Below are 48,884 nucleotides of genomic sequence, written 5' to 3'. Positions count from 1 at the left end.
AAAAAAGAAATTGTGGCATACGCCCGGCAGCAGAATAGTTTTATTATTGAAGATGATTATGATGCGCTACTTTTAAATAGATCAGAAAATGATGCAATACTGGGTCTGGATTCTTGTCAGCGCACTATTTATATCGGGTCTTTTAGCAAATATATATTACCAAGCCTGCGTATGTCTTACCTGATTTTGCCCAGTGCGCTGGTAGATGCCTTTACTCGTTATCGGAACTACATAGATGGCAGTGCGCCTTCCCAGTATTTTCAAACCATTCTTGGGAAATTTATGCAGCGGGGTTATTACGCTGAATACCTTACTCAAATGCAGCGGATCTATCACGAGCGTTACGAAGCCTTTATTTTTTATTTTCATCAGTATTTAAGTGAATTTTGTTTTATCCATGAGCATTCCCCTGCAATGCAGGTTGCCTGTTACTTTAAAGAAAATTTGCCTGATGAACTTGAGGCAAGTCTTGCCCAGGCGGCAGCACTCAAGAATATTAGTTTGACTCGTTTAAGTCAGTTTTATGCACAGCATCCGAGCTATGGGTTTGTACTGGGATTCAGCTCACTGAACCCGACAGAAATTAAGTCATGTATGCTGCAACTGCATGGCCTGATTACGACAGAACTGAAGCGAGTGAATAATATTATTGTTCCCTAGGAAAACAGATTAAAAATTTCATTCCTTAAAAACTGATGTCTTATATTTTTATCTAGATCTTTATGCCAATACATTGCCAGATTTAAGGCTGGCAGTTCAAAAGGTAACTCATATACCTGCACCTGTTTTGAGTAGTGAAGATTGTCTAATATATTTTTTGGAATAGTTAATATGAACTGATCACTCTGTTCCAAAACTTGTAGGGCAGTAGAATAATTCTGGCAGCGCAGAAAAATTTTACGGACCAGTTCCTGACGGTTTAAATAAATATCTTCCAGCAATACACCACTACGCCGTGATGACACACCAATATGCTGGGCCGAAAAGTATAACTCTTTAGACATTTCCGGTAGCTGTGTACACACTACAAAGCAGTCTTCAACCAGCCTTTTATTGCAAAGTTTTTGTCCAAAATCCTGTTCGAGATCAATGACAAAATCAGTTTGTTGTGTAGCAAGATCACTAATAATCATTTTTCGGTCAAGTTTACTGCTCAAAAATTCAATATCGCTGTTCAGCTTCTGAAAATGATGAATCAGTTTGGGGAAAATTAAAGGCTCGATTTCATCGTGAATAGCGATCTTTAAATTGTGAACCATGCCGGCATCAAAATTTTGATGCTGAAGGACTGAAATTCCCTGAAGCGCCAGTAAGGCATGTTTAATAGGTAAATAAATTTGCTCGGCAAAAGGAGTAGGCCGCATCCTCGTTCCGCTACGTATAAACAGTTCATTTTTTAAATGTAATCGTAACCGTTGCAACGCATGGCTTGCTGCAGACTGGCTGATGCATAGAACCTGGGCTGCCTTGGAGATACTTTTTTGCTCATAAACTGCAATGAAAAGAGGATATAAATTGATATCGATATGATGAAAAATGGCAATGTCGAGATAGGGCTCTTTATGAATTTCATGCATATTTAGGTATTGAATAAAATCATTTGGTTCATATTAAGTTTCGGGCTATGGTAATGTAAATAGAAAATAAGATGATTTCCAAGGATAAAAAATGTTTGAGCTCTCTTCACGTGCACAAAATTTTGTTCAACGTACCCGTAAATTTATAGAAACAGAAATCGAACCTGTAGAAAAAGTATTCTGGGAAGAAGTACATCAACTTAATCCCGATGGAAACTGGAAGAGCTGGCAATGGCCTGAACAGTTGACGGTATTAAAAGAAAAAGCTAAGGCTGCTGGCCTGTGGAATATGTTTTTACCAGATGCTGAGCTTGGTGCAGGGCTTTCTGTACAGGAGTATGCTCATATAGCTGAACTGACCGGCCGTAGTCTGCTGGCGCCTACTGTATTTAACTGTAATGCGCCAGATAGTGGCAACATGGAGCTACTCTGGCGTTATGGTAGTGAAGAGCAAAAGCAGCAGTGGCTCAGTCCATTGCTGGCAGGCGAAATCCGGTCAGTATTTTGTATGACTGAACCTGCTGTGGCTTCTAGTGATGCTACCAATATGCAGGCAACAGCAGTCATTGAAGGTGATGAGATTGTACTTAATGGCCGTAAATGGTGGTCATCAGGTTTAGGGGATCCAAATGCTAAAGTTATTATTTTTATGGCCCATACGCCAGATGAGAGTAAAGACCGGCATCACCAGCATTCTATGGTTTTAGTACCCATTGATACAGCAGGCGTGACTATTGAGCGTATGTTACCTGTTTTTGGTGATTATGATGCTCCGCATGGACATGGTGAAATCAGCTTTAACAATGTACGAGTACCACTCAGTCATTTTATTGGCGGGGCAGGTCAAGGGTTTGAAATTGCCCAGGGACGTTTGGGACCAGGGCGTATACATCATTGCATGCGATGTATTGGAGCTGCGGAAAAATCATTAGATTTAATGATTGAGCGTGGTATGTCAAGAACTGCATTTGGTAAGGAAATTCTAAAACTGGGAGGCAATCTCGAGCGGATTGCAGAAGCACGTGTAGCTATTGATCAGGCCCGACTTTTAACCTTGTATGCTGCCTACAAAATGGATACTTTAGGAAATATGGCAGCTTTAACAGAGATTTCTGCAATTAAAGTGGTGGCGCCTAGCGTACTTGAGAAAGTTGTAGATATGGCTATCCAGATTCACGGTGGTGCCGGTATGTCACGTGATACGGTATTAACAGGTTTCTTTGCACAGGCACGCAGTCTGCGTCTGGCAGATGGCCCTGATGAAGTACATAAGGGTATGATTGCCAAACTAGAACTGGCAAAACGTGGTTATAGTACCCGAAGAAAAGCTTAAAAATTCCAGGAATAGAATAAATGACGGTAATTGATGTTGGTGGACAGATCAAAAAAGGCGAAGAACTAGATATTGAAGCTGTAGAACAATGGCTAAAACAGCAGGGTATTGATCTGCAGGGTAAGGTTGAAGTAACTCAGTATTCGGGAGGGGCTTCAAATTGGACTTACCGTTTGAAGTATGAAAATCTGGATCTGATACTACGTCGTCCACCTAAAGGGACTAAAGCCAAATCTGCACATGATATGGTTCGTGAATATACAGTACAGAAAAATCTGGCACCTTATTATCCGGTAGTACCAGAAATGGTCGCCCTTTGTGAGGATGAATCTGTCATCGGTTGCGACTTTTACGTGATGAAGCGTATAGAGGGTATTATTCCACGTGCCAAACTGCCGCCAGAGCTTCAGTTGGGTGAAGCACAAGTACATGAGCTATGTATTAATGTCATTGATAAGCTCATTGAATTACATCAAGTACCTTATCAGGGAACTGAGCTGGAAAAACTTGGTAAAGGCGAAGGCTATTGCCGGCGTCAGGTAGAAGGTTGGGACAAACGCTATGAAAAGGCCAGAACCATCAATGTACCTTCTTTTAAGTATGTCCGAAAATGGCTGCTGGATAACATACCAGAGGATTCAGAGACCTGCTTAATTCATAACGACTGGCGTTTTGACAATGTAGTGTTGAGTCCGCAGCAGTCCACACAAGTTATTGGTGTTTTAGACTGGGAAATGGCCACCTTGGGTGATCCATTAATGGATTTGGGCAGCGCCTTGGCTTACTGGGTAGAACCAACTGATAATATGATCTTCCGTTCTACCCGACGTCAACCAACTCATTTACCGGGTATGTTTAGCCGCAAACAAGTGGTTGAATATTATCTGGATAAAACTGGCCTGAAACCTGATAACTGGACCTTTTATGAGGTATTCGGTATTTTTCGTTTAGCGGTCATTGCCCAACAGATTTATTATCGTTATTTTCATAGGCAAACTCGAAATCCAGCCTTTAAAAACTTCTGGATCATAATTCAGGCCTTGCATGTACGTGCATTGAAACTGATTGCTCAGCAGAAAATTCATGAAAACCCGCTGGCCCAGAAATATGTACATAAGTTGCAGGAGATCCTGAAAAAATGACTACAATATATCTGGTTAGACATGGTCAGGCTTCGTTTGGCGCCACTAGTTATGACCAGCTATCTCCTAATGGAGAACTGCAGGCTAAACTTCTAGGTCAGTACTTCAATAAGATTCTAAAAGATGAACCTTATGTAGTAGCAGGAAGCATGCGGCGTCATCAGCAGACCGCTCAACTGGCACTTGCAGAATACTTTCCTGAAGTTCCGGTCCAGACATTGAGCGAATGGAATGAGTTTAACCATCAGCAGGTTTTCTCTCGCTATGAACCCCGTTTTAATGAGCCTGCATTGCTCAAGCAGGATGTTGCCAAAGAAAGCAATCCGCGCGCTTACCTAGCTAAAATCTTTGAAGGTGCCATTCAGCGTTGGACAGGAGGTGATTATCATTATGAATATGATGAATCATGGCCTCACTTCAAGCAACGTGTAGAAACAGCACTCGTAAACCTGTGTAATGAGCTAGAAAAATCTAAACCACGTTATGCAATTGTTTTCACTTCAGGAGGGGTTATATCGGTAGCGGTCGGCAAACTTCTGGAGCTTAATCCTGACCGGACTTTTGCGCTTAACTGGGCAATCGCCAATACCAGTCTGACTACTATGCGTCTGGTAGGTAATGAGCCACAATTGCTCAGCCTAAATGAACATCATTTTATCAAGGCTACTCACCCTGAATTACTTACATGGATATAAAAGGAATAAACCATGGCTAAAACAATCTTAATTACTGGCGCCAGTTCTGGGTTGGGCGCGGGTATGGCACGCGAATTTGCACAAAAAGGCTATAGTCTCGCAATTTGTGCGCGACGGATGGAGCGCTTGGAGCAGCTGAAGCAGGAGCTGGAGGGTCAATACGGTATTAAAGTTATTGCAAAAACTCTGGATGTAACGCATTACAATGAAGTTTTTGAAGTGTTTAAGACGTTTAAGCAAGAGTTCGGAGAAATTGATCGCATTATTGTAAATGCAGGAGTGGGTGAAGGCCGCCGTATTGGTAAGGGAAATTTTGAAGTTAACCGTGCTACAGCAGAAACTAACTTTATTTCTGCTTTAGCCCAGTGTGAAGCAGCTGTGGAAATTTTCCGTGCACAAAATGCCGGTCATCTTGTCGTAATCTCATCCATGAGTGCCATGCGTGGCTTGCCAAAGCACCTATCTACCTATGCTGCCAGTAAAGCGGCTGTAGCGCATCTGGCAGAAGGAATCCGTGCTGAACTTTTAAATACTCCCATCAAGGTTTCAACAATTTTCCCTGGTTATATTCGAACCGAACTGAATGAAGGGGCTAAAAAACTTCCATTTGAAGTGGATGAAAAAACCGGTAGCAAAGCACTCGTCGAAGCCATTGAAAGAGAGCCCGTTAAAGCTTATGTTCCAAAATGGCCATGGTTACCCATGGGTATTGCAATGAAGATATTGCCTTTAAAACTGGTGAATAAACTTAGCTAGTACCAAGACTCTCCGGAGTCTTTTTTTGAACAGAATTAAAAAGAAATATAGGTACTGTTTACTGAAATTAACAGCCTGAACAAAGTATGCATGGAACTATATCTGAAACTAAAGTAATTTTTATAAAGATTAGATTTTGAAGACCAAAAAATCAAAGTGCACACATGATTCAGGAAATTAGTCAGTATGCTTGAAAACCAGATTGAAACTCATCCTTTTACACCTTTTTTACCAGAAAATGCAAAGCTGTTGATGTTAGGAAGTTTTCCACCGTCGCGTGAGCGCTGGAAAATGGAGTTTTACTATCCGAACTTTCAAAATGATATGTGGCGAATCTTCGGTCTTATTTTTTTTGAAAATAAAAACTATTTTCTTGATATTGATAAAAAAAGTTTTAATGAAACTTTAATTTGCGAGTTTCTGGTAAATAAAGGTATAGCCATTTATGATGTTGCGGAAAAAGTAATTCGTCTAAAGGGCAATGCTTCAGATAAATTCTTGCAAATCGTGACTACAGTCAAGCTTGAAGAGCTGCTTATGCCGATTCCTGAATGTCATACTCTAATGACCACAGGAGATAAAGCAACAGAAACACTAATTTCCCTTTTACCTGAAGGAACTGAAAAACCCACTATTGCCATGCCGAGTCATACCCATTTTATGGGCAGAGACCTGAATCTATACCGTATGCCATCTTCATCACGCGCATATCCATTAGCACTTGAAAAAAAAGCAGAATTATATGGGAACTTTTTTCAGGAAATTGGCCTGATTTAATGAATATGATCATTTCAAAAGGATCCATATTAAAAAAACGGCCTATATAGACCGCCTTTTTGTTAGACTTTTATAGCCAGCTTATACCAGCGTCATCAGGCTGGCATTACCACCTGCAGCAGCAGTGTTAATACTGATTGCACGTTCAATAACTAAACGCTCAACCGGAATCTGTAACTGTTGCGGCTCTAAGTGAGTAATTCCAACAATTGCACCTTCGCGCTGTGCGATCTGTTTCTGCAGATTCATGAGTTGGTTCTGACTACCATGATGTAACACAGCATCAAAATCACCAGTTTGAATATTTTCAATGATGTGGAATTGCTGACGTATAACTTCAGGTAACCTGGCTGCATGTTTTTGATAGAAGTCATTACCTTTAAGTAAAACTGGTTGACTACCTACCGAGAAAATTGCAATAAGTTGAGCAATCTGTTCCTGCTCACTCTCTGCCAGACTTAAAGTTCTTTTACGTGGTAACACAGCATACTGATTTGATTCTCCGGTTGGTCCCTGCAATTCAAATACTTTCCCTGCAAAGAAGCTTTGCTCTTGGCCCAAAGTATATTGTGGCAGATTTTGTTTTACCCAAGCCAGAAAATCGACATATAACGGATTAGCACTTGTATGGTTCACTGTCTGTACTGCAAACGGCTGTTCCAGTTTTTTAGGCTGACAATTTTGCATCAAGCGGTATAAATAGAGCGGACCACCCGCTTTTGGCCCTGTACCAGATAAACCTTCTCCGCCAAAAGGCTGTACACCTACCACGGCACCTACAATATTACGGTTAATGTAAAGGTTGCCTACTTCTGCATGTTGAATAACCGTTTGAACTGTTTCATCAATGCGTGTATGTAAACCCATAGTCAAGCCATAGCCTTTAGCATGAATGGCATCAAGTAACTGCGCAAGCTGGCCCTGTTTGTAGGTAATTACATGCAATACCGGTCCAAAGACTTCACGTTTGAGTTCATTAAGGTTTGGTAACTCAATAAGTGTTGGAAGAATAAAAGTCCCATCTTTAAACTGGTTTTGCTCCGGATTATGCGCAAACTGGTATACCGGGTAACCTTGTTTCTGCATTTTCTGGATGTGATTTTCTATATTGGTTTTTGCTTCCTGATCAATTACCGGCCCGATATCTGTATTCAGATAAACCGGATTGCCAACCCGTAACTGCTGCATGCCACCTTTTAGCATATGTAAAAGCGGTTTTGCATTATCTTCCTGCACACATAAAATACGTAGTGCGGAACAGCGTTGGCCGGCACTATCAAAGGCTGAGCTCAAGACATCGAGCACCACTTGTTCAGTTAGGGCAGAGGAGTCCACAATCATCGCATTCTGACCGCCTGTTTCAGCAATGAATACCACTGGCTGACCATGACGGGTTACACGACCTGATACAGTTTTTTGCAGAATCTTGGCAACTTCAGTTGAGCCGGTGAACATGATGCCCTGGATACGTGCATCCTGGCTAAGTAATGCCCCTACAGTTTCACCACGGCCTGGCATAAGCTGCAGCACGCTATGAGGAACACCAGCTTCCCATAGCAGTTCAACGGCAAGAGCAGCAATGAGAGGAGTTTGCTCTGCCGGTTTTGCAACTACACAATTACCGGCCACCAGTGCCGCAGCGATTTGTCCACTGAAAATTGCCAGCGGGAAGTTCCATGGACTGATACATAAAACGGTGCCCAGCGGTGTGACTACACTCTGAGCCGCAATTGATTCCATTTGAATAGCATAATAACGCAGGAAATCTACCGCTTCACGAACTTCAGCAAGGCCATTTGCATAGGTTTTACCGCTTTCACGAGAAAGAAGAACCAGTAACTCCTGAATACGTTCTTCCATCAGGTCAGCTGCTTTTTTCAGCATACCTGCTCGCTGGACCGGTGTGGTATTTGCCCAGTCTGATTCAGCTTTTTGTGCCAGAGTCAGCGCCAGTTCTACATCTTGAGCTTCCGCTTCATGTACATAACCCACAATATCCTGATGAGAAGATGGATTTAATACCGTGACCAGACTACGTTCCAGGCTGGAATCAATTTCCTGTCCCAGCATAGGCTGGCTAGACCAGGTTTGATCATGAAAACGGGTTGCTGCATCATTTAGAGCTTTCAATACTTGGTCATTTGCCAGATCCAGACCTTTAGAGTTGTGACGCAGGTTGCCATACAAATCTTGAGGGAAAGGAATAGAAGGATGTTTCTGTCCCAATTTTCCGGTAAAGGCTGCAGTCTCTCTAATTTCCTGAACAGGATTGCGAATCAGGCTTTCGATGCTCAGATTCTTGTCAGCAATACGGTTTACAAATGAAGTATTGGCGCCATTTTCGAGCAGGCGACGTACCAAATAGGCCAAAAGAGTTTCATGGCTGCCGACAGGCGCATAAATACGGCATGGAATGCCCAGTTTTTTATCCTGACGTGAACCTACTACCTGTTCATATAACGGCTCACCCATACCATGCAGACACTGGAATTCATACTGACCCGGATAATATTGTTCCGGTTTAGCCAGTTGGTAAATCGTTGCCAATGTTTGCGCATTGTGTGTGGCAAACTGCGGATAAATCTGTTCAGGTGCGGCGAGAAGTTTCTTCGCACATGCAATATAAGACAGGTCAGTATGGACTTTTTGAGTAAATACCGGATAGTCCGACATACCTTCAATCTGGGCTTTTTTAATCTCACTATCCCAGTAAGCACCTTTAACCAGACGGATCATCAAACGTTTTTCAGAACGTTTTGCCAGATCAACCAGATAATCGACCAGATTGAAGCAGCGTTTTTGGTAAGCCTGAATAACAAAGCCAATACCTTTCCACTGGGCCAGAGATGGCTCGAAACATAGACGCTCTAATAGTTCCAGAGACAGTTCCAGACGTTCAGTTTCTTCAGCATCAATATTAAGGCCAATATTATAGCCTTTGGCCAGCTCGGCTAATTTGAGAATCTTAGGATAAAGCTCTTCATGTACTCGGGTAACCTGAGCACGTTGATAACGCGGATGCAGGGCAGAAAGCTTGATTGAGATACCCGGGCCATCATATACATCTTTGTCTTTAGAAGCCTGACCGATTGCATGAATGGCCTGGCTGTAATCATCATAATAGCGTTCAGCATCTTCAGCTGTGAGGGCAGCCTCGCCCAGCATGTCATAAGAATAGCGGAAGCCTTTATCTTCAAGTGATTTCGCATTATTCAGTGCTTCACCAATGGTTTCACCCGTTACAAACTGCTCGCCCATCATACGCATGGCAACATCAACAGCTTTACGAATAATACCACGCCCGCTACGTGCCAGAATACCTGTCAGGATGCTTGACAGGCTGGTACGGGTTGGTGTTTCCATCAGTTTACCGGTCAGCATTAGCCCCCAAGCTGCCGCATTTACAAACATCAGGTTGCTTTGGCCCAAATGTTCTTTCCAGTTGCCCTGATTAATCTTGTCACGGATGAGCAGATCCCGGGTAGCTGTATCTGGAATACGAAGAAGAGCTTCAGCCAGACACATCAGTGCAATACCTTCCTGCGAAGATAAAGAAAACTCCTGTAAAAGTCCCTGTACAATTCCAGCCTTACCCGAACCTGATTTACGGTCACGTAAACTGTGCGCCAGATTAAAAGCCAGTTCATGAATTTTCTGGTCCAGCTCTGCAGAAAGCTCAGCTGCCTGTAATAGCTCTTCTACCGCTTCAGGCTCCGCACGGCGCCAGGCAGTATTAATCTGTTCTTCAAAATTGCTTTTTTCCTTGAAAGCAGTGATGTAGCCGAAGTGTGGCTGGGCATTTTCCCGAGCGCTGTATGTATCCATTACATTCATGTCAGTATCCGATGACAATATTAAAAACTGTGATGATCAGTCACTTTAGATAATTTTATAATTACAAAATAAATAGCGAATAACTCACTAAAAATAGTTCATAATTTAGTGAATTATTCATGGAAGACAGGGAATTATGCTGGATCGTACAGATTTCAAAATACTTGAACTACTACAGTGTGATGGACGTATTGCCAACAGTAAACTGGCTGAGTTAGTTAACCTCTCTCCCACAGCTGTAATTTCACGGGTACAGAAGCTTACCAAGGAAGGATATATCCTTGGTTATGAAGCTAAACTTAACCCAAACAAACTGGATGCCGGCTTTGTTGTTTTTGTCGAGGTGATGCTGGACAAGACAACCCCAAATGCTCTTGAAGAGTTTGAAGAGGCAATTCTGGACTATCCGGAAATTTCTGAATGCCATTTAATGAGTGGAGGATTCGACTTTCTGCTTAAGGTGCGCAGTGCCAATATGGAAGAATTTCGTAAAATGGCAGGACAGGTGCTCTGGCAACTGCCAGGCGTAAAGGAAACACGCAGTTATCCGGTGATGGAAGAGCTCAAAACCACAACCCGATTAAAGCTTAAAAGTAAAACAGCAGTTAAAAATAAAGGGGCTTAAAAGCCCCTTTGTTTTAGATATGGATAACCGGTTTATTTCTGCTCATGATACAGACGGTCAGCTTCTTCAAAACGATCAGTCACCTCGCGACCTGGCACTTTACCCATCAGGCTAACCAGCATGATCACTGCCCACGCCAAAATGAAACCAGGAATAATTTCATAGATACCAGTTTCAGCAAACAGGTTTTTCCATAAAATTACTACCACTGCACCTGTGATCATTCCGGCTAAAGCACCATTTAGAGTCATGCGCTTCCAGAACAAAGACAGAATAATGAGTGGACCGAATGCAGCACCAAAACCTGCCCATGCATAAGAAACTAAACCTAAAACCTTGCTCTCTGGATTACCTGCAAGAATAATCGCCAACACTGCAATTGCTAGAACCATAAGGCGGCCTACCCAAACCAGTTCCTTCTGGGAAGCATTTTTGCGTAGGAAAGTCTTATAAAAGTCTTCAGTTAAAGTACTTGAACATACCAGTAACTGGCAGCTTAATGTACTCATCACAGCTGCTAAAATCGCAGCAAGAATAATACCTGCTACCCAAGGATTAAAAAGGATCTTGGTTAATTCCATAAATACAGTTTCTGGATTCTGAGTCACTGCACCTGCAAGTTCAGGGTGCTGTGCAAAGTAGGGAATACCAAAAAAACCTGCTCCAACTGCACCGCCTAAACATAGAATCATCCAGGTCATGCCGATACGACGTGCAGCCGGAATTGACTTGACTGAATCTGCTGCCATAAAACGTACAAGGATATGCGGCTGGCCAAAATAACCCAGACCCCAAGCCATGAGAGATAAAATAGCCACTATGCTCAAATTGGAGAACATGTCGAATGCAGCAGGGCGAGCAGTTTCCAGCAGTGTCATAACTTGAGTAGTGTCGCCAATACTTAAAAATGTAATTACGGGTGTTAGTAGTAAAGCAAAAATCATCAGGCCAGCCTGGAATGTATCAGTCCAGCTAATAGCCAGAAATCCGCCAATACATACATAACTGATAGTTGCAATAGCACTGATCCATAGAGCAGTCTGGTAAGACATTCCGAAAATACTTTCAAATAGACGTGCGCCTGCAACCATACCTGAAGCACAGTAGATCGCGAAGAAAATCAGAATAATCATTGCTGATGTAATCCGCAGGATTTTCTTGTGGTCTGCAAAACGGCTAGTGAAATAATCTGGAAGAGTTAAAGCGTTATGCTGGACTTCGGTATGTACCCGCAGACGGCCTGCAACCAGTAGCCAGTTTAGCCAAGCACCAATAATTAGGCCGATGGCAATCCATGCCTCAGAAAGTCCAGACAGGTAGATTGCACCTGGAAGGCCCATGAGCAGCCAGCCACTCATATCTGAAGCACCGGCTGAAAGAGCGGTGACGAAGCTGCCGAGGCTTCGACCACCGAGAATATAATCTGAAAAATCGCTTGTGGCTTTATAGGCATACAAACCTATACCTACCATAGCGATGATATAAAATATAAATGTGATGAGGGTAGGGTTAAACTGTTCCATGCCTGCCTGTCCTTATGCTGTATATGTGCATTCCAGCAAATAGCGCATTATATCTGATTCACCTGGAAAGGCTGTGATTCAAGCACAAAAGTGATTTTTTGTACTGTTACATTTGTAATACAATTTTACATGCAAAATGTTACTTTGTGTAACTTTAGTTACAATAAATTTATTGTAATGATTTATAAAGATTAATTTCTAAACTCATAACTATAATTTTGCATTAATGTAAAATAGTGAAAAAATTTAACTTTTATATAGCGCTTCAAATAGAAAAGTTCAAATTTCTGCCAAAAGTTACATAAAGTTACGTTAGTTGCAGAACTTGATAAAAATTAGTAAAAACTTTCCAAATGTTTCATATTGTAAGTAGTGAAAATTATAACAAGTCCTATTATACTTCTATTGCACTATAATTGTGCACAATTTAAGAGTTAACGGAATGAATATTGGACAAAACAACAGGTTTCGCACCGAAAAGGACTTATTAGGCACCAAAGAGGTGCTTTCTTCAAGTTACTATGGCATTCATACTTTAAGAGCCTTAGAAAACTTTCAGATCTCTCAGCAGAAAATAGGTGAACAGCACCATTTCATCCGCGCTTTGGCTCAGGTAAAAAAAGCTTCAGCACAAGCTAACCAGTTTTTTGGGAAACTTACCCAACAGCAGAGTCAGGCTATTCAGGCAGCATGTCAAAAACTAATTGATACTCCAGAGAATTGGGAAAAACATTTCCCGCTAGATGTCTATCAGGGCGGCGCTGGTACTTCTATTAATATGAATACCAATGAGGTAATTGCCAACTTGGCGCTAGAAATGACCGGTCATGACAAGGGCTCATACTATATTATTCATCCCAATGACCATGTGAATAAATCACAGTCAACGAATGATGTCTATCCGACTGCTTTAAGAGTTGCGACTTACTATGCTTTAGACCAACTGTTTATGCAGGTCGAAAAATTAATTACTTCACTTGAATATAAGGCAACTGAATTTCGTTTTGTCTTAAAGATGGGGCGTACCCAACTGCAAGATGCAGTACCTATGACCTTAGGGCAGGAATTTCGTGCTTTTGCTACTCTGCTTAAAGAAGATGTACGTTTAATTCAAAAGATGCGCCAGCTATTATTGGAAATTAACCTGGGTGCAACAGCGATTGGTACCGGTGTAAATACGCCACAGGGTTATGCGGCTAAAGTGGTAGAATGCTTAAAGGAAATTACTGGTCTGCCGCTTTCGGGAGCAGAAGACTATGTAGAAGCAACCAGTGACTGTGGTGTATTTATTATTCTGTCGAGCAGCTTAAAACGTCTAGCGTGCAAACTATCAAAAATTTGTAATGACCTGCGTTTATTAAGTTCGGGACCACGTACCGGGCTAGCTGAAATCAGTTTACCTGAAATGCAGGCAGGTTCATCTATTATGCCGGCTAAAGTAAATCCTGTGATTCCTGAGGTGGTTAACCAGATTGCTTTTAAGGTTATAGGTAATGATTTAACCATTACCTTTGCTGCTGAGGCAGGCCAGTTACAGCTTAATGTTATGGAGCCTGTCATTGCGCAAGCCTTAAATGAATCAATCGGGCTACTCACCCAAGGCATAAAAACACTGGATGAAAAATGTATACAGGGCATTCATGCCAATGAAAAGACCTGCTATGAAGCAGTAATGCGCAGTGTTGGAATAATTACCTTGCTTGAACCGATTCTTGGTCATGGTGCGTGTGATGAAATCGGTAAGCAGTGTATTGCTGAGAATCGTACAATTCAGGACGTAGTTTTAGAGAAAAAACTGCTGACCGAAAAACAGCTGGAAGAAATTTTCTCATTTGAAAATCTGGTGAGTGAAGTATTGTCCGGAAGTGCTTCACAAACATTAGACCAGGTAAGCTAAATAATTTAGGCTAAAGTAATATTTTTAAAATCCAAAAGGATAGCCCATGCAGCTATCCTTTTATATTAATCAGGTTAATCCTGATATTCTATATAGTCCCATAGATTTAACCGGCTTTTAATTTCACGGCGAATATGAGGGAGCTTTATCAGTAAAGTCCCCTCAATCCATAATGCCAAAGCCTGACTGGTTAATGGTTCTCCAGAAAGTTCTACAAGCTGGGCGCCTTTAACTGTCACTATAACGTGTTCATTGCGATAGTCTTCAATACCTTTAAAAAGTATTTGCAGCTCATAACCTGTATCGACAATTACCCACTCTAGCTCAATCTGGATATTTTCACTGGATTTTAAAATAGCCTGACCTTCAAGAATATTACTGTCAGAAGCCAGGCAGTCATATTCCACACGGATTTTGCTCAGGAACCATTCCTGTCCACCTAAGTCATCCAGAGTTTTCTTGGGCGTTAAAATATCATTTAAATTAAATTGCCGGCTTAAATCAAAAAATTGCATTACGGGGAGATGTGAACTGTAAAAGTGGCCATCTTAAAAGATCAGGTCGTCAGGCACAACTTTTACAGTATATAAATGCAAATTTTGAAAATCAGACTTACATCATCCATTCAATAGGCAGTCTTGAGACAGTATCCATCATGAAGCGCTGAAAACGGCTAGTCCCGGGTTCATTCTGATGTTCTACCACTTTGCCGTCCTTTTTCTGTTCTAACCAGACAATGTTACCTTTTTGATCTAATTTGAGCTTATAAGCAATCTGGGGAAGGTGCTTGTCGAGATTTAATGTAATCTGTTTTTGTAAAGCTTCAGATTCAATAACCAAGCCTACTTCTGTATTCAGATTAACTGAACGTGGATCAAAATTGAATGAGCCAATAAAAACCTTGCCGTCTACATCAAAAAATTTAGCATGCAAACTGGAACTGTTCTTGCCCTTAGAGGGTATTACGTTACCGGTAGCGACTTCATACCAGGTACGACGCTTTCGCTCCTGATAAGGCTTAAATTCATAAAGCTGTACACCATGTTCAAGCAGACTTTTACGGTACTTTCCGTAAAAGGCATGGACCAAAGCAACATCATTGGCTGGCAGAGAATTGGTTAGAATTCTGACATTAATTCCATTTTTAGAAATATTAGAAAGGTACTTCTGGCCGATTTCTGTAGGTACAAAATAAGCTGAAACCAGTTCAAGATGGTTTTTAGGCTCACCCAATATAGAAATCATCTGGTTATAAATCAGTTCATTGCCAGTTGCTAGTCCTTTAATTTTCTTGGGAGAGTCTGCTACAAAATATGCTTTGGCCCAGTTGATCGGGCGTTCCTGCAAATATTGGTTAATCAGTTCCTGAGCCTGAGAAATCCGTTCTTCCGTCGGGTTGCGAGAATTTTCAATCAGGTCATATTCTTTACGTAATGCAATTAACTGGTCAACCGTACCGAAACCGAGCAGCTGTTGTGATGAGTAGCTCAATTCATGCAGCCAAAATTCTGCAAATACTTGGTTAGCCTGCTCAACAGCTTTACCAGAAAACAGAATGTCCATGTCGGTAAACTGGAATTCCTGACTCGCATCAAAGTATTCGCGGCTAATATTCCGTCCACCTGTTACGGCCATGACTCCATCAGCAATAATAAGTTTATTATGCATACGCTGATTGACATATTTCATGCGAAAAAAATAGTCCAATACCCGCAAATGCCGGTATTTGTAAGGATTAAATATTTTAATTTCAAAATTTGGATGCAGACTGAGTACTTTTAAGGTCGGGTCGAGCTGTGTACCATTCTGATCATCAATTAAAAGCTTTATTTTTACACCACGATCAGCTGCTCTTAGGAGTTCAGCAAACATCAGGTGCCCAATAAAATCATTATTCCAGATATAATACTGTAATTCTAAAGTATTTTTTGCATTACGAATCAGGTGGATACGTGATGCTATACTACTAAATGCATCTTCCATGGCCAAATAGGCAGTGAGTCCCTGTCGGATTTTTTCGTCTTTAGCATCATCATTAATCCAGGGGCGAGAAGGCGTATGTTTATGCTCCGTATATTCCGAGATATTGGGAGGGAGCTCACAGCCAGTTAAACCCGTCAATGTCATACCAATAATTATACCTTTCAGATGATTATCTAATTGCATTTTAATTATGTGTCACGTATCTCTTTCACATTTAAGATAACATCATGCCTGAGTAAATACTTGAATGTTTTAGCGTATTAGAGTTACTGTTAGGTATTAATTTTTCAGTCAGCCTTACAGATTACAGGATGAAAATGTAATGAAATCACGTGCAGCAGTCGCATTTGGGCCAGGTCAGCCCCTGGAAATTGTTGAAATAGATGTTGCTCCGCCAAAAGCTGGTGAAGTACTGGTTAAAATTACACACACTGGTGTATGCCATACTGATGCTTTTACTTTATCAGGTGAAGATCCGGAAGGCGTTTTTCCAGCGGTTCTAGGGCATGAAGGTGGCGGTATTGTAATTGAGGTCGGAGAAGGGGTTACTTCGGTGAAGCCCGGTGATCATGTTATTCCGCTCTATACTGCAGAATGTGGCAAGTGCAAATTCTGTACTTCAGGCAAAACTAACCTGTGCCAGGCAGTTCGTGCAACTCAAGGTAAAGGCTTAATGCCGGATGGTACGACCCGCTTTTCTTATAATGGTGAGCCTATTTATCATTATATGGGTACGTCTACATTCAGTGAATACACTGTAGTAGCAGAAATCTCTCTTGCTAAAATTGATCCGGAAGCCCCACTTGAAAAAATGTGCCTGCTCGGATGTGGTGTAACGACAGGAATCGGTGCAGTACATAATACGGCAAAAGTTGAAGAAGGTGCGACTGTCGCGATTTTCGGTTTAGGTGCAATTGGACTGGCAGCTATTCAGGGTGCAGTGCAAGCCAAAGCTGGCCGTATTATTGCAATTGATATTAATCCGGACAAGTTTGCACTGGCTCAGGAAATGGGCGCTACTGATGTTGTCAATCCGAAAGACTATAGCAAGCCTATCCAGGAAGTCATTGTTGAGATGACTGATGGAGGAGTTGACTATAGCTTTGAATGTATTGGTAACGTAGACATCATGCGTGCTGCACTGGAATGCTGCCATAAAGGCTGGGGCGAGTCAGTCATTATTGGTGTTGCCGGCGCCGGTCAAGAAATACGTACCCGTCCATTCCAGCTGGTAACAGGCCGGGTATGGCGTGGTTCGGCTTTTGGTGGCGTCAAGGGGCGTACCCAGCTACCAGGTATGGTACAGCAGGCAATGCGTGGTGAAATTAAAATTGATCCATTCATCACGCATAATTTACCTTTGAGTAAAATTAATGAAGCTTTTGATTTACTGCATGAGGGTAAATCTATCCGTACAGTGATTCATTTTTAATTTCAGGCAAACCTAAACTTTATAATCTAAAAAATAAAAAACCGGGAACTTTCCCGGTTTTTTATTTATTTGAAATTAAACAGTGGCTAAACTCTTTTTCAAAACAGCAGCCATTGCTTCAGCCACATAATAAATATTTTTCTGGTTTAGACCTGCAACACACATACGTCCGCTTCGAACCAGATAAATACCGTATTTTTCCTTAAGCAGATCGACCTGTTCAGCAGTCAATCCGGTATAACTAAACATACCGTTCTGGTTTACCAAGTAGTTAAAGTCTTGATCTGGTAATGCGCGACTTAATTCATCTTTTAGAATCTGACGCATTTTTTGGATACGGGTACGCATACCTTCAACTTCAGTCAGCCAAAGGGAGTGTAGTTCTTCATCATTGAGCACATTTTCAACCAGTAATGCACCCGTTGTAGGGGGGCTAGAGTAAATACGGCGAACGGTAGCCTTGAGCTGGCCCAGAACGCGCTGAGCTGTTTCTTGGTCGTCACAGACAAAGGAAAGTCCGCCAACACGTTCACCATATAGCGAGAAAATCTTGGAGAATGAATTGCTGACAATAAAGTTCATTCCTGCCTGATCCAGTGCACGGATCAGATAAGCATCTTCTTGCATGCCGTGGCCAAAGCCCTGATAGGCGATGTCCAAAAACGGAATCAAGTTTCCTGTTTTCAATACTTCAATCACCTGATCCCACTGTGCAGGAACAAGATCGGCGCCAGTCGGGTTATGACAGCATGGATGCAATAATACGATACTTTGTTCTGGCAGTTGCTTTAAGGTATCTAGCATACCCGCAAAGTCCACACCACGAGTTTCAGCATCAAAATATGGATAGTAATGTGTGTTGATACTTGCACCATTGAAGATGGCTACATGATTATCCCAAGTTGGATTACTTACCCATATTTCAGACTCAGGAAAGTATTTCTTAAGAAAATCTGCACCCACTTTAAGAGCGCCTGATCCGCCTAATGTTTGAATTGTAGCAACACGTCCCTGAGCTCGAGCCGGACTGTTTTCAGTAAACAGCAAGTTTTGAATAGCTTCACGGTAAGGTTTGAAACCCTCCATTGGCAGGTACAGTTTGGTCGTATCGTTTAGCTTGGCAATATGTTTGTACGCTGTTTTAACGGCTTCGAGCTGTGGCACAATACTATCTTCATTATAATAAAGTCCAATACTCAGGTTTACCTTGTCTGTACGGGTATCCGTATTGAACTCTTCCATTAGAGACAGAATCGGATCACCCGGATAAGGATTTACATGCTCAAACATTCAATTACTTCCTTAAGTCGTACAGCCTTCTAACTGTACTCTGTTAAAAACTGCTCCAGCCCATCATCCATGTTCTGGAGGGGATTTACTGGCTCAGGTATCAGTTTCCAGAACCATATTATGACGTTGAAGTGCCTTGCGCTTTTTAATCTGATAGGCGATCAGCAGGCACAACAGCCATCCTGGGATCATCATAACTGCAATACGCATATCTGGCGTCATTATCATAATGCCTAAAATACCAATCATAAAGACTATACAGAGATAGTTTGTGAATGGATAAGCCAAACTTGGAAATTGCGTGGTTTTGTTTTCACGTATCATCTGTTTGCGGAATTTTAAGTGAGTGATAAAAATGACCATCCAGTTAATAACGATCGCAGCAACAACCAGCATCATCAGCAGACTAAACGCTTTCTCTGGAAACATGTAATTGAGCAGTACACAGAGCAGGGTAACAAAAGCAGAGATTAGTACGGCCGGCACCGGAATACCATTTTTGTTAATTTTACTCAAAAACTCAGGTGCATTACCCTGTTTGGCCAGACCGAGCAGCATGCGACTGGTACAGTAACTGGTACTGTTATAAACAGAAACTGCTGCTGTCAGTACTACAAAATTCAGTACAGTCGCAACTCCCTGACTGTTAAGAGAATCAAAAATCAGCACAAACGGACTGCCGCCTTCGGCCATTTTGTTCCATGGAAATAGCGATAAAATTACTACGAGAGTACCGATATAAAAAATTAGGATACGGTAGACAATCTGGTTAATAGCTTTAGGCAAGGTTTTCCCGGGTTCGTGCGTTTCTGCTGCAGCAATACCGACAAGTTCAATACCACCAAAAGCAAACATGATTACAGCCATGGCCATAACCAGACCACTGATGCCGTTCGGAAAAAAACCACCTAGTGCCCAAAGATTGCTGATGGTCGATTGTGGTCCTGCGCTACCGGTAGTGAGCAGATAGCTACCGAAACCGATCATACAAATGATCGCCACCACCTTGATAATAGCGAGCCAGAATTCCATTTCACCAAAAAATTTGACATGAAGCAGGTTAATGCCGTTGATCAGAATAAAAAAGCCTAAGGCGGTTATCCAGGTTGGAATTTCAGGCCACCAGTAGTGGATATAAAGACCAATTGCACTGAGTTCTGCCATACACACCAGTACGTTCAGTACCCAGTAATTCCACCCAGACATAAATCCTGCGAATTTTCCCCAGTACTTGTAAGCAAAATGGCTAAATGAACCGCTTACCGGTTCTTCTACAATCATTTCACCTAACTGGCGCATCATCAGGAAAGCAATCAGTCCTGCTATTGCATAGCCCAGAATAACTGAGGGGCCGGCCATTTTAATTGTTTGAGAAATTCCCAGAAATAGACCGGTACCGATTGCTCCTCCAAGAGCAATCAGCTGAATATGACGATTCTTTAAACCTGCGTTTAAATCACCTTGTTGAGGATTATCCATATGATCCTTTCTTCCTTGTGTTTTTCGTATTCGTAATAATTTTATACTTAATTACGTATAACATAATTTAAACCTTGAGAACATAGCCGATTTTTTAAATTTTTGACTGAAAAGTCTAGTTATATTGTTGGGTTAGTCATTATATAAAAATAAGTTATTGTTTTAATAAATAAAAATTATTCATAAATTTTATTCTAATTGCCATTGAGCCTGTATCTTTATATGACATGAGAAAAGTTACTCAACGCTAAAATTTTTTCTTTTGGCCAAGTCTGTGATGAGCTAAAACATTCAGCTTTAAAGAAGAAAACTATATTTTTCAGTTTTTTCCAGCTTTGTCGGGCTTGGTGATTGCTAAAAAATAATGAACTCTCTATGATCAGGCAGGCTGAAACTTGCTAAAGTCTCAGCATGAAAAACCGGAATAGACGAGCGAAGACGGATATTTAAAAAGGATGAAAAGGGTTAAAACATGAGTGAAGAAAAGGTCTCTGGTGGTGTTCAGTCTCTAGAAATAGGACTACACGTATTCAATTCACTGGTAGAACATAATAACCCCATCATGCTGAAAGACCTTTCACACAAACTCGGCATGCATCCTGCTAAAGTCCACCGTTATCTGGCCAGTCTGATACGCATGAATTATGCCAGACAGCTTGAAGATGGCCAGTATGGCCTTGGTGAACAGGCATGGCGTCTAGGTTTACGTTGTATCCAGCATACGGACACCTTGCAACTGGTTCAAAGCCAGATTTATGAAATGCAGGGCAAAATCGGTTCAAGTATTCAGATTAGTAAATGGTCGCCGCGGGGCCCTCTGGTTGTCCAGTCAATTGAATCGTTGCATCCGGTATCGATCGTGACGCGTGTAGGCTCAATCATGCCATTAGTCAACTCTGCTGCGGGCCGGATCTATGCGTCTTACTTGCCTGAACATCTGGTGCGGCCACTTATGGAAGAAGAGTGGAAAAAACATACCTCATCAAATAAAACACTTTCCCCTAAAAATTGGGAAGAGTTCTTAATATTAAAGAATCAGATACAGGCACAAAAAATGTCGGTGGCACAAGGTGATCTTCTGACCGGGATTAACGCAGTTGGTTTACCTATTTTTAATACTTACAATGCTATCGAGTTTTGTATTGTGGTAATTGATAGTGAAGATATGCTGCCCATTCAAGCGAACCATGAAAAAATTATATTTTTAAAGCAGATGGCCGAATCAATTAACCAGTACATCCGTGAAAGATAACTAACTGGTTAAAAACAAGAAGGCGCTATTAGAGCGCCTTTTTATTTTATAAAAATATCAAAAAATGCAGGGGAAAACTCCTGCATTTTCTAAACATAGGAATTATAAATTAATCAGTTATACTGAGTACACCGCGTTTAATTTGATCGCGCTCAATTGATTCAAACAGGGCTTTAAAGTTGCCTTCACCAAAGCCGTCATCATCTTTACGCTGAATAAATTCAAAGAAGACTGGTCCGATCATATTCTCAGAAAAGATTTGAAGTAGAAGACGTTTTTCGCCGTCTTTAGTATTACCATCTAGTAAAATGCCACGTTTTTTCAGCTCTTCTGTTGGTTCACCATGATTTGGTAAACGCTCAGGCAGCATTTCATAATAGGTTTCTGGTGGCGCCGTCATGAACTTGGCTCCTAAGTCATGTAGCTTATCCCAAGTCGAAACCAGATCATCTGTGATGAATGCAATATGCTGGATACCTTCACCATTAAAGTCAGCCAGGAATTCGGCAATCTGGCCATTTCCTTTATCACTGTCTTCATTTAATGGAATACGAATCATGCCATCTGGAGCAGTCAGGGCTTTTGATGTTAAGCCAGTGTATTCGCCTTTAATATCGAAATAGCGGATTTCCTGGAAGTTGAAAATCTTTTCATAGAAATTAGCCCAGTATTCCATACGGCCTTTATAAACATTATGGGTCAAATGATCAATTTCATTTAGACCAGTTCCAACCGGATTTGCATCTACACCTTCTAGGAACTCAAAGTCACTCTGGTAAATATCCCGATCAATCAGGAAAATTGGCATACCACCAATCCCTTTAATCGCCGGGATATTCAGTTCCATTGGACCTACCTTGTTTAGCATTGGTTCAGCGCCCAGCTCAAGCGCCTTTTTATAAGCCTTTGCAGCATCTTTAGTTTTAAAACCCATAGCACAGGCAGAAGGGCCATGCTCATTAAAGAAATAAGATGCGTATGATTCTGGCTGATAGTTTAAAATAATATTGATATTGCCTTGGCGCCATAAATAAACATTCTTAGACTTGTGGCGGGCTACTTTAGTAAAACCAATCGTTTGAAACACCTGATCTAGTTCACCATCCTTCGATACGAATTCAATGAAAGCAAATCCGCAGAGTTCTAAAGGATTTTCTAAAACGTTCATACAACTTCCTCTTGTTGTGTTCAAAAGCCTGTTCAGCTTTTGCCTTCTACCTGAAATTATTTTTAATTCTGAACATGAATTCGGATTGGAAATATAGAAATACTCAAATATGTTTTTCTACTCTTAAGCATCCGAGCCTGTTACAGAGTTAAAATTTTTAGTGAAATTTTCAGAATGTCCCATAATTAATTCTATTGCTTATTTCCATGCCTTAGATAAATTACAGACTACATCCCATTTGTTTCAATGATACTCAAAACAAAAAGTTATGCAATACATAATTGAATTATGTAGTTTGTAATTTAGGCAATAATTATATAAGTGCATGTTGTCGCTAAACAGGCTAAAAATTTTTCCTTATAGAGTTTAACAATTGTTTTATCTAGATTTTATTCATTAAATCTTAATCATAAATAGAAGTTTATTTAATAATAAATAATTTTTTTAGTTTAAGTTCTTGTCAAAGAAACAATGTACGCGTATTTTAGAAAATAGATATTTTCTCAAACATTGGTACAAGATGTTAAAGCAACCTGAACTTATGAACGCATATTATTATTTCTGGCAGTTTAAATGATTGCCTGAACGTGTTCGGGCAAATAAAGGTTGCCCATCAAAATTAAAACCTGATCGGCAAACCTGATCAGGTTTTTTTATGTCTTATAGATTGATAATTATGGAGCTTCCCTCATGTATACATTTAACTTTACTTATTTTGGCAATTTTTATTGGTTTTATTTTGGCCAGCACATGCAATCGCTTAGATCCCTTACGCTCAAATAAATCATCGGACTGAAATAAACAGTCCAGAGGAATAACCAATGAATGCTCTCAATACTGCTTTAAACCAATCGGCTACAACAGAAAAAACTTTAAGCCTGCCTCATCAATTAAAAGCACAATATTCTTTATCTCCTGCATTAGCCCGGCAAGTTGCTGAGCATCGTACAACTATACAAAATATTCTTTCAGGCGAAGACTCTCGTCTTATGGTAATTACAGGACCTTGTTCTATTCATGATCCGGTTGCTGCACTCGAATATGCCCAAAAATTAAAACAGCTCCAAACTAAAATTTCAGACCAGATTTTTCTGGTCATGCGCGCTTATATTGAGAAACCTCGTACTACGGTCGGCTGGAAAGGGTTTTTATATGATCCATATTTAAATGGTTCTTCAGACTTGCAGTCAGGCCTGGAGCAATCTAGAGCTTTATATCTGCAACTCATCAGTATGGGTTTGCCTATTGCAAGCGAAATTTTAAACCCGATGGCTACGGCATATTTTGATGACCTATTGGCTTGGGGAGCCATTGGCGCACGAACCAGCGAATCACAAATTCATCGAGAAATATCCAGCCATATGCCGTACAGCATTGGTTTTAAAAATGGTACCGATGGTTCAATTCAGATCGCTCTAGATGCGATACAGTCAGCCAGAAACTCCCATCAGTTCATGGGCATGAGCCAAAATGGCTTACCTTGTATGTTAAACAGTCTGGGTAACAAGTTAGCACATTTGATATTACGTGGTGCAAATTCAGGCCCTAATTATGACCTTGCATCAATTGAACGGATACGTGCCCGTCACAAAGCTGTGCTTCCGCCTTTAGTTATTGATTGCAGTCATGGCAACAGTTCTAAAAATCCTTTATTACAGACCTCAGTACTCCAGCAGATTATTGCTGAGCGTAGTGAAACTGATGTACGAGGAGTAATGCTGGAAAGCCATCTTGTAGATGGAAACCAAGCAATCTCCTGTAATATGATATATGGTCAGTCAGTCACAGACGGTTGCTTGGGATGGGATAAGACATCTGCCTTGTTGCTTTCTGTTGCAGAGCAGATGCGCTATGAATGTGTAGTATAAAATATAAATAAGAGCAGGGGCCCGTATACTTCAAGAATACGGGCTATATCTGTAAATTTAGGATTGTAGGGGTTTCTGTCTGTCTACAACAAACTTATAAAATATCAAGCTTAAAGCGATAATAAAAGCACAAAGCAGGTACATCACCGTATAGCTGTACAATGCAACTACATAGCCCAGTAATACAGCCCCTAATGCTATCCCTGTATCATATAAAGTAAAGAAGGTTGAAGTCGTATGGCCAATACGATATCTAGGCGAACGCTGGATTGCCAAAGTTTGTAAACAGGGCTGAAGTGAGCCGAAACCCATACCGATAAATATTGCACTGATCATTAGACCGGTTAAAGTTTCAATCTGGCTAAGAAGTATCAAACCGATAATAAAAAGAATGATAGATGGATAAATAATGATATTTGGGCCTTTAATGTCATATAGTCGGCCAGTAAATGGACGAATACTCATCATAGCCACAGCAAATACTACAAAAAACAATCCAGCAGAGCTGAGTAAGCCTTTAGTTTCAGCAAAAGTTGAAATATAAGACATGATACTAGAGTAACCTAATGCCAGGAGCATAACCATCAGGGAAGCAGGTAAGGCACGTTTTTCAACAAAATCCTGTAAGCTGATTTTCTTTTTCTCAGTAACTTCAGGTAATTTTTTAATTTCGCGAATGGGGATAAGCAGGCAGAAAGCAAAGCCTAGACAAATAATGGTTGCTAAAATCAGCGCGACGGTAGTGTAGCCTAATGGTTGAATCAAGCTAAGCCCTAAAAGTGGACCCAGCACCAGCCCCAAGTTTATTGACATAATAAAATAGCCCATGCCTTCGCCTTTACGTTTTTCTGGAATGAAGTCATTGGCAATCGGTACACAAACCGTAGTAAGAATACTAAACCAGATACCATGCAGAAAACGGATAACCAGCAGAACACTAAGATTGTCTGCCAGAAGATAAGCGAATGAAAAAAGACAAAAAATCAGCTCAGAGACTAAAAAGGTCTTTTTCTTGCCAAATTTTTCAATGATTAAGCCACTAAATGGTCGCACTACAATAGAAGAGACCATAAATAGAGTCATGGCTAAACCAGCCTGAGCTACAGTACCATTCAGGTCACTTATAATATAAACGGGTAGTACTGCAGTTTGTGCGAAATAAAATATGAACAAAAACATGTTATTGAATAAGCAAAAAATAAAGAACTTATTCCATAACCGAGAGGAGTCTATGGATGCCATGATAAACCTATAATAACCGGGAGAGCATGACTTGAGACGCAGAGAAATTGATATTTTTTATAATAGGAAAAGAGGGAGATAAATAAAAAGTAAATACGTCATAAAGTCATATAACCTGTAAATTATAAGTGAAAGTATGTAAATTGTATAGAGACGATGAACTAAAGCAAGATTATGAGAAATAGCGATTAAGCTACATATGATATATAAATACAAAAACAGCTTCTTCTACAGTGTATGAGTGAATCTCAAGCTATGTAAAAGAAGCTGATGAAATTAATTTTTAAAGTCCAGCTTCATAAGCTGTATTAGAAAGTAATGTGTCTACATCTTGCATATTATCTGGACGAATTTTATAGATCCATCCCTTACCATACGGATCTTCATTGATAAAGTCTGGATCATCTTCAAGTGCACAATTGATTTCTACAACTGTGCCTGAAACTGGTGCATGAATATCAGAAGCAGTTTTTACGGATTCGACCACACCAGCCTGTGCACCTGCTGTAATCTGACTGCCAACCTCTGGCATTTCTACATAGACCAAGTCACCTAAAGCATCTTGAGCGTGGTCGGAAATACCGGTAACCACAAGATCACCTACAATTTTTACCCATTCATGTGTACTTGCATACTTCAGTTCCGAAGGATGATTCATGCCGATTCCTCAAAAAGTTTTAAAGCATTTTTGCTTTGTGTTATACAGGTTTTTGTTTAAAAACTAAAGTCTATAAATACGGATCTTTACGCCAATTACTAGGACTGCGGCCGCTCCAGCGCTTAAAGGCGCGGCTAAAATTGGCAACGTCAGAATAGCCCAGCTCGTCGGCAATCTGTTCAAGGGTATAATCAGTCCGTGAGAGAAGTGATGTAGCATGCCGGTAGCGCACTTCATCAACCAGACTAGAAAAAGAGGTGCCTTCAGCAGCCAGTTGGCGTTTTAAGGTACGGTCTGACATATGCAACCGATCGGCCACGCTTTCTATACTAAGATAGTGCTGTTCTGAATGAGTGAGGATATCACGCACTCGCATAGCCAGACGTCGGCGTTCACCCAAAGCAGAAAGTTCAGCTTCACACTGGTTAATTGCGATTTGACTGGCAATTGGGTCAGCATTAACCATTTGTAAACCTAGAAATTTTTTATCAAAGCTGGAAAGTATGTGTGGCTGATTAAAACGGAAATGATGTGAAGGCATTTTGGCTAAATAGCGGTCAAATCCTTCAGGCTTGGCAAAATCAAAATCAATTTTTCCTTCAAGGTTATTAATGCCAGTAATAGCCTTGGCCATACTGATAATACCAATAGTCAGGGCAAGAATAATTTCGGTCCTTAAAGGTTCAAGTTGTATGTCACACTGTAATTGCAGGGTTGCCTTATCACCAAAAGTAGAAAAATAAAGCTGTAGAAAGGGCATACGAAGTTGAATAAAACGTGCAGCAAGAACCAGGGCTTCAGATATATTACTGGCTGTCATGATTGCATAGCCAATAAAGCCATGAATTGAAATTCGCATTTGGGTACCAAGATGGTAGCCTAAAGATCGCTCGCCTGTAATTTTTAAGGCATGTTTTATCAGTTCGTTGGCAAGAGGAGTTGGAATACGGTATTCCGGGTGTGCGAGCTGTTCACTACTAAAATGAAAGGGGGCAAATAAAGTCTCTGCGCTATAGCCCCAGCGTGACACCACATCTAGCAATAACAGGCCATATACCCCTGGAATACCTACATCTTGCCGGGATGAAATTATCTCCATGCGCTATCCATTGCTCTCATGCTTTTCAACGTGCTGTTTACATCTTGGCATGAAATTAAACTTTAAACTAGAAGAATTGTTGGACAAATCAGTTGCTTAATTTTCAATTGCTGCTTTTTTAAATACTACTATTTTTGTAGTAGAGATTAATAGGAGATCCTGAAATTGGTTATAAGCCTGAGTGACATAAGTAACAATACCCCGATCATTTTTAGTTCTGGATGGAGTGATTGCTGTAATTTCGACTTCAACATGAATGCGATCTCCCGGTCTGGTAGGCTTGGGCCAACGTAAACTGGTTTCGGTACCAATTAAACCGCCTGCTACCGGAAAGCACTCTGTCCATAAACGCATGGTAATTGCAGAGGTGTGCCAGCCACTTGCGGCCAGACCTTGAAAAACAGGATGCCGGCTTGCTTGCTCTTCATCCAGATGAAAAACCTGTGGATCATATTGAGTGGCAAATTTTTTGATTTCTTCAGCAGTCATTTCATATTCACGGCTGACAAAACGATCACCAATGTGCAAATCTTCTAGATAAAGCATTATTCTGTGTCCTCAAATTTTTTTGGCATTTGCTGTTCAACTAAAAAGTCACCAGTTTGACGTTGCCATAGTTGAGCATAAATACCATTTTGCTGAATCAGTTGCTCATGAGTACCCTGTTCAGCGATCTGGCCCTGATCCAGTACAATTAAACGGTCCATCTGGGCGATGGTCGAAAGCCTGTGAGCAATTGCAATGACTGTTTTTCCAGTCATAAGAGCGTCTAGACTTGACTGAATGGCAGCTTCGACTTCAGAATCCAGTGCACTGGTAGCTTCATCTAAAATCAGAATAGGTGCATCTTTTAAGAATACGCGGGCAATTGCAATACGTTGACGCTGTCCACCTGAGAGCTTGACACCACGTTCACCCACCTGCGCATCATAGCCCCGACGCCCCCCCAGATCAGTTAACTGAGGAATAAAGGTTTCTGCCTGAGCTTTACGTACAGCTTCATACATTTCCTCATCAGTTGCATCTGGCCGGCCATATTTAATATTTTCTGATACGCTACGGTGTAGCAGAGAAGTATCCTGAGTAACCAAAGCAATATTAGCGCGCAGGCTGTCCTGAGTTACATTCTGGATATCTTGGCCATCTATTAAAATACGGCCATTTTGAATGGTATAAAACCGCAGCAACAATTGAATAAGGGTTGACTTACCTGCGCCAGAACGGCCAACAATCCCGATTTTTTCACCTGGCCGAATAGTAAGATTCAACTGATCAATTACATTTTTTTCATTATAAGCGAAAGATACATTATCAAAACGAATTTCACCCGCAGTTACTTTTAATGGCTTGGCATCTTTTTTATCCTGTATTTCTACCGGTCTGCTTAAAGTTCCCATTCCATCCTGAATTGTTCCGATATTCTCAAAAAGGGCAGAAATTTGCCACATGATAAAGAATGCCATACTGTTAAGCTTCATAATCATGGCTGTGGTTGCGGCAACCACTCCAAGACCGGCTTTACCTTCTACCCATAGATGAATGGCTGTTCCCAATACACCTAGAAAAAGTACAGCACTCAGCATATTTACACTGATTTCAAATTTAGCTCCAAGACGCATTTGCCGATATACTGTCACCATAAATTCCATCATGGACTCTTTGGCATAACGACTTTCACGGCCGGCGTGTGCAAATAGCTTGACAGTCTGAATATTGGTATAGGCATCTGTAACACGTCCAGTCATGACAGCACGGGCATCAGCTTGCTGTTTTGACACTTTACCCAAGCGTGGAATAAAGTAGTAAGCTGCGATCATGAACAGAAGTAACCAGACGAGTAGGGGTATCATTAGAACAGGTGAAATACCTATAAACACAATACTGATCGTAGTGAAATAGACCACTACGTAGGCCATCATATCGCCTAAAATAACCCAGAATTCTCGTACTGCTAACGCTGTCTGCATGACCTTGGCAGATAAGCGCCCGGCAAAATCATTATGAAAAAAATCGAGACTTTGCTGTAAAAGAAAATTGTGAAAACGCCAGCGCAGACGCATTGGGAAATTGCTATATAAAATCTGATGTTTAATAATAGACTGCATACTGGCAAAGAAGATGTTGGCAAACAGAAAGCTGGCCAGAATCAGCAGATTGGTTTCATGATTTACATAAAAAGTATCAGGTTGGCTTGTACCTAGCCAGTCAACCAGTTGTCCTATTTTCGAATAGAGTAAAGCCTCAAAGCTTGCGGCGCCCGCAGTTACAAGGACTAATAAAAAAATATAAGGACGCAAGCCTTTGGTCGCCTGCCAGATAAATGGAAAAAACCTTCTTGGTAATGGTTCGTAAAGACCTTCAGTGGGATAGGCATCGACACGCTTTTCGAACCACTTCAACATTATTTTTTCCTCTGAATACAATATATTAACTAATATAAGTTTAATTCAATTTATAGGAGAGATAGAGATTGATCAATCATTAATTTAGCCATATTCCGCCATATAATAATATTCAAAATATGAGTTTTTTAGCCGTACTACACTTAATTTTACGCCATATAAGAGAAAAGATAATGGCGTAAATTGTGAATTCAACAGGAAAAACAGATATGAAAAAATTATTAGCTAGCGGTAGACTTGAAAAGCTGGTGCGATTTTGAAGGATAAAAAAATCTGCTTGTAACTTTACCGGAATAATAAAATCAGGACTTGCTGAGCCGCTTATGTGTATACATCTGTTGATCTGCTTCTCTGATAGCAGCTGATAGACCAAAAGTCGGATGACGCATAGCCAGCCCGATTGAAGCACTAATCTTTGCCTTTTCAAAGGCCTGTGTAATGCGATTAACCAATGATTCAGCACCTGAATGATCATTTTCAATACTTAGTATGGTGAACTCGTCACCTCCTAAGCGGGCTAGAATATCATTATTACGTACATTATCACGCAATACGACAGCTGTCTTGCGAATTAACTCATCACCAGCCTCATGACCCAGATGATCATTAACAGTTTTAAGATTGTTGAGGTCTATCATAACCACAGCAGCAGGGTGACCTAACTGCTTGCAACGTTCTTCTTCTGCATTTATTAATTTATCCCAAGCCCGCCGGTTATATAAACCAGTCAAACCATCACTCATTGCTTCTACTTCAAGACGCTCACGTTGTCTGACCTGTTCAATTTCACGCAGTTCAGCCTGTAGAATCCGGCTTAAAAGCTCTCCAAAGACTTCGATCAGTTTTGCTTCTTGAACCAGTTCAGGCGCTTGCGGGTGAGGGTCAATCGCACAGAGTGTGCCAAATAAATGACCATCTTCACTTACTAAGGGCTGTCCAATATAAGCCTGAATCTCTACCTGTTTCCTGATAGGAGCGTTTAGATATAAGGGTATATCATCAGAACGTGGTGCAATTCTTGGTGCATTACCTGTGACCATATGTGAACAGAAAGAATCTGCCCAGCGAAAAACTTGTCCAGGTTGAACATTATAGCCATGATCTTCACTCTGCAGCACGATCCAGTCATCGCCTTCAACCCGTGTAATCATCCATAGATTAAAACCGAAGCGGTCATGAAGATAACGTAAAACAGCCTGGCCTGCTTCCTCAAAGTTTTTCGAATATGAAATACCCATATAACCAGCCTTTATATCTCAAGATTTAACTTCTATAACCTTAATAGGGTGACCTTGACCAATTTTCAAGATTCCACTGCCACTGTTAAAATGAATCGATGTGTTTCCATTTTCCAGTCGTATACCATTTTTTGTTTTAACCCGCTTAAGATAATAAACAATGCCTCTCTGATCAGTAAGTTCCGCATTTTCGAAATTATTTGTGGTTTTGAGAGTGACTACTATATTATCAGGATCTATGAATTTGAGTACCTGTTCCTCTTCATTCATATTTATAACCTGTTTAGATGTCATCTGGGTAGCTACTATTTGATTTGGAGAGATTTGAACAGCATAGGATCTACTCCATACATAACTTAATAAAAGTAATGCTATAATAACATTTATATATCTCATGCTTTTATCTTCTCAATAATATAAAAATTAATAAAAGATATACAAAAATTCTAAATACTAAAAAGCATAAAATTAAATATTTGTCTATGAAGACTACTTTTTTAGTAAATAGATTTCAAAAAAATATATAATGAAGCATTATTAAACTTTAAATAAAAACTATTAATCTAAAAATATTTATTCCTTTTCTATATTAGATAATAAAAAAATACAGAATAAAATATGAATATTGTATATAATAATATTTTTATATTTTAAAAAATAAAATGATGAATAAATTCTTTCTTCTGTCTACCGTATTTTTCTGCTTAACAGGGTGCGCTTCTGTGTCTTATCCAGATCAGAATAGGATTTTAGAAGAAACAATTAGTTATTCTACGTCACGTTGTTTTGGTGCCTGTCCGGTGTATTCTGTAACAATTCAGCCTAGTGGAGCTGTACATTTTAACGGGGAGCGGTTTACAAAAGTTATCGGAGAGCGAAATATCACTGTTTCCCCCGGAATCTATAAAAAGCTTTCTAGTCAATTAAGCAGATATAAGCCCGCACCAGGAAAAGTAGAAAATAATTATAATTGTGTAAATAAAGCTACTGATCATCAAACGGTTAGTTTTGTATGGACGGATAAAAGTGGAGTAGAAACAAAGTTAGACCATTATATGGGGTGTATGAATTCATCTGATAAAAGTTTTAATCAATTTATCGAACAATTACCTGAAATGCTTGGAATTAATGATTTAATACGCTAAAAATAAAAACAATCTAAATTTATAAAAAATTAATCTTTTATGTAGGTTCTATTTATATAAAAGATTAATAAATATATATTTTTAAGATTAGTATTTTATGAATTTTAGTTTTATACATTTTAATATTAACAAGGTCTATAAAATAAAAAGATTTTTTATTTTCAAGTTTTATAGGGTATTAAAACTGTACATAGAAATATCTTATTTGATTACGAAACCTAAGACTTAAAAAAGCTTTTTATAAAAAATAGCCTAAGCATTATTTCTAATAATGAACCTGATTGCGACCTGCAATTTTAGCCTGATAAAGTTTTGCATCAGCTATTTCAAAAACTCTTGCTACTTCTCTCGAAGTTTCTGGCCAGAATGCGATACCGATAGAAATTGTTATCGGGCTGATACCATCGTTTAAGGTATTTTCCATTTTCTTTCTTAAACGTTCAGCACTTTTATATGCGTTTTCTATATCAGCTTGAGGCATAAGCACAACAAATTCCTCACCACCATAACGACAGCATAAATCATTTTTCCTGAAGTTATTTAAAATATGTTGAGCCGCCTGCTTTAAAATTCTGTCACCCTGAGCATGACCATAAGAATCATTAATCTTTTTAAAATAATCAATATCTATCAGTAAAACTGCAAAGTGAGTCTGGGTACGAGTCATTTCCTCAATAAAGATTTCTAGTCCTCTGCGATTAAAAAGGCCAGTAAGTGGGTCAGAATTAATATGAAAATTCATTTCATCAATTTTATGACTAAACTTTTCTACACTGGAAAGAAGGGAAAATTTGAATTTTTGCTCTTCGTAGTACCATGGTTTGATCGCCTTAATTTTCACTTCAGTTTCTGGCTGATTTAAAGAGCTGGCAATTTTGGCGAGGTCATGAAGAGGAGAGGCCTTCCATACCAGATAAAAAATTAGGAGATAAAAAAGAAAAATTCCTCCAGACACTCTGGAAATAATTGATTTCGCGCGTTCAAGTAATTCATCTGTAGGCTGTTGTGAGACTACAATCCAGTTAGTGGTGGGAATATGCGCGAAACCGACCAGATTCTTTACTCCCATACTGTTTACTAATTGAATTTTACCGTTCTTCTTTTTATTCATATAAGTCAACCCTGTATTCCCAGTTATAGTTTGACCTATTCTTTTCATATCAGGGTGAAATATAATTTTATTATTCTGGTCTAATACATACATATAACTATTTCTATAACTGTATTGAATGGTCAGTAGCTCATTGATGATATTTTTTTCTTTCAGATAAATTGCTGCACCTACATAGCCTTTGTAGACATGGTTATGGTCAAAGATAGGCTGGGAGATAAAAACAATTAAATTATTTTTAACTGAATAATATGGAGGAGAAACATAGGGTTGCTTATTTTTTAGAGATTCTTGTGTTCCTAGTGACATTTGAACCTGTTGTTTGCTCAGGTTCAGATAATCAGGAGTATATTCAACAATAATTCCTTTAGAGTTACATATAACTACAGTATTGAAGTGATGTGATTGTCTCCTAAGACGATCAACTTCTGATGCTCTTACAGTTTCGTTGTTAAAAAACTTTCCTATAACTTCAGCACTATATTTGAGCTCATCCAAAGCTGTCTGAAATTGACCATCTGTGTTTAAAGCAATTTTAGAAGCATATTCATAATTAATTGAAAGTGAGTTTTCTATTAATTCCTGCTTGAGAATGCTATAGCTTATAAGGAGAGAAATAACAAATAAGGCTGAAACCGCTAAAATAGTTAAAATTAAAATTAATTTCCTTAAATTTAGCTTAAAGTAATTTTTTAAATTATAAGTGAGCATAGATGAGCTGACATTAAGGTAGAGTACATCTCTCATACTACTGTATTTAATATTACTGAATATTTATTCTTTGTTTCTATAAGTTAGACTATAGGTAGGATCAGAACAGTTCTTATAAATTTTATTATATTGCCGACGCATATATAAGAGCGTAATTTATTTAGTTAGACTGTAGTATAGTTAAGTTATTAAATGAAATCTGGCTATAAATTTTTTAATTAAACCAGATATTCATATTTTTAAGTTTTAGTTTTACCTGACCGTTTATGCTCAAACATATTTTTATCTGCTGCGATTGCTGCTTTGTTAAGGCCATGATGAGGTCGCCGCGAAGCAACTCCAATAGCGGCATCTATTCCGGCTTCTTTAAAAGCCTCCTGAATACGGTGAAATAAAGCTAAAGCACCTTCTTGATCATTTTCTATACTTAAAATACCAAATTCGTCTCCACCCAAGCGAGCCACAATATCTTTACGCCTTACACTGGCACGAAGTACAGAAGCTGTTTTCTGAATTAATTCATCGCCGGAAGTATGCCCCAGACTGTCATTAACAATTTTTAAATTATTGAGATCAACAATAAGAATTGAAGCAGGGTGTCCATGCCGTTTACAACGGTCTTCTTCGGCAGTGACCAAATTATTCCAGGCTCTACGATTATATAGCTCAGTCAAGCTATCTCTTAATGCTTCAGCTTCAAGTCTCTCATGCTGTCGAATTTTCTCGTTTTCACGTAGCTCAGTTTGTAAGATATAACTTAATAACTGTGCAAAAAGCTCAATCATTTCAGCATATTGTAAAATTGATTCTGGTTGTGGTTGTGGGTCAACTGCGCATAATGTACCGAACAGGCTGCCATCTTCATTAAGCAGGGGCTGACCAATATAAGCTTCTATATTGACCTGCTTGTTTATAGGTGCATTAGCATACAGAGGAATATCTCTAGAGCGAGGTACAATTCTGGGTACTGTTTCCGTCACCATCTGCGAGCATAGCGTATCGGTCCAGTTCAGGACTTGGCCTTGCTTGACATTATATCCATGATCTTCACACTGTAAGATGATCCAGTTTTTACCTTCTACTCGGGTAATCATCCACAGGTTAAAACCAAGATGGGCATGCAAGTAGTGCAGGACAGCTTGCCCAGCCTCTTCAAAACTTTTGTAATTAAATCCATTTATCATATATTTTATTTACCTGATTAATAGCTTCTGTTCAAAATGAATAGCTAGAGCTTACTTACTTTCAAAGTTGAACTTATTCTTGCAGAAAACTATTTTTCTTAAACTTTAGTCTTTTAAAAGCTTATATCCTTAAGAGAAAATTATGCTATCAGCCCTTATCATACAAGAAGCTTTTCAGTAAAAATTCATTTTTAATTTTAAGAGAAGGATTAATTATATTAAATAGATGATCATGAAATATAAAATTTATAAGAATACAAGAGGTTAATTGTGTTTAAAATCCATTTAAATAAAAAAATATTTTATTATTTTGTATACATATTAAATTAAATCATACAAAATTAGTCAGAATTTATTAAAGAGAAGGTAAAAATTGTGAGGATAAGATTAGTTGCACTTTTCTTATTATTTGTTGGTGGATTATTCTATTATGCTTATAAATCTCAGCATGAACATGTACTTAAAAGAAGAGCGAATATTATGTCTACAGCACCTTTCCATACTTCTCCAGACCGTATTTATTCAGGAAAAAACTTTAAATTTACTAAAATTGATCAAAATGGACAGATCATTTTTAAGAGAAAAGAAGAATGAGCTCAATGGCGGTATGTATTTTAATCATTGTATTTTCTGAATTAACTCTATAATTTTATATAGGTAAAATAGGGCTGTATATTAATTGAGCTTTATAAATATTAGTATTATAAAATTTTCTTTAGTATTTCATCTGGTGTTTAAATTTTTAATATTAATAAGTGTCGTTTAAATAATGCATAAGCCAACGCCTGAGATAGTAAAATAGAATGAACTTCTCACAATACTATAATTTAAAAAATAAGTACTTATATAACAGGCTTCGTTGTAAAAGCCTGTTATACAGTGTGTAAAAAATCAGGAATGTTCAATAACTTCTGCATTAGACAAGACTTTCCAGTCTTGCCCAGAAGGGGCTTGATAAACCTGTAGTCCAAATTCTCCAATAATGGCAATCAGGTGGTCAAAAATATCTGACTGAATGGCTTCATAATCTACCCATGAAGTTGTATTACTAAATGCATAAATCTCAAGGGGAAGTCCTTCACTGGTAGGTTGTAATTGACGCACCATAATTGTCTGATGCTGAGCAATACCTGGATGCTGTTTTAAATAAAACTCTATATAAGCACGAAATGTACCTAGGTTTGTCAAGCGACGCTGATTATAAATAGCCTGATTGCCAAGCTGCTGGTTAAATTTTTGAATTTCACTTTCTTTAATATTCAAATACTGGTCAAGAAGCAAAAAGTCCTTTAGCTTTTGCTGCTCTTCATTCGTCATAAAATGCACTGTGCTTTGGTCAATGTAAATAGCACGTTTGATACGTCTTACACCGGCATTGCTCATACCACGCCAGTTTTTAAAAGTATCAGTAATCAGTTTATTGGTGGGAATAGTCGTAAAGGTCTTGTCAAAATTTTGTACTGTGACCGTATGTAATGACATATCAATGACATCGCCATCCGCATTTAATGACGGCATCTCAATCCAGTCTCCGATACGTACCATATCATAAGAAGAAATTTGTACACTGGCCACCAGTGAAAGAATAGTATTTTGAAAAACCAGCATCAGCACAGTCGCCATAGCGCCGAAGCCTGCTAACAGAGTAAATACATCTTTCTTCAGGAAAGTACCCAAAATCATTAAAGCACAAACGATATACAGCATTAATTTAACCAGCTGCAAATATCCTTTGATAGGCTTGTTTTTTGATTTTGGATTACGCTGATAAATCAGGTTAAAAATATTAAGAAGTTCACTCAGAGCCAGCGCTAGTGTAAGGAAAATAAAAGCCTGTGCTCCCATTTGTACAAAAGTTACAAGCTTGAGCGAAAGATGTGGAACCGTAGTGATGCCATTCATAATGACGATAGCCGGAACAATATTAGCTATACGACGAATTACACTATGTTCAGCGAAAATACTGCTATTGGCAAACTTCATCTTGCTGATGAGCTTGCGTAAGCCTCTTACTACGACCTGTTTGGCAACAAAGTTAGCCAGAGCGGCTAGCAGAATAAGAATGCCTAAGGATGTCAACATCTCTAGCCAAGGAAACTGATCCGACCAGTCCTGAATATTTTGTATAAAAGCCAGCTGTTCCAAGCCGTTTACCCCTACAATTATGATTAATTGTATGATTGTAAAAGTTTATTGCTTGAAACAGGCTATAAACAACTTTTTATATACGTTTTATTAGCAAATTGAAACTTTATAGCATTACCTCAGGAAGAGGTGTTTTACCACATTAAATCATCAGGAATAACATATGCTGCATATGGATCTTCTTCATCAGTTGATTGATCATTGGCCTGCGTACTATTATGTAAAATAAACCCTTCCATGCGCGCATCAATTTTTTCTGCCAAGGCTTTTGGTAAATAGGCATAGCTGCCATTATCTCGTGCAATCATTAAACTGCCTAAAACCAGTGCATTATAAACCTGTTGTGAGATATAGACTTTTTTGATTTTGCCTTCATCGATAAACTGATAAGTTATATCGCCGTCAGTTTCCTTGATCTTATGATGAGAGATCATTTGGACAATATTGGCCTTTAAAGTTTTTTCTTCAAGCTGACGCTGTTTTTCCTGATTTAGGGCCTGATCTTTAGCTAACTTTTCCTGTTTTTCATGCTCAATTTTTGCCTTGAGTGCAGCCTCGTCACTTTGACCGGTACGCTGTTCATGCTGTGCCTGTTTGCTCAGCTTTTTTGCTTTTTTATTATCTACCAAGCCGGCTTTTAAAAGTTGGGCCTGTAGTGCATTTTTAACCATGTTTGATTACTCCCAGCTTGAATGCTGTGTAGACTTATGACGAAAGTATATAGACCAGTAGATGATACTGAGCGATAAACTCAAAACTGCCGGTACGAGAAATGACTGTAATTTTAGATAAGGATAAATCAGACTGGCAACAATACCACCGATTAAAAAGCCGAAGAGAATAAGTAAATGAAGAATAATACGACGCTTTCCAACGCTCAGGCCACGTAAGCGATAACCTAGCGCCAACCCAAGATCAGTTAATACCCCTGATAAGTGGGTAGTGCGAATGATTGTACCTTTATAATGACTGACCATTGCATTTTGCACGCCCATTGCAACACAGGCCCACAATAAAGCATATCGCGGGAAATAGGGTAACAATAGCCAGCACAGGAAAATGAATAGCGCAACCAGACTAAGTGGCAAACCATAACGGCGTCCAAGCTGAAAGTGACTATTTCCAAGAATCAGGCCACTATAAAATGAACCGATAACATAGCAAAGGACCACCAGTATCAGGTACAGAACACTAGAGGGTTCCCAATTAATCAGGCTCATGGCCAGCATACTAATATTACCGGTCATATGTGAGACAGACTGATGCAAGACAGTCACCAGTCCAAGTACATTAATCATGCCCGCATTGATTGCGAGTAAAAAAGCACCTATTTGAATCCATGCAGGCAGTTTTTGAAAAGGCATCGCTATACTCGCGAATTATTGTCCTTTCAATAGATTAACGCATTCCACGGTCAACAGCAGCAGTAAATAGTACATCAGTTGATGAATTTAATGCAGTTTCAGTCGAGTCCTGAAGCACACTGATCACCATTCCGATTGCAACCACCTGCATAGCAATTTCAGATGAAATACCGAACAGGCCGCAGGCCACAGGAATCAGTAGCAATGAACCGCCAGCAACCCCAGAAGCTCCACAGGCCGATACCGTAGCAACCACGGAAAGGATTAACATGGTGGAAAGGCTGACCGGTATGCCTAAAGTATGTACAGTCGCAAGTGTTAGCACAGTAATGGTGACCGCCGCACCTGCCATATTGATAGTAGCACCCAGGGGAATAGATACACTGGCAGTTGCTTCATTTACACCCAAACGTCGTGCCAGGTCGAGGTTAACCGGAATATTGGCAGCGGAACTACGGGTAAAGAAAGCAGTAATGGCACTTTCGCGTAAACATGTTAAGACTAGCGGATAAGGGTTACTGCGGGTAACAACTGCAACCAGCAAAGGATTAATGATAAGAGCAACAAAAAGCATAGTGCCAAGCAGCACTGCTAAAAGCTGTGCATAACTTTCCAGCGTTTTTAAGCCAGCATCAGCGAAAGTTGCAGCAACCAAACCGAATATACCCAATGGAGCAAAGCGGATTACAATTGCGATCACTTTACTAATGGCATTGGAAACATCAGTCAGTACCACACGTGAAGTCTCAGACGCGTGTCGAAACGCCAGCCCCAATATGACAGACCACGCTAAAATTCCAATAAAGTTCGCTTCACTCAGGGCCACAACTGGATTGGCAATAAAGCTCAATAACAGGTTTTTCAGTATTTCTCCCAACCCTCCTGGAGCCTGTATTTCGAGCTGACTTGGCACATCCAGGAACAATGTACTTGGAAACATTAGACTGGCAAAGACAGCACTAAATGCAGCTAGAAGCATACCAACCATATACATCATTAGAATAGGTTTGATATGTGCAGTCTGACCCAGTTTGAAATTGGCAATGGAAGCCATAACTAAAACAAAAACCAGAATTGGGGCAACTGATTTAAGTGCCTTAATAAAAAGATCACCTAGTAAGCTGAGATAGGGAGCTGCTTGAGGAAAAAGCCAGGTTACCAGCATGCCCAGAATAATGGCAATGACAATTTGAGTAACCAGGCTTAAGCGAAATAAGTATGAGAACATAGGAAAGCCTTATGAGACCTATAAGGGCCAAAAGTACAAGCCGGCTATTTTATACATAAAATACATAAAGCTTGAAATTAATTTTTACTGACCCGTCCATGGTCTTTCGAATGATATAAATATAATAAAAGCTAAATACTTTTATCACATTTGAATATCCATAGATTACTTGCATTATTAATATTTAAATTTTAATGGGGCATTTCAGGCAAAAAAAGCTCTGGTGCCAAGTTCTGCATTGCCTGAAAGTGAGAGAAAAAAACCTGGCCATTTAAATGCTGTAATAAGGGGGAGTCTTTAAGCTTATCCATAACAGGGCCTTTGATTTCTGAAAAATGCAGCTGAATATGAAGTTTAGCGAGCTCTGCATTTATTTCCTCAAGCATTTCCAGTGCACTTAAGTCGATAGCGCTAATGCTTGAGCAGTTAATAATGACATGCTCAAGCTGGGCATTTTTACTTACTTCAATAATGATATAGCCTTTTAAGGTATTCGCATTTAAAAAGCTCAGGTTTTCATCAATACGGATCGAAAAGATTTTGGGGCTGGTTATAACCTGATGCCGTGAAATATTACGGAAATGTTGTGTTCCTTTAACCAACCCAATCACTGCAATATGAGGACGGCTAATTCGCCAAAGCATTAAAATAAATGTAGAGATAATTCCGATTATCAGACCGGTAGAGATATCAATGCAAATAACACTGAAAAATGTAATCCACATTGCGATGCCATCTGCTTTGGAATACCGCCAAGTTTCAAGAAATGGTTTAAATTTAACCAGTTTCCAGATAGAAACAATAATAGTTGCAGCCAGGATAGCCAGCGGTAAATCTCGCAGGAACCCGGTAAAATACATACTAACCAGAATAATAAACAGCGAAGAGAGTACGCCAGCCATTGGAGTACGTGCACCAGCATCGGCATTTACAACTGTACGTGACAAACTTCCTGTTACGGGAAAGGCAGAGGTGACTCCGGCACTAATATTCGCCAAGCCAAGTGCGATAAGTTCCTGATTACTGTTCAGGTTACTACGCTGCTGCAATGCAGTGGCCTGGGCAATTGAAAGAGACTCTACAAAGCTGATCATTGCAATAAGAGCAGCACCAGGAAGCAAATCAATTACCATTTGCATGTTCCAGTGTGGTATAGCAATAGGGGGGAAACTTGAAGGAATTTCTCCTACAGTTTTAATGCCTGCCTGCTGCAAGTTCAGAAAATACATCAGTCCAATCGAAACTATAACCAGAATGAGGGGTAAGGCACGAATCAGAAAAATCAGTGAACCTGCTCTGGTTTTTATAAAGGCTGAGTTTAAAAAGGCAGGAATATATACCAGAAACAATACAGCAGTGATTCCAAGCGCCAGAGTAGCAAAGTTGCTATAACGTACATACTGCCAAAAAGATACCAAGAATTCTGGAACATTATTGGTTTGTAAGGGAATATCAAACAGAAATTTAAATTGGCTTAAGGCAATAAGCAGAGCTGAAGCAATAATAAAACTTTTTATAACCGGATGACTAATCAGCTGAATCAGAAAACCAAAACGGAATATACCTAAAAGTAAAGAAATAAAGCCGGTGAGTAGCGCCAGCAGACAAGCTGCTTCAATATAAACTGGCGAACCTACTTCGTATAGCGGGGCAAGGGTGCCAAAGACCATCATGGAGATAATAGCAACTGGACCAATTGAAAGCGTTGGACTGCCACCGACCATGGCATAAATAATCATGGGCAGGATACTGGCATACAACCCCATTACAGGAGGCAGACCGGCGACCATGGCATAGGCCATACCTTGTGGTACCAGCATTGCAATAACAATTAATGCTGCCAGTAAATCTGATCTAAATTTTGGTCCGTTATATCTACTCAGCCATTGCCATGCCGGAAAAAGAGAAGGTATAGATAAACGACGCATAGCCATATAATAGCCTAAATCACATTTTTTCATATATTATGCATAAAAAGTGATAAAAAGTCGCTTCTTTTAAAAGTGCTACTTAATAAACTGCTATTAATTTACTGAATATATAGAATTTTATTATTATTTTGGACAATAGAGGTCATAAAGTGTATGTAAAACTTGAGTTAGTTTCTGATCTTTAATTGAATAAAAAATCTGCTTTCCCTGACGCCGTGTGATAACTACATCACTCTTACGTAACATCATCAGCTGTTGAGATAAGGTAGGCTGAGTAATTTGAGTTTTTTCTTCAATTTCAGAAACGTTTAATTCTTCTTGAGCTAAATGGCACAAGATTAATAGGCGATCTGTATTGGCCAGCGATTTTAGTATACTCACGACGGTGTCAGCAGAATCGCGCATGACATCGATTTGGAGAGCAGGTTGCATAATCAAATCCGTTAAATTGAGTGCGCCATAGTATAAATGTACTAAGAGAAAATAAAGATTAATTAAGAAGAATAATTCATGGCTTTTGATGAAGAAGTTAATCAGTAAAACTGATACATGATATATATAAATTCAAGTTTTTAATTTGAAAAATATACTTTTTCTTTTTTAAAATCAATTCAGCGTGTAAAAATAAACATATTAATAAATCTTTTTACTTAAGAATGCTACTACCTCATAAGCTGCTCAGGTATAACAAATATGGTAAACCATTCAAAAAGCTATAATCTGGAGTAAAAAATGGCTAAGAACCAGACTAATGAAATTGAAATTAATATCGGGATTTCCACTGAGGGCCGCAAGAAAATTGTTGAGGGATTATCCCGTCTTTTAGCAGATAGCTATACTCTATATCTGATGACGCACAACTTTCATTGGAATGTTACGGGCCCAATGTTCAGTAGTCTGCACGCAATGTTTATGGAGCAGTATACAGAACAGTGGAATGCACTTGATATTATTGCTGAACGTATTCGTGCTCTTGGATTTCCTGCGCCCGGCACCTATAAACAGTTTAATGACCTGGCTACAATTAAAGAAGTAGAGGGTGTGCCTACTGCTGAGGAAATGATCCGTTATCTGGTCAATGCTCAAGAGGCAACTGCACGCACTGCACGTGAACTTTTTCCTGTCGTAGACGAAGTAAATGACCAGCCAACTGCTGATGTATTAACCCAGCGTATTGATGTGCATGAAAAAACTGCCTGGATGCTGCGTAGCCTGCTACAGTAAAAAAGCTTTTTAGAGCCAAACCTGCTCTATTTGAGCAGGTTTGGCTCTGGCTTTAACTTATAAGTAAATTTCAGGCGGGTAGGGCGTATTATCATTTATTGCAGAATAATATTGTTCTGCCAAAAAAAAGCCATCTGGTGCATTCTTGATATCAATTGTAAGGGAATGAGCCATAACTTGTGGATATGCCCAGATTAACTGTTTCATTAACCCAAAAGTTTCATTGTTCTGCATATCTCCTAAAATCCTTTGCCAGATAGCCCTATGGTAAGGTTCCTTATTATTGAAACCATAAAGATATGCCAAATTCTCTGGTGGTACAAAACCTGCCAGATAAGCTGTTTTGTCACTAGGATATGCTAATTCATCTAAGGTAACTTCCATAATTGTATGGTGGGCTTGTTCCAGGTTGTTTTCTAAAATCCAGTCATAAGCTTCGACTATAATATAGTCAAAATTAGGGTACCTATAGTATTCCTGTGGATAGTTGATACTGGTTAACAGAGTGGGCTGCTGAGTACGTATAGCAGGTAAGAATAATAAGGGACAAAACTGCGCATCTGGATAATTCTTTTTGAGAGCAATGCGGATATCCTGACATGACTGGCCTAGCTTCATTCGTAGCCACTGTCTGAATTTTTCATAAGATGTACCAGTCTGGTAGACTGATTCAAAAATGTCTCCTAAATCTGGTGCATATAGGCCTGTATCTTGGTTAAAGGCTAATCGCGTAGAGTAGTCATATATGCAGGGTAAGTTGGTTGCAGGATTATACCACCACCAAGGTTCTCCAATCTGCATATTGACCTGGCAGCCACCTATCTTCATAGTTTCAGCGAATTCCAGAAAACCTTTTTGTAAATATGCCATAGCATTTATATTACTAGGACTGAAAAAATAGCTGGGTGGCTCATAAGCCGTTTTACCCACATTGTCATGAATGTCTCTCTGTGCCCAATATTCGTTGGCAGCAAGAGAGTACATTTCAAAGCTTAAGCTGAAAACAGGAGCAAAGGCTGCTTCATGCAATGCTTTAGCATAAACCTGATGCCATTTTAACGCACATGGATTAACTACATTTACACCTGTAGCAAGTGTGTCAGGAATCTGCCATCTATTTACTTGTATGTCCCAGTACATGTCTGGATAACGTGACATTCCGCAATAATGATTAAGTAACCCCCGATAACCAAGCGCCACAATATTATCGACTATACGTTGAGGATTTAAATCATAATGATCATCATAACTGGTACATATACCTTTATGATGTGCAGATACTACTATCTGTTTAAGTTCTAATTGTGTGTTAGTTCCTTGAACTGTAGAGTTGGTGATTCTGACATAACAAAGTTCAGGATCAGGCAGTGGATAAGGCAAAGTCGCAGGATTATAACTGCTTGCTACCACATTCAATACAATACGCTGGATATGATTGACTGGAAAAGGAATGGTCGCATTAAAACCTGCTTTTACAGTATCCCAGTCAATCTGGATATGAGCCTGTCTGGACACAGGCTGATCTGCATAATTGAAAAGCGGAATATATGCTATTTGTTCAATTTCATTTTCCAGATAATATACTGCTAGCGTAAGTGCCATCTGTTCATTATTGATCATAGGCATGTGTGTAGAAATTTCTATATCAAAATCCCAGACCATACCACTGTAGTCATATAGTGTTTCATAACTTAAAAACTGATGATCTTTATGATCCTCAGAGTCCCAGATAATACCTATAAGATCACTACTGAGGCGGGGTTTGAATAGTACTTCAAAACCGTTTCTGTAATTGGTAAGACTAAACGACGCTGTATCTGGGCCTTCTACCCGCCAATAATGAGGATGAAAACGTGGCAGGGTTAGAGTTGCCCATGAAAGTTGAGGGGGTATTTTCTGATAGGGAAAAGCATTTTGCATAACCGGCAGCCTTTTAATAAATTAAGACGGTTTTCCAGAGTATATTTTTCAGATTTTTGGAAGTCGTATTTAGATACTAAAGAGGTATTATAAAAAAACCCGTTTTAATTCTTTGATTTTGTAAGATAAGAATGTAATTGATACTTATAATTGAGCATAAATCAGAATATATCTCATGTAATTATTATAAAGCCCATAATTTTTTAAATTATGGGCTTTATAATAAATTCAATAGGTATATCAAATTAGAAAAAATTGAATACTCAAAGAAATAATCATAAATAAAACAGCTAGTCCTGTAAACTTATACTTTATATTTTGAACCACTTCCGGTTTAGGAACAAAACTGTCGCGTCTTTCTATATTAATAAAATACTTTGCATATTTATCCATGAAGAATGATGCAATAGCAAAAATAGCAAATGTATTGGCCAGATAAATGTGTGGAACTTGATCTGCCCTGAATATAAAAAGGAATAGCCACATACCTATAGGCGTTAAAGTCATATAAGCTAAATCGAACCAGCTGCTCATATTTACTTTTACTTTTGCTTTTAAGCGGCAAAGCGTATCGAAAAGAGTAATTAAAGCAAAAATAAACCATACATTCATAAGTAAAAAGAATGCAAGCTCATAAGTCAGGTCACCTTTTTCTCCAGACATTCCCATACTGACCAGCGTAACTGGCATGAGACTATAAGCGATAGACAGCAAACCAATACGGGTAATGTTACCTGTAACAGTACTTGAGAGATGTTTTTCCCAGCGTAAAAAATAAGTCCGGATCATGGCGATATATCTTTAGAAATAAATCAGATTAAAAAAACTGTTGTATTATGGTAAAAAAAGATACTTTTTGCACGAGAATTGAATAATTTTTGTGTATCTAATACATAAAAATTTTTAACATTTTGATAATAAGGTTAAAAATATTAAGCCACTATATTTTTCACAGAGATTAATACTTGTTACAAGAAGGGGCAGGGAGCTTATACAGAAAGTTAAGGACAAGGATTCATTTTCATTTATAAATTAAAACAATAAGCATATAAAGAAATAAGGTGATATATCTATGACTAGTTCTAAAAATTAAATATATATGTTTTATATAATTAACTGCTTATTAAAGTTAACTTTGATTTTTAAAACTTGTTAATTTGAATTTAGTCTGATACTGATTTTCACGATAGATCAAGTCACTTGCGTTATTTTGAAACATATCAAATAAAGGAATATTCAATCATGAAGAGAATGACAAGCATAGTTTGGATTGGGTTAAGTTTGGGAGCATGCTCAACAATACCAGAATCAGAGTACCAAACAGCTGAAGTATATAAATCTTTAGGCTCCAGACAGTGTGAACAAATTGATAGGACGAAGAATATCGTAGAGATGAAGCAGCAGTTAGTTCAAAACCAGATTAAAGTCCTCTCTTCTTATATTACTGATGACGGTCAGATACGGATTTCTCTCTGCGGTGCATCAGACGGTAAAATTGTGGTATTCAAAATTCCTGCTAACAAAATACAACAGGCCCAAACTTTTGGCTTTCAGGATTTGAACCTGCTGAAGCACTGACTGATTTGAAACTGTATAAAATGACTTTTGCTACAGAGATGTATTTGGGTACTTCCTCATTTACGTGCTGAAAAATAGCAGACGCTTTATATTATAGAACTTATTTCTAAACAATTTAGCCTAAGTAAAATTAAATCATCTACATCAGACAATATCTAAATTTGACAGCAGACAAACAAAAATAATTTCAAAATTCAAGCATAAAATGAATTAAGATTCATAAATTCCATCTTAGAAACCCCTATAAATGTAACAAAATATTTTATTTTTATTTCTTTAAAATTGAAAAATATATTTAAAATGAAATATATATTCTATTTTTAGGTGCATTAAGAAATATATAGAATAAACAGTTCTCTAATACAGATTGAAATGAATTTCCTTTTTCGTTAAGTTCTGTAAGCAAATAATTTATAAAATTTAATAGAAAAGGGGACAATAGCATGAAAGGAATGAAGGTGAAGAGTAGTGTTTGGCTCTACAAAGTGATGCCAGCCAAAAATTTAAACAAGCTTTAGTAGAAAATTAAAAATAGTTTTTATATTTCAGCTTTTTAAATTTCTAAATATCTTATTAGAGTTATTTAAAAATTTTATCTAGAAAGCTGAACAATAACAATTAGATCTGAATACTCAGCAAATCTTTAGTAATATGGATATTAAAGTTATGGATAAACTTATTAATTTACGGTCAAAACATTTGGTACTTGCTGTAAGTAGCATGGCAGTCATGTCGCTAGCACATGCAGGAGAGAACAGAACAGAAATAGAACAATTACGTCAGGAAGTAAAAGAGCTGCGAACTTTACTAAATGCCTCACTACAACAGCCTGCTGTAACTCTTAAGCCCCATAGTGATATGACACCTCAGGTCAAAACTACCCCTTTAAATACATCCCAATCTGTTAAAACAAATATATTGCCTTCCGGAGCTGAAGTGAATCTTTATGGTTATATTCGTGCTGACGCTTCTTACCAGATGGAAGGCGCGGCAACCATGTATAACAATATTAGTGGAGTACCGCTTAAAGATACAGTAGAAGCAACTAATCAAAAAGATCGCTTGAGAACTACCGTTAATGTGACACGCCTGGGCCTGAACTTTAAGACACCCACATCTATTGGTGATATTGGCGGTAAACTCGAAATGGATTTTTTTGGAGGTTCAACCCGAGACCAGTTCCGTATACGTCATGCGTACTTAACTTATAATAAATGGCTAGTCGGTCAGACTTGGTCGACCTTTGTTGCACCAGAATACATACCAGATACTGTAGATGCAGCAACATTTGTGGGAGGAGCCTTACAGCGTTCCCCATTAATTCGTTATAGTGATCAGCTTTCTGAAAATACTAATTATGCCATCAGTATAGAAGACCCGAAATATACTGAAGCGACTGATCCAGCTAACAGAATGCGTATGCCAGCCCTTGTCGGACGTTTGAACCATAAGTTTGCTGATGGCTCAACGATTTCCGGCCGTAGCTTTATTGCAGAGAAAAAAACTGGTGAAGATGAACAGCTGGCTTGGGGTATTGGCTTAGGCGGGAAATACCAGATCACCCCAGAGACTCTATTAAAGGCAGATTATTATCATGTAAAAGGGGATGGACGCTTCGTATTATGGAGTAACAGCGGATATGCAATTGATGAAAATAATAATATGCACAGTAATGAGTTCGATGTAATTGCTGCCGGTATTACCCATCGTTTTACGCCTAAAATCAGATCAACTTTAGGTTATGGCTATATGAAAGCTCAAGATGACAATGAATTTTCACGCTTGAAATATGACGATGCATCTCAGAACAAGCAACTTTGGCAGGGATGGATTAATGCCATGTATAACCCTTATAAGCCGGTAACTTTTGGAGTGGAATATGTTTATGGAGAGCGTGAAACTTTCAATAATCGGACCGGCATAGATAATCGTTTCAATATGATGGCTATTTATGACTTTTAAATAGATGAAAACCAGATTTAAAAACTGTTACATTAATTTATTTAAAAAAGCCTATAAGATTGATGGGCTTTTTTACCCATAAAAAACATATAGATATAAAATTTAAATGAT

The 48,884-nt window shown here is 39.0% G+C and carries 41 protein-coding genes (1 of these 41 cut by a window edge); 16 read left to right on the top strand and 25 right to left on the bottom strand.

Features of this window, described 5'->3' with window-relative positions; genetic code table 11:
* Positions 1 to 76, top strand: the final stretch of a protein-coding gene (locus B3R63_RS06080) for an aminotransferase class I/II-fold pyridoxal phosphate-dependent enzyme (RefSeq protein ID WP_286729154.1). Its footprint begins 731 nt before the window's first position; the window shows 76 of its 807 coding nt (coding positions 732–807); the start codon falls outside the window, past its left edge; the stop codon is at positions 74 to 76.
* The gene (locus tag B3R63_RS06075) at positions 13 to 660 is read left to right on the top strand and encodes a hypothetical protein (RefSeq protein ID WP_286729153.1); all 648 of its coding nucleotides are present in this window, start codon (positions 13 to 15) and stop codon (positions 658 to 660) included. Before B3R63_RS06080 ends, B3R63_RS06075 begins: the two co-directional genes overlap by 64 nt.
* Here the strand turns inward: B3R63_RS06075 and B3R63_RS06070 are convergent.
* Positions 657 to 1,577, bottom strand: a complete 921-nt coding sequence (locus B3R63_RS06070) for a LysR family transcriptional regulator (RefSeq protein WP_248088931.1) — start codon at positions 1,575 to 1,577, stop codon at positions 657 to 659. The genes B3R63_RS06075 and B3R63_RS06070 overlap by 4 nt on opposite strands.
* A 91-nt stretch (positions 1,578 to 1,668) precedes the next feature.
* Here B3R63_RS06070 and B3R63_RS06065 point away from each other — a divergent pair, with 91 nt between their 5' ends.
* The 5 genes from B3R63_RS06065 (at position 1,669) to B3R63_RS06045 (ending at position 6,280) form a co-directional block, all read left to right on the top strand.
* Positions 1,669 to 2,910, top strand: coding sequence for an acyl-CoA dehydrogenase family protein (locus B3R63_RS06065; RefSeq protein ID WP_248088930.1), 1,242 nt, complete (start codon positions 1,669 to 1,671; stop codon positions 2,908 to 2,910).
* Positions 2,911 to 2,930: 20 nt separating this feature from the next.
* Positions 2,931 to 4,052 carry a phosphotransferase family protein gene (locus B3R63_RS06060; RefSeq protein WP_286729148.1) on the top strand — a complete coding sequence of 374 codons (1,122 nt, stop codon included), beginning with the start codon at positions 2,931 to 2,933 and terminating at the stop codon, positions 4,050 to 4,052.
* Complete coding sequence (locus tag B3R63_RS06055; RefSeq protein ID WP_286729146.1) at positions 4,049 to 4,747, top strand: histidine phosphatase family protein; 699 nt, start codon at positions 4,049 to 4,051, stop codon at positions 4,745 to 4,747. Before B3R63_RS06060 ends, B3R63_RS06055 begins: the two co-directional genes overlap by 4 nt.
* Positions 4,748 to 4,759: 12 nt before the next feature.
* Complete coding sequence (locus tag B3R63_RS06050) at positions 4,760 to 5,503, top strand: SDR family oxidoreductase (protein WP_286729144.1); 744 nt, start codon at positions 4,760 to 4,762, stop codon at positions 5,501 to 5,503.
* Between the two features lie 186 nt (positions 5,504 to 5,689).
* Complete coding sequence (locus B3R63_RS06045) at positions 5,690 to 6,280, top strand: uracil-DNA glycosylase family protein (RefSeq protein ID WP_017401130.1); 591 nt, start codon at positions 5,690 to 5,692, stop codon at positions 6,278 to 6,280.
* An 81-nt stretch (positions 6,281 to 6,361) separates the two neighbouring features.
* Here B3R63_RS06045 and putA read toward each other — a convergent pair whose 3' ends face one another.
* Positions 6,362 to 10,114 (bottom strand): trifunctional transcriptional regulator/proline dehydrogenase/L-glutamate gamma-semialdehyde dehydrogenase, encoded by a 3,753-nt coding sequence (gene putA, locus B3R63_RS06040; RefSeq protein WP_286729141.1) that lies wholly within the window; start codon positions 10,112 to 10,114, stop codon positions 6,362 to 6,364.
* Between the two features lie 136 nt (positions 10,115 to 10,250).
* Here putA and B3R63_RS06035 point away from each other — a divergent pair, with 136 nt between their 5' ends.
* The gene (locus B3R63_RS06035; RefSeq protein WP_005014418.1) at positions 10,251 to 10,739 is read left to right on the top strand and encodes an Lrp/AsnC ligand binding domain-containing protein; all 489 of its coding nucleotides are present in this window, start codon (positions 10,251 to 10,253) and stop codon (positions 10,737 to 10,739) included.
* A gap of 32 nt (positions 10,740 to 10,771) precedes the next feature.
* On the opposite strand, the gene putP is transcribed toward B3R63_RS06035, so the two are convergent.
* Positions 10,772 to 12,262 carry a sodium/proline symporter PutP gene (gene putP, locus B3R63_RS06030; protein ID WP_005025803.1) on the bottom strand — a complete coding sequence of 497 codons (1,491 nt, stop codon included), beginning with the start codon at positions 12,260 to 12,262 and terminating at the stop codon, positions 10,772 to 10,774.
* Positions 12,263 to 12,704: 442 nt separating this feature from the next.
* Here putP and aspA point away from each other — a divergent pair, with 442 nt between their 5' ends.
* Positions 12,705 to 14,159: an aspartate ammonia-lyase gene (gene aspA / locus B3R63_RS06025; RefSeq protein WP_286729138.1), complete on the top strand. Its 1,455-nt coding sequence runs from the start codon at positions 12,705 to 12,707 to the stop codon at positions 14,157 to 14,159.
* A 74-nt stretch (positions 14,160 to 14,233) separates the two neighbouring features.
* Here aspA and B3R63_RS06020 read toward each other — a convergent pair whose 3' ends face one another.
* Both B3R63_RS06020 and B3R63_RS06015 read right to left on the bottom strand, forming a co-directional pair.
* Positions 14,234 to 14,674: a hypothetical protein gene (locus tag B3R63_RS06020; protein ID WP_005025807.1), complete on the bottom strand. Its 441-nt coding sequence runs from the start codon at positions 14,672 to 14,674 to the stop codon at positions 14,234 to 14,236.
* 97 nt (positions 14,675 to 14,771) lie between these two features.
* Positions 14,772 to 16,325, bottom strand: a complete 1,554-nt coding sequence (locus tag B3R63_RS06015; protein WP_005405592.1) for a phospholipase D family protein — start codon at positions 16,323 to 16,325, stop codon at positions 14,772 to 14,774.
* Between the two features lie 139 nt (positions 16,326 to 16,464).
* Here B3R63_RS06015 and B3R63_RS06010 point away from each other — a divergent pair, with 139 nt between their 5' ends.
* Positions 16,465 to 17,574 carry an S-(hydroxymethyl)glutathione dehydrogenase/class III alcohol dehydrogenase gene (locus B3R63_RS06010; protein WP_286729134.1) on the top strand — a complete coding sequence of 370 codons (1,110 nt, stop codon included), beginning with the start codon at positions 16,465 to 16,467 and terminating at the stop codon, positions 17,572 to 17,574.
* 75 nt (positions 17,575 to 17,649) lie between these two features.
* On the opposite strand, the gene B3R63_RS06005 is transcribed toward B3R63_RS06010, so the two are convergent.
* Together B3R63_RS06005 and B3R63_RS06000 are read right to left on the bottom strand one after the other, a co-directional pair.
* Positions 17,650 to 18,864, bottom strand: a complete 1,215-nt coding sequence (locus B3R63_RS06005; protein ID WP_286729132.1) for an aromatic amino acid transaminase — start codon at positions 18,862 to 18,864, stop codon at positions 17,650 to 17,652.
* Between the two features lie 93 nt (positions 18,865 to 18,957).
* On the bottom strand, positions 18,958 to 20,343 hold the full coding sequence (locus B3R63_RS06000) for an amino acid permease (protein WP_034683855.1): 1,386 nt from the start codon (positions 20,341 to 20,343) through the stop codon (positions 18,958 to 18,960).
* A 472-nt stretch (positions 20,344 to 20,815) separates the two neighbouring features.
* Here B3R63_RS06000 and B3R63_RS05995 point away from each other — a divergent pair, with 472 nt between their 5' ends.
* Complete coding sequence (locus B3R63_RS05995; RefSeq protein WP_005014399.1) at positions 20,816 to 21,595, top strand: IclR family transcriptional regulator; 780 nt, start codon at positions 20,816 to 20,818, stop codon at positions 21,593 to 21,595.
* 109 nt (positions 21,596 to 21,704) lie between these two features.
* Here B3R63_RS05995 and hppD read toward each other — a convergent pair whose 3' ends face one another.
* Positions 21,705 to 22,763, bottom strand: a complete 1,059-nt coding sequence (gene hppD / locus B3R63_RS05990; protein WP_286729131.1) for a 4-hydroxyphenylpyruvate dioxygenase — start codon at positions 22,761 to 22,763, stop codon at positions 21,705 to 21,707.
* An 821-nt stretch (positions 22,764 to 23,584) separates the two neighbouring features.
* Here hppD and B3R63_RS05985 point away from each other — a divergent pair.
* Positions 23,585 to 24,631, top strand: a complete 1,047-nt coding sequence (locus tag B3R63_RS05985; protein ID WP_286729130.1) for a 3-deoxy-7-phosphoheptulonate synthase — start codon at positions 23,585 to 23,587, stop codon at positions 24,629 to 24,631.
* 57 nt (positions 24,632 to 24,688) lie between these two features.
* Here the strand turns inward: B3R63_RS05985 and B3R63_RS05980 are convergent, their stop codons facing one another.
* From B3R63_RS05980 to B3R63_RS05950, 7 genes are all read right to left on the bottom strand, one after another.
* A complete protein-coding gene (locus tag B3R63_RS05980) occupies positions 24,689 to 25,873 on the bottom strand; it encodes an MFS transporter (RefSeq protein ID WP_286729129.1) in 1,185 nt (394 codons plus the stop codon).
* A gap of 283 nt (positions 25,874 to 26,156) precedes the next feature.
* Positions 26,157 to 26,531, bottom strand: a complete 375-nt coding sequence (gene gcvH / locus B3R63_RS05975; RefSeq protein WP_286729127.1) for a glycine cleavage system protein GcvH — start codon at positions 26,529 to 26,531, stop codon at positions 26,157 to 26,159.
* A 70-nt stretch (positions 26,532 to 26,601) separates the two neighbouring features.
* Entirely contained in the window at positions 26,602 to 27,630 is a 1,029-nt protein-coding gene (locus B3R63_RS05970; protein WP_286729125.1) for an AraC family transcriptional regulator, read from the bottom strand.
* 96 nt (positions 27,631 to 27,726) lie between these two features.
* The gene (locus tag B3R63_RS05965) at positions 27,727 to 28,176 is read right to left on the bottom strand and encodes a MaoC family dehydratase (RefSeq protein WP_248130769.1); all 450 of its coding nucleotides are present in this window, start codon (positions 28,174 to 28,176) and stop codon (positions 27,727 to 27,729) included.
* Complete coding sequence (locus B3R63_RS05960) at positions 28,176 to 30,032, bottom strand: ABC transporter ATP-binding protein (protein ID WP_286729122.1); 1,857 nt, start codon at positions 30,030 to 30,032, stop codon at positions 28,176 to 28,178. Before B3R63_RS05960 ends, B3R63_RS05965 begins: the two co-directional genes overlap by 1 nt.
* Positions 30,033 to 30,334: 302 nt before the next feature.
* Positions 30,335 to 31,270 carry a sensor domain-containing diguanylate cyclase gene (locus B3R63_RS05955; protein WP_005014382.1) on the bottom strand — a complete coding sequence of 312 codons (936 nt, stop codon included), beginning with the start codon at positions 31,268 to 31,270 and terminating at the stop codon, positions 30,335 to 30,337.
* 18 nt (positions 31,271 to 31,288) lie between these two features.
* Positions 31,289 to 31,540 (bottom strand): NADPH-dependent 7-cyano-7-deazaguanine reductase, encoded by a 252-nt coding sequence (locus B3R63_RS05950; RefSeq protein WP_265769206.1) that lies wholly within the window; start codon positions 31,538 to 31,540, stop codon positions 31,289 to 31,291.
* Positions 31,541 to 31,992: 452 nt separating this feature from the next.
* Between B3R63_RS05950 and B3R63_RS05945 the strand changes: the two genes are divergently transcribed.
* A complete protein-coding gene (locus tag B3R63_RS05945; RefSeq protein WP_286729120.1) occupies positions 31,993 to 32,415 on the top strand; it encodes a DUF6438 domain-containing protein in 423 nt (140 codons plus the stop codon).
* A 265-nt stretch (positions 32,416 to 32,680) separates the two neighbouring features.
* On the opposite strand, the gene B3R63_RS05940 is transcribed toward B3R63_RS05945, so the two are convergent.
* From B3R63_RS05940 to B3R63_RS05905, 8 genes are all read right to left on the bottom strand, one after another.
* Positions 32,681 to 34,237, bottom strand: coding sequence for a sensor domain-containing diguanylate cyclase (locus tag B3R63_RS05940; RefSeq protein WP_286729186.1), 1,557 nt, complete (start codon positions 34,235 to 34,237; stop codon positions 32,681 to 32,683).
* A 239-nt stretch (positions 34,238 to 34,476) separates the two neighbouring features.
* Positions 34,477 to 35,421 (bottom strand): sensor domain-containing diguanylate cyclase, encoded by a 945-nt coding sequence (locus B3R63_RS05935; protein WP_005014374.1) that lies wholly within the window; start codon positions 35,419 to 35,421, stop codon positions 34,477 to 34,479.
* 891 nt (positions 35,422 to 36,312) lie between these two features.
* Positions 36,313 to 37,566: a mechanosensitive ion channel family protein gene (locus B3R63_RS05930; protein ID WP_286729117.1), complete on the bottom strand. Its 1,254-nt coding sequence runs from the start codon at positions 37,564 to 37,566 to the stop codon at positions 36,313 to 36,315.
* Between the two features lie 134 nt (positions 37,567 to 37,700).
* Positions 37,701 to 38,237, bottom strand: coding sequence for a DUF2058 domain-containing protein (locus B3R63_RS05925; RefSeq protein ID WP_286729115.1), 537 nt, complete (start codon positions 38,235 to 38,237; stop codon positions 37,701 to 37,703).
* A gap of 6 nt (positions 38,238 to 38,243) precedes the next feature.
* Positions 38,244 to 38,930, bottom strand: a complete 687-nt coding sequence (locus B3R63_RS05920; RefSeq protein ID WP_265769211.1) for a YoaK family protein — start codon at positions 38,928 to 38,930, stop codon at positions 38,244 to 38,246.
* 34 nt (positions 38,931 to 38,964) lie between these two features.
* On the bottom strand, positions 38,965 to 40,158 hold the full coding sequence (sstT, locus tag B3R63_RS05915; RefSeq protein WP_286729113.1) for a serine/threonine transporter SstT: 1,194 nt from the start codon (positions 40,156 to 40,158) through the stop codon (positions 38,965 to 38,967).
* Between the two features lie 191 nt (positions 40,159 to 40,349).
* Complete coding sequence (locus B3R63_RS05910; RefSeq protein WP_286729112.1) at positions 40,350 to 42,092, bottom strand: SulP family inorganic anion transporter; 1,743 nt, start codon at positions 42,090 to 42,092, stop codon at positions 40,350 to 40,352.
* Between the two features lie 120 nt (positions 42,093 to 42,212).
* Positions 42,213 to 42,521: an ArsR/SmtB family transcription factor gene (locus tag B3R63_RS05905; RefSeq protein WP_005025845.1), complete on the bottom strand. Its 309-nt coding sequence runs from the start codon at positions 42,519 to 42,521 to the stop codon at positions 42,213 to 42,215.
* Between the two features lie 300 nt (positions 42,522 to 42,821).
* On the opposite strand from B3R63_RS05905, the gene B3R63_RS05900 reads away from it, so the two are divergent.
* A complete protein-coding gene (locus B3R63_RS05900) occupies positions 42,822 to 43,313 on the top strand; it encodes a Dps family protein (RefSeq protein ID WP_005014349.1) in 492 nt (163 codons plus the stop codon).
* 57 nt (positions 43,314 to 43,370) lie between these two features.
* Here the strand turns inward: B3R63_RS05900 and B3R63_RS05895 are convergent, their stop codons facing one another.
* Positions 43,371 to 45,233: a non-contractile tail sheath protein gene (locus B3R63_RS05895; protein WP_286729107.1), complete on the bottom strand. Its 1,863-nt coding sequence runs from the start codon at positions 45,231 to 45,233 to the stop codon at positions 43,371 to 43,373.
* A 240-nt stretch (positions 45,234 to 45,473) separates the two neighbouring features.
* Positions 45,474 to 45,923, bottom strand: coding sequence for a hypothetical protein (locus tag B3R63_RS05890; protein WP_286729106.1), 450 nt, complete (start codon positions 45,921 to 45,923; stop codon positions 45,474 to 45,476).
* A gap of 552 nt (positions 45,924 to 46,475) precedes the next feature.
* Here B3R63_RS05890 and B3R63_RS05885 point away from each other — a divergent pair.
* Complete coding sequence (locus tag B3R63_RS05885; RefSeq protein ID WP_286729104.1) at positions 46,476 to 46,811, top strand: hypothetical protein; 336 nt, start codon at positions 46,476 to 46,478, stop codon at positions 46,809 to 46,811.
* 666 nt (positions 46,812 to 47,477) lie between these two features.
* Positions 47,478 to 48,773 carry a DcaP family trimeric outer membrane transporter gene (locus B3R63_RS05880; RefSeq protein ID WP_286729102.1) on the top strand — a complete coding sequence of 432 codons (1,296 nt, stop codon included), beginning with the start codon at positions 47,478 to 47,480 and terminating at the stop codon, positions 48,771 to 48,773.
* Positions 48,774 to 48,884 lie beyond the last annotated feature (111 nt).

The sequence above is a fragment of the Acinetobacter sp. UBA1297 genome (assembly GCF_002307755.1).
In the GTDB taxonomy this organism is placed as follows: Bacteria; Pseudomonadota; Gammaproteobacteria; order Pseudomonadales; family Moraxellaceae; genus Acinetobacter; species Acinetobacter radioresistens.
Note: the sequence above shows the minus strand (reverse complement) of the source record. Positions and strands in the feature narration are given on the sequence as shown.

Bases quoted from the DNA above. Each gene is read 5' to 3' on its own strand.
- B3R63_RS06070 (WP_248088931.1), bottom strand. From the start codon at position 1,577: ATGCATGAAATTCATAAAGAGCCCTATCTCGACATTGCCATTTTTCAT.
- B3R63_RS06065 (WP_248088930.1), top strand. From the start codon at position 1,669: ATGTTTGAGCTCTCTTCACGTGCACAAAATTTTGTTCAACGTACCCGT.
- B3R63_RS06060 (WP_286729148.1), top strand. From the start codon at position 2,931: ATGACGGTAATTGATGTTGGTGGACAGATCAAAAAAGGCGAAGAACTA.
- B3R63_RS06055 (WP_286729146.1), top strand. From the start codon at position 4,049: ATGACTACAATATATCTGGTTAGACATGGTCAGGCTTCGTTTGGCGCC.
- B3R63_RS06050 (WP_286729144.1), top strand. From the start codon at position 4,760: ATGGCTAAAACAATCTTAATTACTGGCGCCAGTTCTGGGTTGGGCGCG.
- B3R63_RS06045 (WP_017401130.1), top strand. From the start codon at position 5,690: ATGCTTGAAAACCAGATTGAAACTCATCCTTTTACACCTTTTTTACCA.
- putA (WP_286729141.1), bottom strand. From the start codon at position 10,114: ATGAATGTAATGGATACATACAGCGCTCGGGAAAATGCCCAGCCACAC.
- B3R63_RS06035 (WP_005014418.1), top strand. From the start codon at position 10,251: ATGCTGGATCGTACAGATTTCAAAATACTTGAACTACTACAGTGTGAT.
- putP (WP_005025803.1), bottom strand. From the start codon at position 12,262: ATGGAACAGTTTAACCCTACCCTCATCACATTTATATTTTATATCATC.
- aspA (WP_286729138.1), top strand. From the start codon at position 12,705: ATGAATATTGGACAAAACAACAGGTTTCGCACCGAAAAGGACTTATTA.
- B3R63_RS06020 (WP_005025807.1), bottom strand. From the start codon at position 14,674: ATGCAATTTTTTGATTTAAGCCGGCAATTTAATTTAAATGATATTTTA.
- B3R63_RS06015 (WP_005405592.1), bottom strand. From the start codon at position 16,325: ATGCAATTAGATAATCATCTGAAAGGTATAATTATTGGTATGACATTG.
- B3R63_RS06010 (WP_286729134.1), top strand. From the start codon at position 16,465: ATGAAATCACGTGCAGCAGTCGCATTTGGGCCAGGTCAGCCCCTGGAA.
- B3R63_RS06005 (WP_286729132.1), bottom strand. From the start codon at position 18,864: ATGTTTGAGCATGTAAATCCTTATCCGGGTGATCCGATTCTGTCTCTA.
- B3R63_RS06000 (WP_034683855.1), bottom strand. From the start codon at position 20,343: ATGGATAATCCTCAACAAGGTGATTTAAACGCAGGTTTAAAGAATCGT.
- B3R63_RS05995 (WP_005014399.1), top strand. From the start codon at position 20,816: ATGAGTGAAGAAAAGGTCTCTGGTGGTGTTCAGTCTCTAGAAATAGGA.
- hppD (WP_286729131.1), bottom strand. From the start codon at position 22,763: ATGAACGTTTTAGAAAATCCTTTAGAACTCTGCGGATTTGCTTTCATT.
- B3R63_RS05985 (WP_286729130.1), top strand. From the start codon at position 23,585: ATGAATGCTCTCAATACTGCTTTAAACCAATCGGCTACAACAGAAAAA.
- B3R63_RS05980 (WP_286729129.1), bottom strand. From the start codon at position 25,873: ATGGCATCCATAGACTCCTCTCGGTTATGGAATAAGTTCTTTATTTTT.
- gcvH (WP_286729127.1), bottom strand. From the start codon at position 26,531: ATGAATCATCCTTCGGAACTGAAGTATGCAAGTACACATGAATGGGTA.
- B3R63_RS05970 (WP_286729125.1), bottom strand. From the start codon at position 27,630: ATGGAGATAATTTCATCCCGGCAAGATGTAGGTATTCCAGGGGTATAT.
- B3R63_RS05965 (WP_248130769.1), bottom strand. From the start codon at position 28,176: ATGCTTTATCTAGAAGATTTGCACATTGGTGATCGTTTTGTCAGCCGT.
- B3R63_RS05960 (WP_286729122.1), bottom strand. From the start codon at position 30,032: ATGTTGAAGTGGTTCGAAAAGCGTGTCGATGCCTATCCCACTGAAGGT.
- B3R63_RS05955 (WP_005014382.1), bottom strand. From the start codon at position 31,270: ATGGGTATTTCATATTCGAAAAACTTTGAGGAAGCAGGCCAGGCTGTT.
- B3R63_RS05950 (WP_265769206.1), bottom strand. From the start codon at position 31,540: ATGAATGAAGAGGAACAGGTACTCAAATTCATAGATCCTGATAATATA.
- B3R63_RS05940 (WP_286729186.1), bottom strand. From the start codon at position 34,237: ATGCTCACTTATAATTTAAAAAATTACTTTAAGCTAAATTTAAGGAAA.
- B3R63_RS05935 (WP_005014374.1), bottom strand. From the start codon at position 35,421: ATGATAAATGGATTTAATTACAAAAGTTTTGAAGAGGCTGGGCAAGCT.
- B3R63_RS05925 (WP_286729115.1), bottom strand. From the start codon at position 38,237: ATGGTTAAAAATGCACTACAGGCCCAACTTTTAAAAGCCGGCTTGGTA.
- B3R63_RS05920 (WP_265769211.1), bottom strand. From the start codon at position 38,930: ATGCCTTTTCAAAAACTGCCTGCATGGATTCAAATAGGTGCTTTTTTA.
- sstT (WP_286729113.1), bottom strand. From the start codon at position 40,158: ATGTTCTCATACTTATTTCGCTTAAGCCTGGTTACTCAAATTGTCATT.
- B3R63_RS05910 (WP_286729112.1), bottom strand. From the start codon at position 42,092: ATGGCTATGCGTCGTTTATCTATACCTTCTCTTTTTCCGGCATGGCAA.
- B3R63_RS05905 (WP_005025845.1), bottom strand. From the start codon at position 42,521: ATGCAACCTGCTCTCCAAATCGATGTCATGCGCGATTCTGCTGACACC.
- B3R63_RS05900 (WP_005014349.1), top strand. From the start codon at position 42,822: ATGGCTAAGAACCAGACTAATGAAATTGAAATTAATATCGGGATTTCC.
- B3R63_RS05895 (WP_286729107.1), bottom strand. From the start codon at position 45,233: ATGCAAAATGCTTTTCCCTATCAGAAAATACCCCCTCAACTTTCATGG.
- B3R63_RS05890 (WP_286729106.1), bottom strand. From the start codon at position 45,923: ATGCCAGTTACGCTGGTCAGTATGGGAATGTCTGGAGAAAAAGGTGAC.
- B3R63_RS05885 (WP_286729104.1), top strand. From the start codon at position 46,476: ATGAAGAGAATGACAAGCATAGTTTGGATTGGGTTAAGTTTGGGAGCA.
- B3R63_RS05880 (WP_286729102.1), top strand. From the start codon at position 47,478: ATGGATAAACTTATTAATTTACGGTCAAAACATTTGGTACTTGCTGTA.